The organism is [Borrelia] turdi, from assembly GCF_030439285.2.
Taxonomy (GTDB): Bacteria; Spirochaetota; Spirochaetia; order Borreliales; family Borreliaceae; genus Borreliella; species Borreliella turdi.
Genome location: NZ_CP124017.1, coordinates 1 through 55,759 on the forward strand (window position 1 = coordinate 1; position 55,759 = coordinate 55,759).

Consider the following 55,759-nt stretch of genomic DNA (forward strand, 5'->3'; position numbering starts at 1 on the left):
AATTTATATTGTTTTAGTATAACAGGTATAATCTAAGGGATTTAACAATACACCTAACTCAAAATTAGATTCATTTCTTAATAATCCCATCTATTAGATCTATAATATCTGTATGGCACTGGGCTTCATCTTTTTTTTTTATTTTACAAACTACTTGCCCCAATTATCTATTATGTTATATCTACCTGCACTATTACTATGAGTAACCACATAATTTTTATTATTATCATACACACTATTAAAATATGTATTTATATTTTAATAGTGGATTTTATATATCTTTCAACTTTAATATTACTTACTAATGCTTAAGTTTCCTAATAATACTTTTATTAGTGGGTTTTCACTATTAAATTTGTCATCTGGCTAATTTAAGATTATTATAATTAGCCAGGTTATTATCAGGCCATCGGCAGTTGGCGACATTTCCAACAACTCATACAATAATTTTATTATTTTTAGAATTTACTTTTTAGATTAATTTTAGCCACATACTAAATATCACAACCTATATTAATCAATAGCTTTTAAACTGGATTAATCTCTTGATTCATTTTGAATTAATTTTACTAACTTAGGAATATCTTTTTTTCTATATTATTACCTTTATTATCCTTATTATGAAAATTAATGTCTTGACTAGATTTTTAGATTTAGTCTTGACTTCATCTGCCAATTTTAAAAGCTATTCTAAGCTCAATGTATTATTTTTGATAAGCTGCTTAATCCTTTAATTTCATTCATATTGTTTGATTAATTATTTTAAAAACTGCTAATTAGCTATTATCTACTATTAATAGACACGCATATTCCTTCCATTAAAACAATAAAAATTTGAAAACATTTTCTTTTGCATCATCGTTAAAATACCCCCACTAGCTAAAGTTTTCACATATACTCCTCCTTTCACATTACTGCTGAAATAATCTATTCATCTATAAATATTAAAGTTTATCTAAATACTATTTTTACCAACCTTAAAAGCTCTACTAGAATAGATTTCTCTAAAACTAATAAACATAATGTGTAAATTTATGCCCATTTTATGTTTTCTAAATAATTGTTAAATACCAAATCGTCATATTGATTTATGGAAATTTAATATTTAAATAATATCCTTATAAAATAAATATATAAATACATACATAAACATTGGATAATAATAACGATTTTAAAAAAAATATTATAAAATATCTGACAAAATTATTATTATTTCAATATTAATAATAATTTTGAATTTAATATTGTATTATATTAATATTGAAATATAATTAATATTGAATTATATTTATTATTATTATTATAAATAAGGAGAGTATTTATTTATGAAATATAAAATAATTGTAAGCATGTTTGTTTTTCTATTTTTAACTGCTTGCAATCCAGATTTTAACACCAATCAAAAAGATGAAAAGTATTACTCTAATAAAAAGAGTCCAAAATCTAATAAAAACAGATTAACCCCCAAAACAAAAGTAAATCAAGAAGTAAATCAAAATCAAGAAGTAAATCAAAATCAAGAAGCAGATCAAAATCAAGAAGCAGACGACCCAAAAAACATGCTGCTTAATGATTTAAGAAGATTCATAGAAGAAGCTAACACATACAGAGAAAAATATGTAAAAAAATTTGAAGAAGAATCTCCAGATCAATATGGAATATTAGCCTTCAAAGAATTAGGCTGGGCAAACAAACCAGGTGAAAGGGTATCCGACAATACCGAGAGATCTATAAGATATAGAAAACAAACTTATGCGACGCTAAATGATATAGATACTGATAAATTAAAGGAATTTACAGAAATTGTAATGTTGTCAAAAGAAACAGAAGGCCTATTTAACACATTTAACTTATTTGGGAGTAATATCGACGCAATAATTGTTTACTTATATCCTAAAAAAGACAATCTAGACAAATTAGAGATTTCGGATTTAGAAAAGCTTAAAGATTTGTTTGAAAAATTCTTATCTACAAAAGAAATCGTCTCAAAAATATTAAAACAACTTTTATTAGATTATCAAAATGATACGAATTCCATAAAAACAAATACCACTAAACTTGAACTTTATGGGAAACAAATTGTAGAACAACTTGTAAAACAACAACAACAAGTAGAAAAGCTAAAAAGTGACATACTTTCAATAAATAACTTTTAAGCCATATTAAAATTGTAATAATATAAAAGCCTTGTCTTTCTTAAAGACAAGGCTTAATGTTTTAACTAAAGATTGCAAAGAGCTTTTAACCCTAGATTTAACTTTAACTTGGAACAAGTAAACTATTTTTTCTATAATCTTTAATTTAATAAAAGTAATTTAGAAATAGATTAATATTATTAATGGTATATAATTAAAAGGTTATGTTTGAGTGTAATTAATTTACATTAATTACACTTTGCCAATTTTATCTTTAATAACTGGCGGTTACAAATAAAAATTATGCAACAAATTAAAGGTTTAGTTATAAAGAAACAAAAATAGATAGCACCTGCTTTTAAACATACGAATTAATTTGATTCTCAATTAATTGAAAATGCTTTAAGTAATAAAGTTGTTTAAAATATTGTCTCTTGTATAACCACTTATTAATGACTTATTATATCCAAAAATAAGCTTTGGGGCTTCATTAATTAACTTGGGGGATTTACTTTTTTGTATTGACTTCTTAGTGTCAAAAAATCTTAAAAAGCATGTATAACTGGTAGATAGTATATTGTCATAAAAGATTTTAAATACCCACCATTTGTACAACTCGTTAAAGAATATTCTTTATCCTTTTTTTACTTACAATAATACGATATTAATTTGTTGTTAATTGCGCTAATATTTTACTTATCAAAACCCATTGTTAGGAGATAATAATCAATATGAAAAAAATTTTCACATTAATATTAATTTTTGGCTTGACAATTCAAAGCTTTGCTACAAAAGACAAACAAGATAAAATTGAAAAAGGTATTGAAATTTTCAATAAATATGATAAAAATAAAAAAAATCCAATAGGTCCATTTCTTTTGAATTTATTTTTACCTTTTGGAATAGGCTCCTTTGTCCAAGAAGATTATATTGGTGGTGGTTCGGTGCTTGGATTTAATTTATTAGGAATAATCCTTTTGGGGACTGGAATGATTGTTAACGCTCATGAAACAAAATTAACCGGATCCCTGCTAATAGGAATAGGAACAAGTATGGCTGTAGCATCATACATAACCTCATTTATTATTCCATTTACATTTGCAAATTGGTACAATGAAAATCTTAAAAAAAGGCTAGGCGCTGAACTTGTGGGGTTTGAACCTAATTTTGATATTGGAATAAGCGGATTCCAGCTGTTGTTTAAAAAAAGTTATTAAATAAACGTAAGAAAATAATTTTTAAGATCTAATATGAAAATTAATAATCTTTAACCTCTTTTGAAAAAAGCAAAAAATATTAAAACATTTATAATATTTAACCTAATTAAGAAATTGTTGTAAACATTAAATTAATAAAGGATTTTCAATTAATTAAAATATTCTAAACATTATATTAAAATGATATAATTAATAATTATTATTAATAATTAAAACTACTTTTAAGGAGACTATTTTGAAAAAAACGATTATTATATTTATCATATTAGCATTTATGTTTAATTGCAAAAACAAAACTAATGATGACAAGCCCAATAATGATCGGGATGAAGAATCTCAAAAATTACAATCTAAATCAAATCTAGTTAATGATGATAGAATTGAATTTAGCAAAACAACACCTTTAGAAAAATTAATAGCCGGATTAAATTTAAACTATTCTGAAAAAGAAACGCTAACATTTTTAATAAGCGCATTAAAAGAAAAACTAACAGACCCAAATATTGGTTCAAATTTTAAAAATGCCGATGGAAATGAGAGCAAAATAGAGGAGACTATACATAAATTCCTATTAGATCTAAAAGAAACCGAAATAAAAGAAATGCTTTTAAAAATTAAAGAAAATAAAGACAAAAAAGAAAAAAATCTTGAAGAGTTAAATACTTATAAAACCACACTTGCTGCTGGATTTGATACAATCTTTAATCAAGCAGATTCCAAAACTACATTTAATAACCTTAAAGACGCAATATAGCACAAACTAAATCTGAAGTTTACATACAATTAATTTAAAAAAGCTAGTGGCTAACCTACTAGCTTTTAAACAATTTTTTAGTTAATCAACGAATTAAATGCAATACTTTCACTTTTTATTTTCGGATATTTTTCAATTATTTTTTTCATAGTAACATTAAAAAGCTTAGAATCAAGTGCAATTCTATAAACTTTTTCATTTTTTGGATTTTGTTTAGACTTAATGGTAATCTCGGCAATCATATCGCTCCAAACTCCATTACTATAAAGAGCAGTAAAAGCCTCAACCACTCTTTTAGAATCTCTAGAACCAAAAGGATACGCAGTTACAAGCCCAGGTTCAACTGATTTTTCAGACATTGGAAGTATTCCTAAAAATCCTCCCCTATTGTCATTAAAATTTATATCGCTTCCCTTGTTTATTAATTTAAATTGAGAAACAGAATAAAAAGGATCACTTTCAAAAGTAGTCTCAAAAATTACTATAGGCATAGCATAAGAAATGTAGGTCCCATCAATAGGAGAAACAAGATAAGAATACTTAATCCCCTTAAGCTCTTTAATACAATTTCCATGCTCATCGCACAAATTTCTGGCTTTAATTTTAATCCAACGAGCATGAATCGACCAAAACCCCCAAGGGATTGTTTTTACTCCTTCTAAAAACTCTATTTGGTTGTAATCAATGAATTTATTTTTATTCTCAATCGCTTTAAAAGTATCATAATTTTGAAAATCCGGCACCAAACTAGAATAATCTAAGAATGACCTAACATTCATTGAACCTAAACCATTTTTTCCTTGACTTAGTCTATCTGATCCATTTTTTCCAACAGGCCCACTGCTTTCTTTCTCCATTTCTGAATTATTATCTAAATAACAGCTAAAAATTAAAACTACAACGGATATAATGCTTCTTTTCAAACACTCCCCCTTAAAACTTTTATTTAATTTTTATTTAATATTTAAAATTTTTAAATTATATTATTAGAAGCAAGTGTAGATCAATTAATAAAAAAAGCAAAATAAAAAAATTAACGTCTACTAATGTCTTTTATTAAGCTATTTAAAACACGATTTATATAATCATAAAGTTTTTTATTCTTGCCAATATTGTTGTAATAAAGTTTAAAAATTTCTAAAAGAGTATTTCTAACTTTAAGAATCAATACTCTTTTATTTTTATTCCTAATAGCGCTTGATGCTTGTTTGAAAGATTGTCGTGACTTCTCCATTTCTTTTAAAAATCCATTAACATCATAATTTAATGTTATTTCTTCTAGCTTTCTCAATATCAACCTAGAATATTCCTTTCCAAGTCTTTTAAATAAATCGTCAAGATTCTCAAAATCTAATTCTCCGTCTAGCAAAACCCTGCAGAATTGCAATGTCTCGTCTTCTTCGTCTGTTAAATTACGCTTCCAATTTAAATGCCAATCAAGCTCTGCCTTTGTAGTAAGAGAAAAATTTTTTAATTCAAGAAGCTCCTTGCTAACACTATTAATTTGTTGATCAACTGTTTTTTCAAGAGCAACAAGAATGTCTGCATTTGAACCACCAGCATTAATCTTGGTTAGATAAAATTGCTGGCATAAATTCATATCTAAAAGAGAAATTTCATCTTCTCTGTCACTTTTATCAGAATAATTTTCAATCAATCTTACTAGAATACTTATTTTAGAAGACAAATCTCCCCACCTCTTTTTTCCTATGTCAATTAAAAATTGATTAACATCTTTTTCGCTGTACTTATACTTTACTAACACTTCATCATTGTTTAAAAGCCACCCACCAAGAGCATGTCTATTCTCATCGTTTTGCAAAGATTTCTTGAAAAACTCAAAATTTTTATCTTCTTCCAAGTTTAAATTGGGAATCCAAATCTCATCCCGATCATTTTTCAGCAAAGCTTTACTGTACCTTGATTTACCAATACTGCGCTTTGAAGAGGGGCTTTGCAAAGGTTTAGAATTATCTAAATTGGCCAAATTATTGTTAGCCTGATCTAAGTCTACAGGCATTAAATTTTCAGAATTTTCCAAAGTTTGTAAATCCTTTTTAAGGTATTTAAATTTTTTTGAGCTTGCTTGGCTATTCTTTTTACTTTCAAAATTACTTAAATTAAAATCTTTAAGATTATTGTTTTTAAACTCTAAAGATTTTTTTTTATTTCCGATTAAATTTTGTTTATTATTAGAAGTGGTGGTTTTTAAATCTTCTTCTAAAGATTTTCTATTACAATTAACAAAAAATAGAAAGCTAATACCAAATGCAATTCCTATTTTATTCATAAATTAAATTACCTCTATTTAATTATAGATTTAAATAAAAATATAGCTCACTTTGCATACACTAAATGTATGCACCATTTTAATTCTTACCATAAAAGGAATTAAGCTTTTTTTTATTTTAAAAATATTTTTTTTAAAATAAAAAAACGAATTAAAATAATGTTAACACAGCATTAAGCTTAAATTATTACAATAATACCTTTTAAAATAAATTGGTATTAATAATCTATATTATTTTAATATCTTATAAAATTTCACAAGCAAATCACAATCATTAATATATTTGAATTTTTAAATCCAAATATATTAAAAACATAACAGGAAAAAATAAACACAAACAAAAAGATTAACCCTCTTTTGGGGGTTAATCGAGCAATTAATTAAAATAAAAAAGTTAAAACGAAACAGATGCATCATAGTTTTTCACAAGATTACAAGCCTGTTCAATGGTTTTAGTAGTTATAAAAGATTGTCGCAAATTCTCTATGTAGGCTCTTTCAACCTGCAGCAACTGATGCTTGGCATTGCCAGCATCTACATCATTTGAACGCTCAAGGATTATTTTGGCCTTTCTTTTAGATTGCAAACACTTAGCAACAGTAGCAAGCATTTCTTTTACTTTGTCTTCATTTAAACTTAAAATTTGATTAAACTTATCGGGATTGCTATCAAGAACCACTTGTTTAATAAAAAACAAAGCTTCTTTTTGATCATCATTTAAAGAGTCTACAAAAGACGTTTTAAGTTCTCCATTTAATTCGCCTCCATTTAATTCACCTCCATTTAATTCACTATTAGAAGAGTTTAAAGACTTTGAAGTTCTTCTCTTAAGATCAGAATAATTAAATTCTTTACAAGCAAAGAATAATAAAATAATAAAAAATAAAAAATTTTTCATACAGTCTCCCACACCGTGATTATATAAATATTTAAAGTAAAAAATTAAATTAAACTTTTTTAAAAAAAATATAAATTATAATATATCTCAACATTTAAAATAATAAACATTTTATAAAACTTTATAGTAATATCGAATAAAATATGCTAAAATAACTTTGGTAGTTAAAAATGGAAATTAAAATTGACGAAAAATTTAATATAGTATTTGATAATGATCTTAAATTAATAGAAAACGTTGAAGAGCAAAAGCAGCGTTTATTTGTTTATCTTAAAACACCAAAAGGCAGCTTAAAAGGAAATCCAAATTATGGATTTGACTACAACTTTTACTTTAAGCTTTGCAAAGCTAATAAAATAGAATCTATTAAAAATTTTTTTTTAAACCTTTCAAAAGAACTTAAAATAGATCTTATTAATGTAAAGCCAAGTATTAAAAACAATACAATAACAATAAAATTTTTCTTTTTAGGAAAAGACACTTTAAAAATGGATTTTAAAATATGAGTATAATTTTTGATAAAAAATTGGGAATATTAGAAAAAACAATAGAAGAAATTCAAAATGAAAAAAAACATATTTTGAGAACAAAATACGGCATAAATATTAATGACAATTCAGTTTATGACATAATAAACTTTCCAAGCTCAAGCATTGACAAACAAATATCAGAAATCTTAAAAGAGCTTTTTTCTAAAATAAAAGAAAATGGAAGCTATTTTAATGCACTCAAAGAAGATTTAAGCACCCCTAAAAGCTCAACCTACGAAGCAATAAGAAAGGCATTGTTAAATGTTGACGGGGTCAAGCACATAAATATTTTAAGTGGGCCTGGAACAATTAACCTTTACTTAATACTAAAAGACGATTGTTTTAAAGACAAAGAAAAAAATCAGATTAAAATTGAAACTAAACAAAATATTTGGAAAGCAATATACTACACAGCACCAAGCGGAACTGTTTTCAAAGGCAATATTGAGATTGAGTTTTTGAACAAACACAATCAAAAAAAAACATACAAATTCAGCTTAGGCAAGAAAAAATATGCATATCTTAAGGCAATCTATAAAACAGAAGCAAAAGACGCAATTTACAAAGAAATAGATGCTCAAATCAGAGACATTTACAATAAAATATTAACCGAAAAATACCTTGAAATGGGAACATCTCTTAGATATCAAGACTTTCTTGCGCCAGTTAGCATTATCAGCGGAATAAAAGAGCTGAGAATTGGAACTTGCATTAAAAATGATAACACAAAAAAAATCACAGAACTTAGTGGGAGTGATTTTACATTCAATAAAGACGAAAATACTAAAGAGAATGAAATTATTATTTTTGATACAAACAAAAGACTGCTTATTAACAGGGAATAAAGATGAACAAAGAGATACCAAAATTTTTAGAAAATACCCAAATTGAAAAGTTTATTTACAGTGAGCTTGATTACAAAAAAGAAATCTTAAGAGAACTAAAAGAACTGCTTGAAAACTTCAAAACAATCAATGTTAAAGACAGCATTAACTCTAAATACGTTGCATTGCTAATGCTTTCAATATTTAACGCATTTCACTTTAAAAAAGAGCTAGATAAAAATCTTGTCAACTCTTTAGACGCCATTATTTTTGCAATCAAATCTATTGGCACTGACGAGAGCTTTATTGTGCTTTTTAGGGCCTTTTTACACGCAAATGTAGAAGTCAGCTCAAACGAAGATGCTCCAGGCGAGATAATAATAAAATTGCTTGAGAACATTAAATCTCCGATTGAATTTAATATTGCAGCAAAAAATCAAAATAAGCTAAAAAAAATAACTGCAAAACACACTGGATTTAAAAAATCTCTAGTTTCCAACTATATGCCCAAAGATTACAAAAATTCAGTATATGAGTTTATTAAAATATTAATTCCTATAGGAAGAATAGTAAAAATTATAGACAAAGAACAAATAGAAATAAAAAGTACAAGAATAAAAAAATTTTAGACAGTAGATCATTTTTTAAAATCTACTATCTACTAAAGTTAAAAATATTAATTTAAAACTAAAAGAAATTTAAAAGGAGAATTTATGAATACCAACGAACCACAAGAGAGTGTCCAGATAAAAGATTTAAACAGAAAAACAAAAGTTAATCAAAGCGATCTTATTCCTATTGATGACATAGTAGAAGATACTTGTGCAATCACATATAAACATCTCCTAGAACAAATACAAAACGATACATTTTACAGTAGTGAATTTTCCTGCTTTAAAAAAGTAATAAAAGACGTAATTAGCCGGGAACTCTTAGAAAACAAAGAATATATAAAAAACATTTACATTAAGGTAATCTCAGAACTTTTAAAACTAAGCACGCCGCTTGAGAACATAGATTTTGATATTGTTTTTAGAAAAGTAAAATCTACTTTTATTTCAAGCTTAAAACATACAAACACGAAATTACCTTCAAATAAAATCTCAATTTACAACTCAGCAACAAAAGATCTTGAACTTATTCAATTTGAAATCTTTGTTGAAAGTTTAAAAGAAATTCTTGCAGAAAAATCTGAAATAAATCAACTCAAAAGTGACTTAATAAATTATTTACAAATAAGCAATTTTAAAGATCAATTCAAAAACTCTTTTAAATTAATACCTAAACACACCTTTGATGTAAAAAGTGAACAAATTGTAAGTTGTTATAAAGACGGAATCCCACAAATTGTAGATATTCCTATTTGGTGGCAAGGAAAACCACATGGTTTTGGAGGAATGCACACAATAATTGATGACGATGCAATATTAGAATTCCAATATAAAACTAAAGCTACAACTATTGTACTTAAAAATAAAAGCAGCACATCAATTGTAATAAACGAATCACACAAAGATAAATACATTTATTTACAAATTGACGCAGAAATTAGGTATTCAAGCTCAACAGAAGATCACAATAAAAAATTTTACCTTAAATTTGAAAAAAGCTCTGCCAAAATACTAATAGCATCATTTTCTTCACAAAACATGCCTACACTTAGAACACCAATTTACAATGGTTGGTACTACGTTGGGGCAGGCAAACTAATCGAAGGTGAATTAATGCCAATACTAAACAAAGTATAAAAATAAATTAAAAGGAGATATTTATGGATACAATACTTATTTTTTTGTCAACAATTGACAATACAAAACTCATTATATTAGGAGGATTTATTGTACTGGCAATAATGCCAATGATTTTAGTAATAAACCCCCAGTTTAGAAAAAATTTAAACTCTATTATAAAGAGCCTCTTAAAAAATACAAATAAAAAGGAAATAGAATGAAAAGTAAAATAAATATCAACTCTGGCGTTGAAGCTTTAAATAATTTATATGACTTTCTAAAAAGTGGCGATTCCCCAACAGAAGTCAAGGTAGAAAAGGGAATATACTTAGGACTTAATCTTTACAATCTAATAATGAGCATCTACAAGGACACAATAAGCACTCTTGAGAAGGAAGAATCAATAAAAATATTAAATGACATTGAAAATGTTAATAATAAAATTACTCAACTTATATCAAGCATTAATGACGAGAGAGATACAGGTATTATTGAGCATTTGCGAGAAGAAAGAAACGAACTAATGGCAATTAAAACCAAAACTCTCCAAGAGCAAATAACAAAGTTCTCAAAAGATTTGCCAAACAGCACTACTAAAAAAGTCCAAGTTTTAAAAGGAGATAAAATTGAAAATTAAAAATTTTGCTTTTTTGTTTTTATTAAACGCGCTTATAATCTTTTCATGCTCTACAATAGCAAGCCTCCCAGAAGAGCCAGCATATCCAAAAGAACCAACATTAAAGGCCTTAAGCTTATATGAAGCGCATCTTTCAAGCTATATTATGTACTTACAAGCGTTTCTTGTAAAAACTCAACAAAAAGTAAATAATAAAAATTATCCTGAGTTTAAACTTTTTGACACCAGTAAATTAGAAAAAGATCAAACTTTAAAATCAATCAAAACAAACATTACTAATTTAAAAAATCACATCGACAAAATAAAACCAATTGCGCTTCAGATTTACAAAAAATACTCAAAAAATATACCTTAGGGTCATTTAATTTTTCTTTTTCCCTAAAGTCCCAATTATGGGACTTTTTTTTTAAAAAAATAAAAAGTCTATGGTTATTCTTTATATAATTTAAAATTTATTATCATTTCATTTTTTTTTAATTTTCTATTTGCTATTTATTGATCTTATACTATAATTATATTTGTATTAAGTTATATTAATATAATATAAAAAGGAGAATATATTATGAAAAAATATTTATTGGGAATAGGTCTAATATTAGCATTAATAGCATGTAAGCAAAATGTTAGCAGCCTTGATGAGAAAAACAGCGTTTCAGTAGATTTGCCTGGTGAAATGAAAGTTCTTGTAAGCAAAGAAAAAGACAAAGACGGTAAATACAGTCTAATGGCAACAATAGGCAAGCTTGAGCTAAAAGGAACTTCTGATAAAAGCAATGGTTCTGGGGTGCTTGAAGGTGTAAAAGCTGACAAAAGTAAAGCAAAATTAACAATTGCTGATGACCTAAGTCAAACTAAATTTGAAATTTTCAAAGAAGATGGCACAACATTAGTGTCAAGAAAAGTAACCCTTAAAGACAAGTCATCAACAGAAGAAAAATTTGATGCAAAAGGTGCTGCCGTAACTGAAAAAGTAATAATAAGAAAAGACGGAACCAGACTTGAATACACAGAAATGCAAAATGATGGAAGCGGAAAAGCTAAAGAAGTTTTAAAAACCCTTACTCTTGAAGGAACTTTAGATGCTAGTGGCAAAACAACATTGACAGTTAAAGAGGGAACTGTTACTTTAAACAAGCACATTTCAAAATCTGGAGAAATAACAGCTGATCTTAATGACACTGAAACTACCCCTGCTGACAAAAAAACTGGTGCATGGGATTCAGGGACTTCCACTTTAAAAATTAGTAAAAACAGCAAAAAAACTAAACAACTTGTATTCACAAAAGAAAACACAATAACAGTACAAAACTACGACTCAGCGGGCACTAATTTAGAAGGCAAAGCAGTCGAAATTACAACACTTGAAAACCTTAAAGATGCTTTAAAATAAGGAGAATTTATGAAACAATATTTACTAGGATTTACTTTAGTATTCGCTTTAATAGCCTGTGCACAAAAAGGTGCTAATCTAGAACAAGGGGGGGAGGATGCAACCGTTTCCGACGCTAGCAACGCAGAAGAAAATTCTAACAAAGATCTTTCTTTAAAAGCAGAAAACTTAGTAACTTTATTTAATGGTAGTCAAATTTTTGTAAGCAAAGAAAAAAATAAAGATGGTAAATATGAGTTAAGGGCAATAGTCGATACAGTTGAGATTAAAGGAGTTGCTGATAAAAATAATGGATCTGGAAAGCTTGAAGGGGTAAAACCTGACAATAGCAAAGTGAAAATGTCAATTACTGACGATCTAAATACAATAACTGTAGAAACACGTGATTCAAGCGATACAAAAGTTTCAAGCAAAGTTCTTAAAAAGCATGGGTCACTAACAGAAGAGTCCTACAAAGCTAATAAATTAGACTCCAAAAAATTAACAAGATCAAATGATACTACACTTGAATATTCAGAGATGACAAATGAAGAAAATGCTACAAAAGCAGTAGAAACTCTAAAAAATGGTATTAAGTTTGAAGGCAGTCTAGTTGGTGGAAAAACAACATTAAAAATAACAGAAGGTACTGTCACATTAACAAGAGAAATTGATAAGGATGGGAAATTAAAAATCTACTTAAATGATACTGCATCTAGTTCTAAAAAAACAGGCTCATGGAATGACATTACCAATACATTAACAATTTCTGCTAACAGCAAAAAAACTAAAGATCTTGTGTTCCTAACAGATGGTACAATTACAGTACAAAGCTACGACTCAGGAGGCACTGCGCTTGAAGGCTCAGCAACTGAAATTAAAAATCTTACTGAACTTACAAACGAATTAAAATAATAGATAAATAAACATCCTGCAAAGCATTCGCCAATGTGGGGTGTTTTATTACACCTTAAAAATTGAATTTATATTTTTCAATTTGTTACTTCTAGAAAAAGTCTCTTAGGGGGCTTTTTCTCTTTTAAAAAAAAGAAAATAAACATACTATACAAATCAGACCATTAAGCCTTTAAAATCAAAATAAAAAGCTCTAATAAAACTAAATGCATGGCCAAAAATTAAGAAAACTAATGGGGCTAATTCCTTCACTCAAGCTTAACTCTTGAATGAAGGATAAATAAAAAATAATCTAAATTCTTGATAAAATTAAACCCATCGCTAATAAGCTCACTATTTTAAATAAAAATTAACACGTAAAAATAATTTACTCTTAATATAAGTTAAATACCTATATTATTTTATTACAAAAACTTACTTTTGTAAAGTATCTTTAACAAATATAAATTAAATATACTTTTTTTATCTTTTTTATATAAAAATACTTTACTTTTTTAAGAAACTGTACTATTAATTAATTTAGAATTAAAGAAATTACTTATATTAGGAGTATAAAATTGAAAAAATCAAAACAAAAATCACTAAACACTACAAAAAGGGTAAAAAAAACTACAAGAAACTTTCAACATAATTTAATTGTATTAATCTCCACTCTTAATTTTATAAACTTAAACTTTAAAAAATACACACAAAAAAACATACTTTATTTTCTAAATAAAAACCTTGAAAGAAATAAACAAAACCCAATAAAACTCAAAACACTACAAAACTATTTATACAAACTAGAAAAAAAATTTAAAGTCACACTAAACTACTGCAAACATTTAGGAAAAAATTCTGGAAGTGAAACTTACTATAAACTTAAATATAAAAAAGAAAAATGTTATTCAATAATTAATACATACTTCAAGGAAAAAACAAATAATAAAATTAATGAATTTATGCAAAGAATAAAAACTTTTAATCAAATAAATGGGAGTGTTAAATGGGAGTGTATTAGTAATATTAATAATAAATATAAAGAATATAGAAATATACACAAAAATCCTAAAAAAACAACAAATAATGAAATATTAAAAAAATATTTAAGTAAATGCAATTTCAAAACCCAAATTCCGGCTCTAATAATGAATTTAGAAACCACAAATAAGATCAAAATATACCACTTAAGAAACCTAAAGCATATTGAAAATGAACTCAAAGAAATAGATCCTCAAAAAATAGAAAAACACTTGTCAAACAAAATAAAAGAAAATAAAAATAATCCAGGATACTTATGTAAATTTTTCAAAAACAATGGATACAAAAAGCTAATAAATAAGATAAAAGAAACGAATAACAAAAATAAAAAAGAAATTTTAAAAAAAATACTTAAAGAAAAAATCAAAGAATTAGAAACTGAAAAATATAAAAAAGAAGATCTTGAAAAATTTTTTAGCAAAACATACGAAATTTATAAAATAAAGCCACATTTCATAATAGAACAAAAAAAATACCCAGATTTAGAAAAATTGGTTAAAAGGGCAAAAAAAGAAATTCCTAAAATACAAGACAGAATGATAAAACTAAAAAGTATAAAAAACAACATTTTTAGTATATTATTAGAACAGTTAAGGCATAAAGTAGACAATGATAAACTAATTCCTACTTTAAAAAAATTCATTGAGAATGAGCCTGATCTTAAATATAGCAAGGTATTTGATAATTCCTACTATAATAATTTAATTAAAATAGTGAGCTTAAAAGAAAATGTATAGTTTAGCTCTACTATTAAGGAAAAAGGAAAAAAATGACGGCTTTACTTGAACGATTAAAGCAAAAACAAAAAGAATTAAAATTAAACACAGAAAATAAACAAAAAATAAAAAAAGGGAAAAAGATTAATGTCTTTTCTAAGATTGAGGAGGTTAAAGGAAGAAGAATATATCACACTAAAATATTCAATGACTTTTATACATTTGGAATAAGCAAAAATGAACCTACAAAATTTTTCATTTCTTTGAGAGGAATTTTTAATATAGAAGAAATAAGCATGTTTCATTTATTCTCTTTAAGAGAAGATGATAAATTTATAGGAATTTCTTATGGAATAAGAAAGCTTGATAAAGCTTTTATTGTAAAGAATTTTAATAAAAAAGAAACCTATACTCTTAGAAAATGTGAATATATCGAATTTAAGTTTAAAAAAGGATCTGTTTTTTGTTATTTAAATGGCCTTCATATTTTACTTAAAAAAGACAGGACCAATAGCCCTTATTATAATACGCTTTTAAATATTATTTTAGAATTAGAAACCGAACTCTACACTTTTTATAATAAAGAATTGTCGAAAGGGGGAATTATTCCTGAATGGATAAAAAAAAGACAAAAGTAATAACAATAGCAAGCATAAAAGGAGGTGTTGGCAAAAGTACAACAAGTTTAATTTTTGCCACATTGCTTTCAGTCAAATATAAGGTTCTTTTAATAGATATTGACACGCAAGCTTCAACAACAAGCTATTTTTTTAATAAAATCAAAGATAACAATGTAAATTTAATAAATAAAAATATATACGAGGTATTAATATCAAATTTACACATAGATAATGCGATAATAAAGATTAATAAAAATTTAGATTTAATTCCAAGCTATTTGACATTGCATAAATTTAATTCAGAATCTATTCCTTATAAAGAATTTAAATTAAAAGAACAATTAAAGTTACTAAGCAAGCATTACGATTATATAATACTTGACACCAATCCCAGTTTAGATTTTACCTTAACAAATGCTCTTGTATGTAGTAATTATATAATAATACCAATAACAGCAGAGAAATGGGCTGTTGAAAGTTTAGATTTGTTTTCTTTTTTTATGAATAAGCTATTATTAACATTGCCAATGTATTTAATTAATACTAAATTTAAAAAGAATAATACACATAAAGAACTTTTAAAGGTTTTAAAGAAAAATAGTAATTTTTTAGGGACAATCTCTGAAAGAGAAGATTTAAATAAAAGGATAGCAAAAAACGATATATTTGATTTGACGAAGGACTACATAATAGAGTACCAAAACACGCTTAATGTATTTTTAAGTAAATCCGGTTACGTACACTAAGTGTACTCGATTGTAAAGGAGGAGCACAAGTGGATATAAAGATAAATAAAAGAAATTTATCTGAGAGTGTTAGAGAAGAAGAACAAGCGCTTATTTATTATAACAAGCTTAAAGAAAAGCTAAACATCAATTTTCAAAAAGAAATTTATTGTAAACTAGAGGCAATGAAGGTTTTAAAAGAAATTAAAGATAAAGAATACTATAAGCTTGATAACTATTCTAGTTTTGATGATTTTGCAAAAGACTATAGACTTGCTAGAACTCAAACATATAAGTATCTTAAAATTGCAACAGCAATAGAAAAGGGTTTGATTGAAGAAAAGTATGTAGTTAAAAACGGGATCAACGAGACAATTTGTTTGATTAAAACAAAAGAAAATTCTAGTTTAAAAAAATCTAACCAAAACCCAATAAAACCACTAAGATTTCAGCTTAAAAAGGAAGAATCTTATTCTTTTTATAAAAAAAATGCTAAGCTTACGAGCTTTCTTTTAGAAAAAATTTTTTTTGAGGAAAAAGATTTTTTATTAAAAATAATTGAAGAATTTAAAGCTTCAAGAAACAAACAAAAATGAAATATTTATTTGCAAAACTTAAAAAGTTAGTGTATACTGTATAGGTACAGACTGACACGCAATGTGTCGCTCTTAATATAAGGACCTGTTACCTTAAAGGGTTTATTGGAAATTCTTCGGAAAGAAATTCCAATAAACCCTTTAATTTTTGATTTAAATTATTTTTTTTGTAATAGGAATTTTAGAAAAATTTAGAAAAGTATTTACAAAACATATTTTTTTTTATACTATAATATTAGAAAAAACTTATATTAGGGGTTAAGATGAAAGGGCTTAATAAGATTAAAAGGAAAGAATGCTACAAGTTTTTAATTAAAGCTTTTGCCATTAAAAGCAATTTTTTGATTGACTTGGTTTTAGCAATATTAAAGATTGTTCTTAAACCCAATATTTTCTTATTGGGCTTTTAGATTCTAAATTGGGATTTATTATTATTACCTAGATCCTTAAAATGTACAAAAAAATATTAGATTTTAATGTTTGAGAGATTTTAAGGGCATGTCTTAATAAAAAGATCCCAAATGTGTGTTCCTTATAAGCAAAAATGGAGCAGGCATGTTTACTTATTTAAAAATTATATTTAAAAATTGTTTATTTTAAAATATATGAAAAACAAATTGCAATTGTAATTGCAATTTGTTTTAAGTCTTTTGTTCGAATATGATCAAATGAAAAGTATTAAAATCAATATTTTTAGTGACTTGATTAATGGAGTTTGAGAAATTTTATTTTAAATAATAAACATTTTTGCAATTTAAAGTTTTAGGAGAATTAAAAAATGTTTATTGAGAAAATATTACAAAGCAATGAAGAGCTGTTTAAAGACATTCAAAAGTCTGGATGTTATTTTTTATCTTTGCATTATTGGATATTTATCTTGACGGGTTTTGATTTTAAAGCAAAAGATATTAATTTAAATTATCAGCGGTTTTTAAAATTGGGCTACATTAGAAATAATTGTTATATTTTAAATCCATGCAAAATTCTTAGTTGTTATAAAATCTTTTCTAAGGTTAGATATGAAAGTTCTCTTTATTTACCTGTGGCTGGCAAAGAATTTGAAATAACAGCTATTAAGTTGAAAGGCCAAGATTTTGTTCATTTTGTTGCAATGGATAACAATAAGATGCTTTACGACAGTCTTGATTTAAAGTCTAAAGGAAAAAAATTTGAAATAATATCAAAAAGAGTATTTAATTTTTTTGTTTTAAAAGTGTAATGTTTGCCGAATTACATTAGCCTAATAAGGCCAAGCAACCCAAAACTGGTTTTAAGTTGCTTGGTACATTGTTTTAATTAGGTATAAAAATGTTTATGTAGATTTAGTAGCAGCAGCAGCGGTATTATTCTCCTTTTTTTTCTTAAGAGCCTCTTTATTTTTCTTATTAACATTTTGTAATTTTTTGCTCATTTCTTCTGCAATTGCAATCACCCCGTCAGCTGTGGTTGCAGGAGTTTTTTCAGCTGCCTTTGAGACTGTTGCCGTCATGGCCTGTATTCCAATTTCTTCTAGCGTCTTTGAGACATCAACCATTAAATCATACATTGCTGAGAATGTACCGCTACCGCTTCCTTTAAGCTTTAAAGCCTCTTCTTTTATTGCTGTTACGAATCCTTCTGCCACCTCAGTAGCTTTTATTTTTGCTTCAAGTATGAATTCAGGGCTTCCTGAGACCTTACTACCTGTTTGTTTATTTGTAAAAGCATCAAAATTCACACCTTTGCCTTTAGCAGTAGCTTTAAGTTTATCTATTTCATCTTTAATTTTTTTAACCGATGATTCTAATCTAATTTTAGTTTCTCCTGTTAAACCACATGCTGTAAACAGGCTAGCAAATAAAGTTAGTTTAAGTAAAATTTTATTATATTTATTCATATGATATCCTCTTTTTTTGATTTTAAGTTTAAATAAAAGCAGTAAATAAATATTAAATTGTAAATATTAGGACTAGCTAAAATTTTATTTTTAGTTAATTCTTTAGCTAATTCTAATTACAATATTAGATTTATTTTTTATTCTTACTTTTATTTATTTTTTTATCCCCATCGTCAAGTTTTTGTCTTTTCTTGACGCCTTCTAGTTTATTTTCTATTTTAGCTTTAACCTCAACCAATCTGTCAGCTGTGTTTACAGGGCTACATTCAGCTTCCTCCAAAATATAGGGCTTTACACCTTTTATTCCAATTGCATCTAATGACGCGGTAACTTCAAGCATTAAGTTAAACATAGCCAAGAATTGACTGCTATTCCCATGTCCTTTAAGCTTTAAAGCTTCTTCTTCTATTATCTTGAGGAACTTTTTTACTTCGCCAATGGCTTGTATTTTTGCTTCTCTTAAAGCCAATCCCCCAGATGTCACTTTAGAGCCGGTTGCAGTATCTGTAAAAGCTACAAAATTTACACCTTTTTTGGCAGCTTCTTCTTTTATTTGTGAAATTTTGCTTTTTACATCTGCAGAAGACGATTCAAGCACTGCCTTTACTTTTCCTGTTAATCCAAAATTACAGGCTGTAAACAGCACAATAAACAAAGATACAATTATTAAATTAAATTTTTTCATTTTGTTACCTCCATACTAAAAGAGTAATTAATTTTAAATCTAAATTTTAGTCCATTTTATTGGAAATAAAATAAAATAAATTAGTCAATAAAGCTAGCATAATTTTTGAATTTTAACCGAATTTTAAAATTTTTATTTTTAATACCTTATTATTTTGAGTTTTATTGGGGCACATAAACTTGTTTTATGTAAATATAGCAATAATATTATTTGGAAGCTATAAGCTAACTTTTGATCTTAAGATTCAATACCAGTTTGTCAAAGTTTTGTAAATTGGTTATTTTATAAATTAAATTAAAGATCTAAAAGAATTTAGATCTTTAAAGCAAAAGAGAAGCCATGCTCCCGCAATTTATTGGCTTCTCTTTTGACTATTTTGACTACTTACTCTTAAGGAGAAGAAGTAGCAGGTTTGGAAGGCATAACAGCATCTTTTAAGCCTTTAAAAAATGCTTCTGTTTTGTGTGCTCCAGAAACTATTTTATTTTTTCCTTTAATTATTATGTCTAGTAAGCTTTCATTAGATGTATTGTTGCCGGCAGCTTCTATTAATTTTTTTAATGCTTCATTTTGTTCGGTAACAACTATTTCTCTGATTTTTGTTTCCTGATCTTTGGTAAATCCCTTGCTGTCCATATTACAGGATAAAATTAGCGCTGGTAGCAAAACATATTTTACTTTAAACATTTCTTTCTCCTTTACCATTTATTAATTTTGTTCTATTTAAAAATATATCTCTTTAAATTAATTATTCACAATAAAAAACATTTAATTTTTCTTGAGTTTTTAAAAAAACTTAATTAAAATAAAATAATGATATTTAAAAATAGAAAAGAAGAATATATTTTTTTATTTAAAAAAGGCTTAAAAGATTTAGATATTGCTCAAATTTTAGGTGTTGGTGAATCTTTTGTAGCAAAAGCGAGAAACAAATATTTTAAATCTAATAATTCTGGTTGTAAAAAGACCCCTTTTCCTGTGGACTTAGCAGTAGAAAATATTTCTAGAACATCTTTTAATGAGGACAATTTAAATCAATTAGTACTAATTGCCACAAAAAAGGCTTTTGATTTAGAAAATGCCAAAAACGAGGCTGAAAGATTATTTTACGAGATAGCTTGTTCTTTTATTGATTCTCATTGTAGATATAAAAATCTCAGTTTAAAATCAATAAAAAAAGATATATTAATCTTGGATTTAAAAATTAGCAAGCTTCAACTCGAGATTGACAGCAACAAAAAAAGAGGCTACAAGGGAAATGAAAGCCTTGAAATAGAGCTTGCTGCTAAAATTAAAGAAAGAGAAGATCTTGAAAAAAAGCTTATTAATATTTGTATGAGAGAAGATTATGATGTTCTTGTTAAGCTTAAATCGGTTTTAAGTAGTAAGAATTTAAAATTGGAGTAAAATTTGAAATTCTTAAGATCTTTAATGTTTCTTAATCTTCAAAAAAAGTTTAAAAATAGGTTTAATATCAACATTTTAGATTATATTAAGCCAAAGTCAACTAATATTTGTTTTGAAGATTTTGAAAACAAATATTTAACCGCTAAGCAAAAGGAAGTGCTTTTTGACATAGAAAGTCATGATTATTCAAAAGTAATACTTAGTGGTGGGATTGCAAGTGGTAAGACGTTTTTAGCCTCATATTTGCTTGTTAAAAAACTTATTGAAAACAAATCTTTTTATGATCGAGATACTAATAATTTTATTATAGGCAATTCTATTGGTTTGTTAATGACAAATACCATGAGGCAAATAGAAAAGATTTGTGGGTTTTTAGGGATTGATTATCAGAAAAAGAAAAGTGGACAATCTTTTTGTAAAATAGCAGGGCTTGAGCTTAATATTTATGGTGGTAAAAACAGAGATGCTTTTTCTAAGATTCGAGGAGGCAATAGTGCTATAATTTATGTAAATGAAGCAACTGTAATACATAAAGAAACTTTGCTTGAGGTAATAAAAAGACTTAGAAAAGGCAAAGCAATCATTATTTTTGATACAAACCCCGAAAGTCCAGCCCATTTTTTTAAAACAGATTATATTGAGAATAAAGACGTTTTTAAAACATATAATTTTACAACCTATGACAACCCTTTAAATTCAGCAGATTTTATTTCAACTCAAGAAAAGCTTTACAAACATTTTCCTGCCTATAAGGCTCGTGTGCTTTATGGAGAGTGGATTTTAAATGAATCTTCATTGTTTAATGAGATAATCTTCAATCAAGATTATGAATTTAAAAGTCCAATAATGTACATTGATCCTGCATTCTCAGTAGGTGGAGACAATACAGCCATTTGTGTTTTAGAGCGCGCTTTTGAGAAATTTTATGTATATATTTATCAGGACCAAAAACCAGTAAGTGACAGCTTAATGCTTGGTTCTATTCAAGTTTTAATAGAGAATTTTAATGTAAATACTGTTTATATTGAGGAAAGAGATAGTACTAAAGGAGATGGAATTTTAACCAAAACAATTCTTTTTCTAAGAAATAAGAGTATTAATTATTTTAAAGTTGCGCCAATAAAACCCTTGAGCAATAAATTCAAAAGAATATGTGCTTTAATTCCTTTGTTTGAAAGCCGAAAAATAGAGTTTTTAAAAATAATAAGTAAAAATGTAGTAGCTGATATTTACAACTACAAAGGAGACGGAAAAACAAAAGATGATGCACTTGATTCTCTTGCAAATGCTTATCTTCTTTTAACATTAAATTATAAGGAAAAATTATTTCATTTTGGCAAGTTTAAATATTTATAATTTAATCTAAGTTTTTAGTTATTAATTTAATTTTTTGATCAAACTCCATTTTAAAATTTTTTATTTCTTGTGTTAATCTTGATTAAGATTTGCCTTGCTTTAAGCTAAGTTGAGATTTAATAAATTTAAAGCAATTGAGATGTTTTTAATAAATTCAATTTTTTATAAATAATAAAAAGGCCAAGATTCAATCTCTTAAAAGTTTTGAAAAATTATTTTTTTAATTTAATTTTTTGTGAAATTTTATGGATATGGTTTATAATTGAATTTTTATAAATTTTTATTTTAAAGGAATTGCCATGATAAACAGATTTTTTATGTATTTCTTTTCATCTTTAATTTTTCTGTTTAGCTTTAATGCCTTTTAGGAGATGAAGAGAGAAAAAATTAGAGGGTAACAATGGAATAAAATTAGATTTTACAGACCAATAAAGGTTAAAAGCCTTAAATACTACTAAAGGCCAGCTTGGTGGTGATGCTGAAAAAATAATAGCTAGAGTTGATAAATATTTTAAGCAGTTTGGCGATTATAAAAGAGATGCTATTTTGTAGTTATTTTCGTCTGGATTCGAATATATAAAATCTAAAGAAGCAGAACTTTAAGAATCAGAAAATAAAAGTGCTAATTTAATAGATGCTTAAAAAGTGATTTTGAATCTAGGATTAAATAGTTTAATTACACAAAAAATGATTTTGGAAAATTAGTATACGAATTGAATGCGCTTATTGACTCTAAATTCCCACTTAATGGAATTTATTTAATTTTAAGAAATTTTTAACAAGTTTATTGTAAAAATGTATTATTTAAGAATTTTTAAATAATAAAAGACCATTCAGGGTTTTATCTATTCAAATGTATTTCAAGGAGAGAGAAATATGAGAATAGCCTTTTTTCTTTTTTTTTTAATATTGCTTTTGGGTTGTAGTTCTGTTAATAAACAGAGCAATAAAGATTTATTGTCCTACAATAAGAAGAAGACCTCTAATTATAACAGAGAGTATTATCAGAAGAACAGGGAAAAACTTAAATTAAGAGCTAGAGAGCGATATCGTAGAAACAGAAGGACTTAAATTAAATAGATAGGTAAATATAAAAAATTAATCTTTTTAAAAATTTAAAGTAATTTTAATATTAAGTAATATATTTAAGTTGATTGGTGGATTTATGTAAAAGGTGTATGTTTATCAGCTATTTAAAATATTTTGTAGTTTTTGAAATAAATTAAATTTTAATTAGGAGAATATACATGAAGAGATATATTTATGTGTATATATTAGGAATATTTGTAAGTTCTTGTTATTTAAATGATTTTTCTAGTAGTATGAATAAAGGTAACCTTAATAAATACGATTTAAATTTTACTAAACTTTCTTTAGCCGAAAGGGAAAGCGCTATTTTAAAAATTCAAAGAAAATTTAAAAGTCTTACTGATAAAATAAGTTCTAGAATCTCTAATTATAATGAGATTAAAGTTAGCAATTTCTTTAGCGAATCTAGTGAACAAAAAATTAATCTTTTAAACAAAATATTGGAGATTTTAAAAATACAGTATGGCTTAATGGAAAAAAGTAGTAATAGCTTAAGCAGGCTTAGTGTGTTAAGTGGCGGCAATTATGCTGTTCTTGATCCACAGCCAGAATTACGGCTTTTAAATCAAAAATATTCAGATATAGATGAAAAATTAAGAGAAATATGTAATTACATTCTTAGCAACAGTATTGACTTTGACAAGGTTTTAAAGGATTTAGCTCTTTTAAAAGAAAGTTCTTTATCACTAATGAAAAAATAATCTTTATTTAATATTATTATGTCTTTAAAGGATTTTTTTTTTAAAAAAAAGAGAAGCTTTATAAAAATAAACTTTATTAATTTTTTTTTTGAAAAAGTTTTTAAAAAATAGAGTCATTTTCCGACTCTATTTTTTAAAAAAATCATTTATTCTTCTAAAGGTTTTATATCTGATAGGGCAAATCTTTCTGAGCTGTTTGTGCTCCACCCCGTCCATTTATCATTTCTGAAAAGATAGTTTCCCGCAACGCTGTATAATGGGATTATTGGATAATCAATTTCAATGATTATTTCTTCAGCCTTTTTAAATAGTTCTAATCTTATTTTTTCATTCGGTTCAATCTCAGATTTAAATATCAGTTCGTCAAAGTCGGGATTTGAATATCCATAAGATGAAAGATGTGCGGTTTTAGTTTCAAATATATTAAAGAATGCCATGGGATCTAAATAATCTCCTTGCCAGGACCTTACTGAGATCTCATACTGTCCTTTTAGAATGTTTGATATGTGATTATTCCATGTGTCAGGCTCAATTTCTACATCAATATTTAAGACTTTTTTCCATTGGCTTTGAATAAAACTGGCAACTTCTTTTTCAAGGTCGTTTTTATTGTATTTTATTGTAAGAATTGGAAATCCTTTCCCATCCGGATATCCAGCTTCGGTTAAAAGTTTTTCTGCTTTTCGAGGGTTGTATAGTTTTAATTTTTTCCCATAATTATAATTGTTAATATTAGGACTTACTTTTCTTGTTGCTTTAAAGTTATTATCAAGCACTCTGTAGGCCAATGTTTCTCTGTCAACTGCAAGAGTCAATGCTTCTCTTACTTTTTTGTTGTTAAGAGGTTTAATGTTTGTGTTTAATGATAAAAGTCCAATTTGATTAATGTCAGTTGAATAAAAGTCTTCTCTTAAGATAAGCTCATTAATAAGGTTTAAGGGGATGCTGTTAAAAATAGCGTCTATTTCGTCATGCTCATACATGCTGTAAATTCTGCGAGCGTCGTTTACAGTAACAAATGTAAGCTCGTTAATAGCAACGTTTTTAGCATCATAAAAATATTTATTCTTCTCAAGGGATATTTCTTCGTTTAAAGTTCTTCTTTTTAGTTTGAAAGGCCCGCTTGTAACCATATTTTCTGGGCTTGTCCATTTATTTCCAAACTTTTTAACAACGTGTGTAGGAATAGGTATAAATATCGGGTTTGTAAGCATATCAAGAAAATATATTGTTGGTTGAGAAAGAGTTATTTCTAAAGTTTTTTCATTAATTACCCTTATTCCAACTTCATCTGCATTTAATTTTGTTGTGTGAAATTCTTTTGCATTTTTTATTTTTGATGTTAATAAGTTAATGCCTGGTATATTCGCTTCAGTTTCTAAGGCTAGTATGTATGAGTTTTTAATGGTGTCTGCCGTTATTTTAACACCATCGCTCCAATAAATGTCATCTCTTAAATGGAATATATAGCAAGTGTTGTCCTGGGAAATTTCCCAATTTTTAGCAAGTCCGGGTCTGTATCCGCCAGTTTTAGGGTCACCTCTTAAAAGCCCAATAAATAGCTCATTTATAATTAAATTGCTCAATTTGTCACTGCAGAACTGTGGATCAAGCGATGTTGGTTCGTTTCCAATTCCAATTCCAAAGACAAGATCGTCTTTTGCTTTAGAAATTGTGCAAGAGATTATAACTATAATGAGCATCATTAAAAGTAATAATTTTTTTGTTTTCATATCATTTTTCCTTTTTTTATTTTCAATAAATAATTTAATTTATAGCAAAAAATATTGCAATATATTATTTAAAACAAATCGTATGCTTTTATTAAATACCTTAAAAGGTGTATTGCTGTTTGTTTGTTTAAGTTTATAGTTTAATTAAAATGAAATTGAAGATTTATTGAAGCTTTAAATAAAAAGCAAGAAGTATTCTTTATTCAAAAAAATATGAAAAACATACGGTTTAAAGATGTGATTTAGAGTATGAAAAGTTTTAATAAGAAAATAGTCGAAAAAATAATTAAAACAGGCTACTTAGTAAAACTAGAAAGTTTTAAATGTATTAATTTTATTATTGGGTTTAAAACTACAAATAGGGCCCTAAAGCCCTATTTGTAGTTTTAAAGAAGTTTTCAATGAATTGTTGATTTATAACAATAAACAAGTATATATCTCTCTTTTATTTTTTCAAATAAAATCCCAACCTTTATTTGGGGTTTTAAGGCCTTTTTGAGAAACAAAACTTATATTTTTTATTTTTAAAAAGTAAAGTTTTTTTTATTTTTAAAAAGTAAAGAAAAAAAATAAAATTGATTTTTTATGTTCCTTGAGAATGATAGAAAATGAACTATAATGGCGACTTATTTTATGGGAGGTTTTAATGGGAAGGATAAGTATTTTATTGATGCTATTGTTAGTATTTTCTTGTAAACAGTATGGCGATGTTAAGGCACTAAAAGAAATTGCTTTTGAGAATGACAATTTTTCTGTTGGTAGCGATAATGTAGCGGGTAAAGATCTAATTATTGAGAAAGAGCCCGCTTTAACATCAGAAGAGTCTAAAAGATTACAGTCTTTAAAAGACTTTTTAAAAACCGCAATAGAGGCTAATGGTAGAGAGGAAGAAAATGTAAAAGTTGAGTATGACAAATCTTATAAAGAATTTTTTGATTGGCTTTCTAAGGATATTAACAAGCAGAAAGAGTTTATAGATTCTTTTAACAAAATTTTTGGCATTGTGGCTAAAGCAGTGGACGCAAGTAGACAAAGATCTCGCGATAATCAACAATCTTTAGGCCTTGAAGAATATGTTTGTTATAAAATTAAAATAAGCAAAGGCGAGGCTTTAAGTTTATTTTTCCAAAAAGTAGCTGATGCATTTGGTCCTGATGGATATAAAAAGAAAGATGATAATAATAATAGCCAAAAACCTGAGAAATGCAATGAAGAAATTTTTAAAGCAATTAAGAGAGTCTTTACTGAAGGCAATAATAATAATGAATTGGAAGATCTAAAAAGTTATGGAAAAGTTTAACATTTGGGTTATTATTCCTTATAAGGCAAGTTCTAGTGAGAACTTGCCTTATTGTTTTTTCAACGGCTTTTAAATGGCCATTAAATAGTATATCTTTTTGTTGGGTTATGGGTGATAATAGTAACGAGAAGATCAATTTTCAGAATTTTAAATGCAATAATATTGAATTTGCCCAAGAATTGTCAACCCAAGTTATTGAGTCTTCCTTAGTAATAGAGGCTAATTTAAATAAAATTTTAAATACAAAAAATTTACAAGATGCTTATTTAAAGGCCCAAAAGTCAAAATCAAAACTTGTTTCTACTATTAATCTGGCTAAAAAACTAAACAACCATTTACTCTTAGAGTGCGATAAAATTCCTTTTGATTTTGATATTCCCGTAACATTTAGCATTGTTGATAAAATTTTAAAATTATTTTATTGGACAATAGTTAATTTTGATTCTCATACAGTAAATGAAATTGAATCAATAGGGCTTAAAGAGATTAATTTTTTATATAAAGGAGAAGAAGGAATAAGATCAGCAGAAGAAGAGATTAGTAGCATTAAAAATTTCAAGGAAAAAGAATTTCTTTGCCAGCTACTTTTAGTTATTAAGTTTACATTTCAAGCAGACAAGGCCTTAATGAAAGCAATCAGAGCATCTCTTTTAGCGACATCTTTTATTGCCCAACGGGGAATAGAAGGCAAACAGATTTTATTTTTTTATATTTAGATTTAATTCTAGTATTAATTTGATTTTTAAGTGTTGAATATTAAAAAGGCAGAGAAATGAATCTCTACCTTTTTTAATATTTATTGGGATTGGATAAAGTATTAATTTAATATTCTTTTTAATGTTATTTTATAATGTTTATTTTAAACAATGTGTGTAACAGTAATTATGAATAATTTTGTAAATTTTACTTATATTCTTAAGTTAATATTAGCATAAATATTTTAAAACGTATTAATTTTTTATAAAATTTTAAATGAATTCTAGTATTTAAATTTTATAAATCATTATTATTTAATATTTGTTATTAAATAATAATGATTTGCATAAAAAAATGTTTTTGATATAATAATGTATAATGATATTTAAAAAAATGATTAATGAATTTAAAATGGAAATAAAAAACAATAAATCCCAAATCAATCCTATTGATATTTACCGGTATTCAATTTTTTTTAGAAATTACATAGAAAGTACAGCAGAAGACGCACTTAAAAATGGAATTAATTTAAACTTACTTGAAACTTCTTGTTTAACAAAAGGTAGAGAGTTTCTTTTAAGTTTAAAGGTAGAATTAAAAGAGGCTCTTCTTGAAGCAATGATAAGCTATAGATTTAATGGAGCAGGGTATATTTTAATAAAACCCAAAGGCGAGAATGAAGATTTAAGCAAAAAGGTTAACAGCGAATTGCCCACAGGCTTTAAATATTTAGATTTTCAAAAAATTATTAACAAAAGAGAATCTGATTACATAGAGTATCTCTCAAGCTCAAAAGACTTAAATGGTGTTAACCAGAAAGCAAGGGTTTTAAAAATAGATAAAAGCAGAGTAATAGTTTATGAAAATTATGATTATGTTTTAGGCTCACACGAGCCCGCTTATACGCAAAGTTTACTTCTTAATATTTGTCTTTTAGAACAAATTTATTTAGAGATAGAAAAAAGAATAAGAAATTATAATTTTTTGTTTTACAAAGATGAACATTTAGTAGGACTTGTTGAATCTTTAGAGCTTGCAAAAGAAGAAATTAGCGTTTTAACAAACAATAAGGGCAAAATATTTTCTACCTTTTTTAAAGGTCAAGAGCCAAACAAAAGTTTCTCAGCATTAAGTAGTGTTTCTAGTAAGCTTAGCAGAGAGCTTAGCAAAATTAAAAGCACTCTAAACAATGATGGAATTTTTTATACTGCATCGGAGAATGCACGCCTTGAGGTAATAAAATATGACTTAGGGTTTTTAAAGGATGCATTTGAACTTGTTAAGGCTAAAATTGGTGCTGATACTAAAGAACCTCTTACTAGAAGTTTTAATGAACAAGTTAAAGGACTTGGTAGCAGTGGCAAGGGAGACAAAAGTAATTATTATGACTATTTAAAAGGCGTACAAGAATCTGTTGCTAATGCTTGTAATCTTAAGCTTAACAAATATTACAGATTAAATTTAAAGTTTAATGAGCTTGAAGTTTTAAGCTATGAGCAAAGACTTGAGAGAGATAATTTGCTTCTTAATGTTTATTCTAAGTATTTAGAGTTAATTAAAAATGAAAATCTAAGTCACAAGGCAAGAGAAAATTTAAAAGAACAATTAAGTTTGGTTATTTAAAAGGAGTAATTATGGAAAAAATGGATTTGAGTGTAGATTACAAGACTAAAAACTGCCAAGAAGATTTAAAAAAGCCAAGTACAAACAGTGAAGCTTTGAGCAATGATTTTATTCAGGAGTTTTTAGAATATAAAAATCTTAAAAGTGCTAATAATAATTCAATCAATTTTTCTCACAATGATCTAAGAGAATCTGTTGAGATAAATAAACTTGCAAATGATAATTTAAGTTCTGAGTATAATACAGAGAATCTTTTAGCAAAAGGATTTTCTTTTAAAGAGGTTGTAAAAGGCCAAGCCGAAGAGCTTATTAGAAAATATGTAAAAGCAACTCAAATCTTGGCAATAGCTGGAACTAACAATCTTGATGAGATTGATTCATCTTCTCGTGCAATACTAATAAGAGTCGCAAAGACCAATATTGATCAGAATAAAAATGAAGAAAATTCATACAAAATAATAAATTTTGAAAAAATAAAATCAAATCAAGAAAATAATTTAAGAAACAAAAACGCTTTCTTTGGTACATATAGTGATTTAAGAAAAGCAATGCTTAGTGAATGGGAAGAGATTAAGCAAGAATTTTATTGTAATAAAAAAGTATTAGCTTAAAAATTTGTAATTTAAGCTAATAATAAAAAATTAATTTAAAAAAAGGAGATATTTATTAATGAGCGATTCAATTGATTTTCAAAAAGAGATAGAAAAACTAAAAGCATCAAAAGCAGAACTTGAGAGCCAGCTTGAAGGTCTAAAAAAAAATCAAACTCAAAAAAATGTTTTAGACAAATTACAAAGTATTAATACCACCAGTTATCCTGTGTTTGAGAGCAATTGTAAATTTCAAGATGAGGAATTTTATTTTGCTCAAAAAGGCGGACTTAAAAGCTCCACTGTTGATAAGTTTGAAAATTATCAAGCTCAAGATTTTTGCTACAAATGTGGAGTTAAGCTTATTGTCAATGGCTCACATTTACAAATAGCAAGAGGAGGCGGCAGCGATCTTTATGGGATTTGTGTTGACTTTGATGATTTTTCAAGAACTGGTACGGTTGTTCCAATGACTTGTAGTTTTGAATGTGTTTTGATTGCTAAAGACAAAACGATTAAAGCAGAAGATAAATTAATAATAAACAGCGAAGGGTTTTTAGAAAAAGCTGGTAAGAGTACATCAGTTATTCATGCTTTAGCATTAGGATCTGCTAAGGAATTTAAAGACAGAAGAGATATTTATGGGGTTAGAGTTCTTTTTTTGGTCAAGCAAATAAAAGATGCAATTTAAAATAGGAGTATTTAAAATGGATGAGAATATATTAAATAACGATGAATATTTAAACACGGTAAGGGATGTTTTACTAAGGGAGTGCCCAATTCCTGAATATTATCATTTTTTAGATTCACAGCAAATACAAAGTAGTAATATTTCTCTTGGAAGCGACAGGATTATAAAATGGTATTCTAATTTAACAGACGTTCCTACGCTAAAGGTTAATGATTTTAACACAGTCTCAACAATAAAGTTTCAAAGACAAATAGTAAAAATTAATTATTTGTCTTTTCAGTATGCATTTAAGTACTATGCGCCAGATGGAAAAGTTAGTGTAGAGGCAAACACAAATATTACAATGAAAGAAGGACTCTTAGGATCAATAATTGAGATACAAAAGTTAATGAGTGCTCATTATTTAAAGGGCGGACTTGCGCTCTCAAAAGGGGATAAAAGAACTCTTCTTGTTGATGAGTTTAATAATGAAACTATGTATGGACTTTTGAATCTTCCAAACCAAATAGACAAAACAGTTAAACAGCCAAACATATTAGATCAAATAAGATCAATAAATGATGATCTTGTAAAGATTAATTTAGAAGATGAGAGAAGAGTGCCTTTTAAAATACTTACAACTAGTAAAATCAAAGGTCGTTTACTTGAGAGGCTTCCAAACAACAATTATTCATACAAAGACATGCTTTTTGATTTTATAAGCGCAATCAATAATGATGCAAATATTGAGCTTGAGACTACAAATTTATTAGACAATGAAATTTTAATATATCCAAGAAGCAGTAAACTGTTGCTTTTAAAAGATGGCCATCAGCCGATATTGAATTCATACACAGAAGTTTCAAGTAGTAATTTTAGAACAAGTTTTCTTGATTTTTCTATTGGAACAATTTTGGCAACAAAAAATTCAATCCTTAGAATAAAATTGAGCTAAAAAATGAATGACAGCAAAATAAATGCTAATAAGAGCACGAGCTTAATAAAAGACAGTGAGAATCTAGAACCGTCTTTAAAAACAGTATATGAGCAAATACTTGAACTTTTAATGCTTGATTTTAAAGATCTCAGCATTAAAGAATTTTGTTTATATTTAAATTTACTTGAAAACATTTTAATTTTTAAAAGAATAAGAATTAAAAGCTTAAATGATTCTACAATGTTTGTTCTAATTTATTATTTTGTTGGTTGCGAGTTAAAAAAACGAAACAGATTGAAAGGCTTTAATTTAAATTGTATTAAGTCTGAAAAATTCAAAGAGATATCATTAGAATATTTCCCCACAGCTCTTGGTAGTAGCAGTTGTGGGGGTGATTTTTGTAAATATTTAGATAGCTTAATAGAAGAGTTAAGAGTAAAAGGCTCTTTAATAGGGGTGGCTAAATGAATTCTTTGGAAATGATTAATACAAGTTTAAGTGATATTATAAGTACATATTCGCAAGATCTTTTTTTCTGTAAATTAAGAACAATCAAAGACCCAATTAATGCATCTTATGAAACTAAATTTAAAAGTTCTGATTCTGTTGCTTTTAAAGGAATATTTTTATTAATAAGTCCAGAAGAAGTAGTTGAGGTTGAAGGTGTAAATATTTTTGATAAAAACAGTTATGCCAAGGTATATACTCTTTGTAATTTGGAATTTGAATGTGGAGATTTGGTTAAGGTCTTTGATGATTTTTATTTAATCTTAGGAATTAAAAAGAGCTACAAAGAAGGTCTAAATTACATCACGTTAGTTTTAAGGAGTTATTGTTGAGTTTAAAAATTGGATTTAAAGATATTTATTTTTTGAATAAAAAAAATAGCATTAATATAAAATCAGAAGAGTTTGATAAAGAAATCTCTTTAAGACTAATAAAGGCTGCCTACAAAGAGTTTTATTCTAATATTTTTTCAAACAAAGGAATAAAAATGGCTTTTAGGGAATCTATTAAAAAAGGGCTTGTTGAAATAAAAGAGCAGTTTAGAGTATTTTCTAAAAATTATTTACTTAGCAGGCAAGCAGACCTTAATCCAAAAAGAGCTTTCAAGGCTAAAGAATTTAAGGCTAAAGAATTTAAAAGCTTAAGTAACAATATTGAAAAGCTCGATCTTTTAAAAGCAAAAGCAAAATTAAAAGCAAAATTAAAAGCAAAATTAAAAGGACAATTAAAAGGACAATTAAAAGGACAATTAAAAGGACAATTAAAAGGACAATTAAAAGGACAATTAAAAGGACAATTATGATTGTAGGGCTAAACGAATCTGTACAGTTTTTAATAAAAATACTTACAAAATTTAAACATGATTTAAGGTTTAAAGAAATAGAATTAGAAATTTTAAATACCTACAATCACCCTTATTTGGAAAAGTTTGCCACAAATACTAGTAATTTAATTGTATTAAAAAGCGAATCTTTTGAAGGGCTTACTCCTAGAAATCTAAGGGGTAGAAATTTTTGTAAAACATCTAATGAGTTTAGATTAAGGTTTTCGCTTTACTTTTTAAGTTTTACTTTATTAAATGCCCACAGGGATTCTTATGAGAACATTTGTAAAGTGTATGAGCATTTTTTGGAATTTTTACATGAGAATAGATTTAGGTTTAAGTTTACAAAAAAGCTTGATGATGGTTCTTATTTGCTTTTAACTTATTATCTTTGCTCTATTAGTAATTTAAATAATGATGGGCTACTTGGTGTTTCTAATATGAGAAGCAATATGTGTTTTAGTTTTAATCAGATTTTTGTTGCAAATATACAAGCTTTAAAACAAGAAGGGTAAATATTTAAAAAAAGAAATTAAAAAAGGAGGATAAATGCCAAAAGATACAATAAGTGTTAGTTTGGTACAAAACAGATTAGTTGCCAATAACATTAATTATTACAATCCGCTTTTAATCTACAAAAGCAGTGTTTTAGCAAGTAAATACTTAGCATTAAGTGTTACAAATTTTGAAGAGCTTTTAAAAAAACTTGGGATACAAAAGGGTAAGGAGTCTGATTTTTCTAATAAGAAAATAGCAGAAGACCAGTTAAGCGCTTTACAAAAATCAATGGGCGATTTTTTTGGCCAAGACGGACTTAAGTCTGTTGATTTTTATGTTTACAATCAGATTAAAGAGATTAAAGACTTTTTAAAATCTAATTTACATCCGTTTATAGTTTTTGTAAATGAAGCGGGAGAAAATATTAGTAGTGATTTTGAAGCTATTAAAAAAACTTGCAATTTCATTGTAATTTCTACTAAAGAGAATAACTTGCCAAATTTTTTAAAAGGTAAAGACAAAAGTGAGTTTAAAAGCATTATTGCTTTCTACAGCGGCAATGAAAATTTGCATCTTAAGTTTGCAGCAATGTATTTACATCAAGCAAGCATTTTTCATGCTGTTAATCCTTATGGGATGATTTTAAATTGTACTCCTATTTATGATGATTCTCTAATTGATTCTCTTAGAAAATCCAATATTAATTTTTATTCTCTTTTAAATGAAACTGGTAATGATGGCATTTTAGCTTTAAAAGAAGGTGTTAGTCTCTCAGGCGATCCTATTGATGAGGCTTTTACACTTTATTATATTAAAAATGAAGCAATAAAAGAGCTTATTAGGATTTGGAATAAAAATAGTAGAGCCAATAGTAAACTTAGTGCTTTAAATTTGGAGGGTAATTTGCCAAACGAATATACAGCAGGGCTTGAATGTTTTTTCCACGAACTTAAAGAAAGAGGTCTTATTGTCTTTTACAAAGAGATTAGACTTAAAATTAACTCTTCTCAAGGTTTAAGCTTAAGCTTGGAAGTTGCGCTTAAGTATAATGACAGCTTTAATAGTGTTAATTTAATAATCACTGCACAAGAGATAAATGAATATTTAAGGAGAGCATCATAATGAGAGAATATTATTCATTAGATTTAATATTTTTTAGTTTTAATGACAATTTAATAGAAAGAGGTACTGTTGAGTACAGCACAGAGCCCAATGTAATGGCTAAGGCAAGCACAGAAGACAGAAATTTTCCAATTCCAAGCTTTAGAGATCCAAGAACCGTTGTTCATATTTTTGATTTAGAAGTAAGCAAAGGGTCTTTTGATTACAAGCTCTTAACAAAGCTAAGCAATGAGCAATTTTACGAGAATGTCCCAAAAACTAAAAAGTTGAAAAGATTAGTGTTTAACGATCAAATGGGTTTGAAAATTATTTCAAATAGTGCATTTTTTGCAGAAATTCCAACTAGAAAGTATTCATCTGATAATGATACGGTTAAGTTCACAATTCATGCAATAAATTGTGATGTTGAAAAGGCAAGTTGATTTAACAGTAAAAACGTTTTATTAAAGGATAAGAATTTAAAATGAGATATAAGTTAAAAATATTAACTAAAGTTAAAACACATACATACATTTTAAAAGATATTCCCATGTACGAGTGGGACAATGTTTTAGGGTTTGATGTTGAGCGAGATGAACTTATTAGCAAACTTAACAATCTGCAAATATTAAAAGAGATAACCAAATTAATGATCTCAAGAGGGTTTTTAGATGAATTTTATGAAATCCTAAACAAAGAGAGAAGATATTCTGAGCTTTATAAGTATGCTCTTCCCACAATTCTTTTTTCAGTTCAGTATTCACTTTTTCAGACAATAGAAGGGTTTAAACAGCCCAGTTTGGTTTACATTGAGAGTTTTCAAGATAGAAACGGCGATTATATTAAGTACGACTACATTGATCAAAGGTGGAGTTATGATTTTATTATTACAAGTAACAAGCCTTTAGGCTTAGATCAAGAAGATTCTTTAGAAAATAATCTTGAGTCTTTCTTAAAAGAAGGTTTTAATGAATAATTCAGAGATTGCAACAAATTATTTTAAATACATAGACTATTTGACAAGAGAAGTTAATAAATATTATTTTCCTATTGTAATGGGCATATGCACATACAAAGATGTTAAAAAAATGAGATACAAAGAGCTTTTAGAAGTTAACCGAGCAGCTAACTTAAAGCTTAACAAGGAAATGTACGAACGGGCTTTGTCTTTTAGTGGTATGCGTTAAAGGTTTTTATGTACGAAGAAAACAATAATGATGATAAATTTACAATTACATTAGAAGGCGTGCTTGACAGAAATGCCACTAAGAGTAATTTAAAAAAAGAGCTTTTAAGTTTAAAAAAAGAAGATTTTTTTAAACAGACTGGCTTGAGTTTAAAAAGCAGTAAGGATTTTTTATCCTTAAGCGTTGAAAGACTAAAAAGTCTTGAAAGGCTTAAAAACGATAATCTTCAAAAATCAGGAAGTTTTAAATCGAATGTTTTTAAAAGTAATCCTTTTAAGGATTGCTTTAATCTAGATTTTAAGAAAAATAGTCTTGAAGGTGTTTTAAAAGATTTAGATTCTTTTAAAGACAAAAACAGTTTAGCATTCAAGCATTTGCCTTATTTGAAGAACAATATTGGCTCTTATTTTAATCTAAAAACAGATAGTCCAGAAATAGATAATCTAAAAACAGATAAATTAGATTTAAACCCTAAAAGGCAATATTCATATTTTAAAACTGAAAATATTAAAAATACTTTTAAACAAAATTTTATTTGCAATTCTAGTAAAGATCAGACTAATAAAGCATTTAAAGATTTTAAATTAAATTCCAATTTTGACAAGATTGAGCGCAATTTTGCCAAGGATAATTTTCAAGAACTATTAGGTTTTAAAAAAGAAAATAATCAGTTTATTTTGGAAAATTTAGTGTCTTTTAGAAATCTTTTTAAAGATGCAAGTTTGTTTGATTTTTTAAATAATGGTTTTGATGATTCTAAATTATTTTTAAAGGAATTTCAAAATTTAAAAGACAAAAAGATTCCCCAGCTAAGTCTTGAAAATTTTATTTTAAAAGATAATCAAATAGAAAGTGTAAATAAAATGCTCAAAAGGCAGAGATCTTTTGAAACAGAGTTTGAAAGAAATGATTTTTTAAAAAAACTTTATGTTCTTAAAAGTTCGCAAAATTCAAATTTAAATGATTTTCCTTTTATGGTTGAGCTTGCTCAGAAATTGAAAAATGAAGGTTACGCAAAAAATGATTCAAAAGTTGTTAGTCTGATAAGCGATTTTTTAAGCAGTGAGAATAATTTAGAAAAATTTTTAAGTTTTAAAAGACCAACAACAAGTTCTTTAAATGATCAGTTAAAAGCTGAGCCTGAGTTTTTAAATAGCAACAAAATAATAAATAGTGTTTTTGAGCCCAAATTAGATCCACTCTTAGAAAAAACTTTAGAACTTTTGCAATGGGCTAAAGGTTATGATTTTACTAACAGTGTATTGGAGCCTTTAAAAAATACTTTTTCAAATTTTGGTAATCTTTTAGTACAGGCATTTGAAAGTTTGCCTTTGGTTGAGTACATGACAAATGTAATTAGAGATGGCGGAGCATTTAATTCAAGAAGAATTGATGATGATTCTAGAATGCCTTAGCAAATTTAAAGAGGTTTTAAGTGATTAAAGAGCAAACTACTAAGTTAATAGAAGATGTTGTAAATCAAATTTCAAGCTTAGCAAGCAGTTCAAATTTTGTTTTACTTTTTCCAAGGCTTGATTTTAAAGGACTCGGATACATTCCTCAACTATTTTTTATTTTTGTAAAGCATGATCTAATAGAAGAAAATCTCTCAAGCATAAGCTCAGATCGTGCAGTAATTGATTTTACAAATACAAAAAGTGAATATGTTAACTTTAACATTACAACAAGGCCTGAAATTGTAACAATTAATAAAGGAATTTTGTCATCTATTTATGACAAAACTTTATTAAGAGCGCTAAAAGAAACCCCTTTTATGAATAGTGCTTTAGAATTTAATAGCAACTTTATAAAAATGCAATTTAGACAGAGGTTTAACTTAGGGGTTTATTACAGTATGTATAGCCCTTCAGTAGGATTTCACGAGGTGGTAAGCATTAATTCATTGAAACTTAAAGACACAGTTTATTTAGAAGAGGTGGAAGTTAGTTTGCAAGTAAAAATTTGCAAAACATTTAATATTTTAACTTATAAAGGTTAAAATATTAAATAAACACAACTTAGTATCGGGAGAATATTAATGAGACAATTTAAGCTTATTTTGATATTTTTTTTATTTATTGTTTCAACAGTATATGCAGGTGTTGTAAGGCCATTTGATTTTAAAAAATGGAATTTTAAAAAAGACATAGATTTAGCTTATGTATTAATGCATGATATTGATAATGGAGTTTTAACCAAATCTCAAGATAAAGCTGGTAGCATTAAAAGTCAAGAAATACTTTCTAAGTTTAACAAGTTAAATGTTTATTCTGACAGTTTGCAAAAAATAATAAAAAAAAGACTTACTAGGAGTAAATTCCAAAACGAGGTGGAATTGCCGTTACTTAAGATCTTTAAAAAGTATAAATCTTTAACAAGAAATTATAAAAATAAAAGGTTTATTGAAAATCCAGAATATACAAAACTTATTGTAGAGAGAAATATTAAAAAAATTCTTTTTCTAGAAAACTATTTTCAGTCTAGACTTAGGGATTTAAAATCCCGTGAGGATGTTGAAAAAAGAATAGATGCTAATCGAAGCAGTTTAAAGCCTTCAAAGGGTAGAACTAACAGTAATCTTAGATCAAAGTTTTCAAACTCCAAAGCTTCAAAAAGATCAAATGGGTTAAAAGATGGTGTAAAAGAATGCAGTAAGAAACGAGCCTTAAATAGCTATAATTTTAACCGGGCAGATAGTGAGTCTTTAGATGAGCTAGATCAAGATCTAAATAATAAAGACAATTACTCAGATGATTATGAGAGTGAGTATGCAGATGATTATGAGAGTGAGTATGCAGACGATTATGAGAGTGAGTATGATGGGTATTCTGAGGTGGTTCAAGGCGAAGATGAGCTTTTTGATTTATAAGAAGATACTTTTAGCTAATTTTTAATTAGAATATTTTTATTTGATTTATAAAGCTTTTAAAGATAAAATAATTTTTATTTGGAGAATATTTATGAGACAATTAATTTTAATTTCTTTTTTTGTTTTAAGTTTTAATTTATATTCTTACAATCTCCAAGATGATGAAGAGATTGCAGTCAAGTTTTTATACGAAGAAGTAAAGTTTGTTGGGGATTTAACCAAAGATCATTCTGTTTCGTCTGTTGAGAGTTTAATACAAAATGCAATTAATAAAATAGGGTCTGAGAATATTTTAGGCATTGAGCATAATATAACTTTTAATGGTATTTCTGTAATGGTAATTTATAAAGCTAAAAAGCTTAAAGTTAGTAAGGTTTTTAGTTTAAGTTAATTTGGTAGTACTTGTGAGAAAAGTTTTTTTAATTTTTATTTTATTTTATTATTTAGCTTTTAATTTACATTCCTATACTGTTGGGAATGATGAAATTGTTAAGATTAAAATTTTTAATCTTAATCTTAATCAGCAGAGATCTTTTGAAGAATTAGAAAAAGATGTAAGGCTTTTTATTCAAAAAATAGGCTCAGAAAATGTTTTAGGCATTAATCATAAAATCTTATTCACAGGGGTAGAAGTTGTAGTAATGGTGATTTATAAATCAAATCAAGATTAAAAGATTAAATTTTACTGATAATGTTGATTTTTAATTAGTTTGTTAATTTAAAAAGGAGTTTTATTTAAAAAGGATGTTAATATTTCAATACGATTTTAAGATTGAATTTTACAATGCAGTCGATTCTAAGAACAGCATTGGCGGGAGACTTGGGGGCTTGAAGCCTAGAGTTGTTATTGTAACTCAAAATGGTGCTCCTGATTTAAATATTTTTATTCAAAATACATATTCTGAGAATGATTTAATAATTGGGAAAAAAACTAAACTTCAAATTTTCAATGTGCCTTTAAATTTTTCTTATTTTAAGACTTCAGATATTGTAAAAATTTATTATAAGAAGTTTACAAATCAACAAGATTATCAATTTATTATGGCTGGATATTTGGGAGCGCCTGTTGAAAAAATTGGTAGTTTTGAGAATTTTAGTTTTGAGTGTGAACTTTATCTTTTGTCTAAGGCTACCTTTTTACATAGAAAGTTTGAGTATAAAAATTTCAAAGGAAGCACTGTTGCTGATGCAATAAATTATGTGTTTAAGGACAAAGCAATCTTTTGTATGAATGAACTTGAAAAAACAAGAGTTATTAGCAAGAGCTTTGCTTGCAACTCACCAAAAGGATTAATAGAATACTTAAGGCGACAAGGATACGTTGATTTTGTTGTTGTTGATATTGGAAATCTTGGGCAAGATGTTGATTCTAAATTTATTTTTACTAATTTTGGACAATTTATTTCTGGTGAGTGTAAAAGACTTGAAGATTATGGACTTTTGTTTGTACCTCAAAAAGATGCCTTGGGTGCTGAAAATGCTGGTTTAAGCTTGTATCAAGCTCAGGTGATGTTTACTCACAATATTAAGATTGGAGATAATCTGAGTTTTAAAGACAGGCATGGGAATAATATTTATTGTAAGGTTAAAAATACTAGTGCTAGACTAAGTAGTACTAGAGAGTGTGTTTTGAACCTTGAGCTTTACTCTGAGGATAAAAAAGGAATGTATTATGAATCATAATGATTTTTGTGGATCAGGCAGTTTAAAGAGTTCTTCTGCTAGTGCTTTTAAGCAGTATTTTTTTGAGAATATTTTTATTTGCAGAATAGGTGTTATTGAAAGTTTTGATTATGAAACTCAAACGGGGGTTGTTACTATTAAAGAGTACAAAGGATTAAAGATTAGTACCAGGAATATATCTAACTTTAATCTTGATTTAGAAGAAGAAGATGAAGTAGTTTTACTTCAAAGTAATTTTAATATTTTTCAAGAAAGTGATAATAATCATTTTGACAAAAATTATTATTACATTTTAAGTGTTCTTAATCCTAAAAAAATTGGTATTAAGTTTAATGAGTTTAAAATGAGTTTACAAGAGCTTAACACACAAAGTGAAAATATAAACTTAAAAGGGAAAAAATTGATTATTAATGTAGATAATATTGAAATTAAAGGTAATTTAAAAATTAATGGAACTAAATTCGAAAATCATATGCACAGTTCCGGCACTATAATGTATGTTAATAGTAGCGGTGTTCCAACAACTACAACTGGGAAAACGGGTCCTCTTGCTTGAGGAGATGCAAAATTACCAATTCACAACTTTTTAGTAGCTTAGCATAAGCTTGTTAACAGGTCTAATGATTATTTTCTACCAATAAGATTAAATTTCTTACTTGATTTGTAAACTCTATTGTTGCGTCAATTATTTTACTGATATTGTTAGTTGTTAATTGGGATTGAATTTTTAGTTGTTCTAGTTGTTCTTTTGTGTTTTTGTATTCATTTTTTACTTTGGTAAATTTTTCAGCTAAAACTTTATATTCCCAAGCCACTGATTCGTTGTAAAGCTTTAGATTTGGATGAAACCTTGATCCTAAGTCCCAGTTTATTTGACTTAAGTTTTCTTTTTCTTGCCATTTATTAGCGGTATCTATTATTTGCTTTATGGAACTTGTTCCTAAGGGGTCTTTAGTGTCTTCAAAAATAAGCTCACTTTTTTCCAGCTCTTTAAGTAGTCTGTTTTTTATTTTTTCCATGTTCTCAGTATTAATGATATTAGCAATTGAGCTGTTTGCTGTTGCTAAATTCTCAATCTCAATTTCAAAATCCAAAAGATCTTGAGATTTTTCTAAACTTTTTATTGCATTTAGTGCTTCATCTAGAGATTTTCTAACTTTTTCTGCGTATTCTTTTGTTATAAAGTTTTCATCTTTACCTAAATGTGTGTTTTGATTTTGAAATTGATTTTGAGGGGTGTTTTTTTCAGTTGCTTTTAAAGTGTTGTTTTCTTCTTTTTGATCAAAAATTTCTTCTTTGTAATTAGCATTAATCTCTTTTTCAATCGGATTGAGCGTTGCTTTTTCATCGGAGGTGCTTGAAATTTTGAATTCTATTGTAGCTGGATTTAAAAATTTTTGCATATTTGAGTCCAATTCTCCTTCTGCAGGTTCATCTAAAGAAGCGCCAATTAATAATAATTTTTCTTGTATTTTTGCAATTTCTTCTTCTGATTTGGTTATATTTTCTTCCTTTAGTAATTCTGATGGTATTAAGCTTTCAGATTCAGATTTTAAAGAAGATTCTTGTTTCTCAGGCTCAATTTTTTCAATTTCTAAAATAGGAGGTGTATTTTGATTTGTGTTTGAATCTAATTCTTTTTGAAAATCCGATTCAATTTGTAAGCTATTTTTAATAACTTCTGAAATATTTTGTAATTTCTGTTCGTTTAAGGATTTGTTTTTCTCATTAGTATTCATATTAGCATTACAGCTAATAATCAGTAACAATGCAGGTATTGAAAATTTGTTTAAAACTTCTTTAAGCTTGTCTTTCAAAGCTTTAAGCTCCTTTTAAAACAAGAATATCCCAACATTATACTACATTTTACTCAATTTTGATTTAAATTTTAATTTTAAAATTTAAAAAATCCCCTTAATAGGGGATTTAAGGGGGTATCATAAATTTTGCATTAATTGTTTTTAAATTTCTTATTTTTACTATCTTGCAGAAATAGCAATTTAATACTTTTAGTGTTTTGCCTTTGGTTTATTTATAATATGGTATCGAAGTAGAGGGCTGTTTTAAGTAACTTTTATAAAAGTTCCAGTACCATTCTTCTTTTTTTATATTGATGCAAAATATTTGCTTTGTACTAAGTGTATAGCATCCTTTAAAATTTTCAGATTTAGCAATAAAGGAGAACATCGGGTGATATTCGATGTTCCTTTGAATATATTAATATATTTAAATGTAAGTTTAATATTTTAAATATCAATATAGTAAAATCTTTTCAAGACAAGATATTAAAAAGATTTTACTGCCCCTAATCAAACTCTTCTTCATCTTCATCATCATCATCATCATCTTCTTCGTTTTCTTCATGATCGTTATTAACTTTTTCTTTGACTTTGGAGTTTGGGTGTGAATTTTTATTTTTTTCTTCTTTTTCTTCTTTTTGCAAGTTTTTTGCTGCATTCTTAAGAAGATAATCTATTAAAACCCCGCGACCAATTGCGCTACAAGATATTATAAATACTAAAAACGAAATAAGTATTAATTTTTTAACCATTTAATCATTCCTTTAACCTGGGCAATTTAGTTGTAATTATACATCATTTAATTTAATTAATCAATTAAATGATGTATAATTACAAGCTTAATATATCTCAGATATATTCTTTTTGAATTATTGATTTTAGACTGTTTATGTTTGTTATTATTTCTAAGAGTTTAATAAAATTTTTATTCATTTTAAAGATTTGATTGTGAGGCAACAGTTCTAATTCTATGCTTTTTTCGTTAATGGACACTTTGTTGTAATCTATTGAATGGTAATCTTTTTTATTTTTTATTTAAAATCTATAAATAGGATTTAAGTACCCCCGACTTATACCTTTTTTAATTATATCTTTAATGTCTAGTAAAACATAATCTTTAGGTTTAAAGATGTCGTTTGGAGGATTGAGCATGATGTTAATAACATTGTTATTATTTTTGTTTTTAAGGTTCAAAACAAAAAATAGTTCTTGATTTTGGAAAAGATTTTCAATATTTTTTATCTCTTTAAGTTTTTTAAAAGTTGGCTTTACCAAGTTTTTTGAGTCTAACAATTTTTTATTTATTAAGATGCTCAAAGACGCTACTTGTCCTTTTGTAGATAAGATTTTATCTTCTTCTTGTTGGAATTCATTTTCTCTGTTGATGCTAAAATTAATAGTGAATGTTTGAATTGGATAATTTTGTTTGTAGTAATTTTCGATGCTTGTTGGGTTTTGATTTGATTGTCTTATTTCTACTTTTTTAATTGATACTTTAGAGATTGGGTTTTTTAGGCTATGTCTTCTACGGTTTGTTGTTTTGTAGTTTTTTCTTTTTTATGTGTAAACAGACTGCAGAATAAGATTAAAATTCCTAGTGATATTAAAATAACCTTTTTCCCCAGTTATTGCTCATTATCCTTTACATACTCATTATATAATTATTAACAAATTATTAATAATCAATTTTTAAGTTTTATTAGATTAATTTTTAAAAAAAAGATTAGGTATTGATCTTTATAAAAAGAAGTTCTCTAATAAAATAAAAGAACTTCTTTGGAGGTAGTTAAAAAGTAGTATATTTCTATTTCTTAATACGCTACTGTTTTGATAATAGAATTATAAATATTTTTAAAGTATAGTTCATATTTTAGAAGATGAATTTTTATGTTTATTTAAATTTATACAAAGAGGACTCGCAGTAGAGAGCCTCTTTGAAACGTGTGTGGGAAGTGTTTGATAAATTTAGTTTTTTAAAACTATTTTATGAATTCTTTTAATTTTAAAGCATTGGTTAGTATTTTTAGCGTATTGTAAATGTTTTGACTGATTTTAATGTAATATTTTTTATTAGAATAAGGAGAGTAAATAAGTTTAACTTTGTTTAAGCTTTTTTGAAATTTGCTAAAGCTTAGATACTTCCAACTGTAGTTGGTTGATACGTAAAATGAGCTTCCAAATTGCAAATCACCGGATTTATCTTTGTTTAGGATTGCTTTGTTTATGCTTAATAGACTGTGGTAATGAAACAAAGGCATTAAATTGATTTCCCTTTTATATTTATCTTCAAAATTTAAACAACATCTTATGTAATTATTTTCATAAAGATAAATAAAATCTTTATGGTTTTTTAATTTAAGCAGGTTTTTTAAACCCCTTTTATCCATACTATTTTTGTGAGCCAGTATGCTTATTGATTTTAGCTTACCTTTTGTTAGTGTAATTTTGTCGTATTGGTCTAAATATTGTGCTTCTGATTTTATTTCAATTGTTGCATTTGAATCTATGTTATAAGTTCTAATGTAAAATTGTGTACAAAAAATAGGGTTTAAAGGCTTTGTATATTCACTTTTGTAAATTAGATTTTTAATAGCATTCATATTTATCTCTTGTAATATTTAAATAGCTTAGATTCTTTTTTAAGATACTCAAAGTTGTTTGCATATAAGTAATTTAATTATTCCCCAGTCCAAATTTATTTACATAGAATATCATTTTATACAGATTTTATCAATAGTTTCTAAATCGTTTTATAATATTTTTTATTTAAAATAAAAAACTAATTAATATTGATTATTTTAAAATTATATTTTAATATAATATAAATTTTAAATAAGGAGAATTAAATAATGACAAAATTAATGTATGCTATGTTTTTGAGTGCAATATTATTTATTGCTTGCGAAACTACAACAATCTCAGATGAGATGGAAAATGTTATTGACGAGGATTCAAAAGTTACAGCTCCAATGCCAGACAAGTCTATGAAATCAACTAAACAACCTATGAAATCAACTAAACAACCTATGAAGTCAATTAAAAAGTAATAAGCTTTACCTTTAATTAATCAAGAATTCAATTCTAGCAATTTATTTAAAAAAAAAAAGAAAAAGACCAGTAGGGCCTTTTTCTTTGTGGATATCAATATCAAACCAATATTACTGAATTGGGGCAAGAATATTGGTGATTTTATTTTTTAAATTTAAAATTACATTATGTATGTTTATTAATAGGGCTTTTGGATTTTTTGAATTTAAGTAGTCATTTAATCTTGCAATGTTAGTTTTTAGTTCAGGATTATTATTGTATTCAGTAATCATGTCATCTACATCTTTTATCCAATTTTCTTTAAATTGTATAAGTTTGTTAAAATCATAGTAGAGTGCTTTTAAGTTAGATTTGTTTAGTTGTTGTATCTTGTCTTTTACATTCCATATTTTAAAGTTGGTTTTTTCTATTGTTAATTGGATGCTAAAGCCTCTGTTTATAAGTATTGCTTTAGCTAAGTCTAGGTAGTTTGAATCTTGGCTGAGTTTTGATAAAATTTTTCCAATACCCGAAATTGCGGCTTTTTGAAACTTTAAAGATGTGTAAATCATTCTTCTTTCAGCTAGATATTCGTTTTTGTCAAGAGTTACTGTTGCATTTGAACTGAAAAATATTTTACTAAATACGTCTTTTTTCATTCCAAATTGGTCATCAGGTTCGTTCCTGTTAGAATCAAAGTCGATTATTTGATTAATATTCGCAGCTCTTTCTAATATTTTCCTTATTAACTCTTGAGCCTCAGGATCTATTATTTGCTTTGAATTATTAGCATTATGTTGATTTTTTAACTTACTAACAGCAGCAGGAACCCCAGCAGGCAGATTGTTCGCTTTTGAGTTTTTATGCTTACTGCTTTTAGACATTTTTTTAATCTTTGATGATTTATTTTCTTTTTTAGTTATTTTTATATTTGCCTTTTCATTTTTTTCCTTTTCATCATCGTCATTGGTAACTTCTAGCGAGCAAGAAAGCAAAATTAGCGCACTTAATATATGCAATAAAAATATTGCAAATAATTTATTATTTTTCAAAATAGTATCCTTCAATAAAAATTTTAAGTAATTAATTTTTAATTAAAAATTTTAATTACCTAATTAATAACTTTAATTCAAAATTGTTATTGTACAAAATAAAATTCAAAAAAAAAGAGAGCAAAAGCTCCCCTTTAGGTTTAAGGTTTTATTTTTAGATAAATTTTTTAATTATTATTAAGTTTAAATAATGTGTCTAAGTAAGTTAATGCTTGTTCAGATTTAAAGCAAAGAGAAGCAATCTTGTCTTTGTATGTCTTTTGAATATGGTCATTAAGCTTTTCTATATTGTTTTGCAGCTCTAAAGTAGCGTTTGAACTTACAATTAATCTTTCTATTGTATTTAGCCATTCTTTTTTTATTTTAAGTAAATCAACAATTGTTGTGTAAATTTCTTCTAAAGTTTTTTTATTAAAAGTATTTTCTTTTAATCTCTTCATATTAATTGCTAAATTTTCAAGCGCAACTTCAAATCTTTGTTGAATTTGCATACCCCCGCCCCCCAACATTTTTTTTATTGTTTCGTGAGTTTTTGGGTTCTTGTAAAGCTTGTTTACAATCTCTGATAAATTAAAAATGTCAGTAGTGTTGTAGCTTAATGATGAATAAAATTGCCTTCTCATTCTTTGAGCGTCTATTAAGTTTGAGTTCATTTTTTCTCTGAGTTTTGCTCCAGTTTGAAAGTTTGTTTTGTAAACATTGATTATTTCAAACATGCTATTTTTTAGTCCAAATTGACTAGGTATTTCTTTTTGAAGTTTGTCTTTTTTTATTATTGCCATTTCTCTTTTTAGGATTTCAAAAAGCTTGCAAACTATGTCTTTTTGCTCTTTTGGGCTTTTTAAGTCTTTTGTTGATCTTTGATGTTCTTGTTTTTTTGTAGTTTGCTGAGAATTTAATTCATCGTATGTTGTTTCTGTAAAACTTGCTAATTTGCTCTGATTATCTTCATAGTGTAGCTTACAAGAGAAAAATGTTATTATTGCCAATGTTATAAATATTGATAATTTTTCCGCATTCAAAATTTAATCCTTTAATAAAAATTTTAAGTAATTTTAATTATTTAAAAATAATACTTAATTATTTAAATTTAGTTCAAATTTTAAATTGAACAATAAAAAAAAGAAAAGGTCTGACCTTTTCTTTTTTTAAAATTTTTGTAAAATAGTTTGTTTTCTTATTTTAAATAAACTATTTGAAATTTGTTATGTCAATGTATGTGTTAAGAACAAACTGACGAATATCTTTCATTTTATCTAAATATTTAGCCTCAATATATTGCGCTAAAGATTGGGGATCTTTTAGATTTGAATTATGTTGCACATTGCTAATAAGGGCGTCAACTTGTTTAAACCATTCGTTTTTTTTATTTAGTATCGAATTTAGTTTTGATTCAAGATCTTGGATCTTATTGCTAAAATCAAGGCCATTAGTTCCACTTCTTAAGTATTCTTGGAAAAAGGTTTCAGTTTTTTTCTCTATTTCTTCTATTGCAAAGTCTAAAGGTATTTGTATTCCAAGTCCTGATCTTATTAATGATCTGATTAGGTTGTGATTTTTATCCTCCTGAAAAAGGATTTCCATCATTGATCCAAATTGTGTGATTTTAGATTGATCAAAATTCATCATCGCATAGAATTTATGTCTATTGCTTTCTGCTTCTGGTGCGTAAGAGCTAAGTTTTGGTGCGTAACTTCGATCAAAAACTTGAGCATTTGAAATAACATCTAATAGAGTAAATGCAGAATCTTTCATTTTAAACTGATCGTAAGTTTCTCTAAATCCGTTGTTGTGTGTTTTGTTTTTTTCCTCAGAAATTCTTACAAGAAAGTCATTTTTTATCGTTTGAAATCTAATATCACCGGAAAATGTTTGGACAGCGCTTGGTTGAGCTTGTCTGTAATTTGCAGAAAAATTGTTGCTTTGTAAGTCGCTAAAGCTTGTCTGGCTTATTGGTTGACTATTCCCAGAATAAAGGGCATGTTTTCGGGGAATATTAATTCTTTTGCTATGAGTTTTTGTTGTCTTCCTAGACACAGGTTTAACCGTTCGTGTAGATGCTATTTGTTTTGGCGGCATTACTACTTTTATTTGTGTGTTTTTACTTGATGTAGCCGTATTAACCGGAGCAATCGGAGTAACCGGATTTTTTGATTTAGGCAGATTGGCTAGATTAGCCAGATCAACTTTTTGTTGCGGGAGGTTTTGCAATCCTTTATTTTTTATTGATTGTGCTTGTTTTTGCACGCCCGCTGAATTTGCCACTTTATTGGTGTTTGTTTGATTTTTAGCAGCATTTGAATTTGTGTTAATACTTAGTTCTGCTTGATCATTTGTTGTGCTATTTAGAAGTTCTGCCACTTTATTTTTATAATCTTCGTCTAGGTTGGCCTCAACCGTGCAAGAGAATAAAAACAAGGCTATGCATTTTAAATTTATTAATGGTTTAATTTTCAAGATATTATTCCTTTATTTCTTTTTAATAAATTTTAATAATTAAAATTAATTACTAATTAATAAAAAGATAGTTCAAATTGAGAAATAATTAATACATATAAATAAAAAAAGAGCAAAAGATTTTTGCTCTTTTTTTGCAGCCTGCTCATAAGTCTTCTTGCAAATCCCTTCCAATTTCTATCATTAAATCGTAAATTTCATTTGAGTCCGGCTTTAATGTATTTTCATAGGTTTTTTTCAGATAAGCTTCTAATTCTTGAATATTGTTTTGAAGATTTTCATCATCATTGTAAGTAATAATAATTTTGTCTATATTTTTAATCCATTGTTGCTTCATGCTCAGAATTTTGTTTATTTTATCTTTAATCTCTTTTAATTTTTTTTTGTTATGAAAATCAATAAGATCGTCTTTTCTTTTATATATGTCAAGAATAGCAATTTCTAGTGGATTTTGAATAAAAATTGACCCCCTGTCGATTATTGACCCAATTAACTTTAAAAGTTCAAACCATCGTGTTGAATTCTTTTCCATTTCTAAAGCTTTATTTAAAATTTCTAATATGTTTTTAATTCTTATTTTATTGTACTCAAGAGATGAATAAAATTGTCTTTTGTACTCTTTGGAGAGTTCATCTTTTTTTCTAACAAAAACAAAAATATTTTCTATCTTACCAAGGCCTAATTCATTTTCTTTTTTGTCGCTTTCTATTTTTTCTACTATAGGTTTTATTATTTTTTCTATTTTATGGGTAATTTTTTGATTTGAGTCAAGTAAATTACATGAACACAAAAGTAATGTTATTGCCAGTTTAATAAACTTTATTTTGTATTTTTTCAAAGTATTCTCCTTTTAAAAAAAAGTATTATATTGTTTGATTTTAAATGTATATAAAATCAAAATGCTTAAGTCTTAGCATATTTAATTTTGACTCCCAGGTATTGTTAAGTTTGGTAAATTATAATTAGGATTTAATATTTCTTTTATTTTTGCAATTGCATCTGTTGTGTCATATTTTTCCGGTTTAATTTTATATCTAATGTGTTCTGCTAGACTTTCAACATCTTCTTTAATTTTTTTTAAATTTTCGTTGTATTCGAGAATAATCTCATCTATCTTTTCGATCCAATTTTGTTTTATTTCAAAAAGTTCTTTTATTGCAGTCTCAAGAGTTTTTAGGTTTTCTTTGCCTAGTCTTTTTAATTCATCTTTATCATCAGATATTTTTAAAATTATCTCTTCAAGGCTTTTTTGAATGTTGAAATATCCTACCTTTACAACTTCTTCAATTAGCTTATGGTGTTCTTTTTGTTTGTAAAGTTGTGTGAGTATTTTCCCGAAGCTTACAATTCTTTCTTTATTGTAATCCAAGGAAGAGTAAAATAGTAACCTTTCCTCTTTTTTTGAGTCTGAGCTGAGCTTTGAAAGCTTAAGGACAGTCGTATCTGTATTAAAAACCGAATATTTCATTCCAAACTGATCAGAGTCTTCAGCTTGGTCTTTGTATTCTTCTACTTCTTCTTTAAATCTTTTTATTTTTGTTGATATTCTTTGTGTTATTGGTCCTTGAAACAAACTACAAGAACACAAAAGAAGTGTTGCAATGACAATATTAGTTAATATTAAATCATTTTTTTTCAAAATATTCTCCTTTTATAAAAATGTAATAATGCAATACAAAATAATTCTTAGTACATATTACAAATGTATATCAAATTATTTAAAGTTTAAATTTAAACTTTAATAAAAATAAAAAGACATTATTGTTTTTGGCTTGAATTTAAATTAAGTGCATAAAAAAAAAAGAGAAGTTAATTCTTCTCTTTTGAAAAACATTAAGTGCAACGTATTAAATTTTTTTTGTTTTATTAATAGGTAATCTACATATAATCAAATTCTTTATAATTTTCATTTATGTGTTTTAATAGTTTTTCCTTATTGGTTTTAATGCCGCCTAAGTCTTGATTGTAAGCCCTAATAGTGTTATTTAAAATTTTCTTATATTTTTGTTTTACCTTTAATCTACTTTCTAATTGTATTAGTAGCCTTGCGGCTAGCTCTTTGTTTGGAGTGCGTAATTCATCTTTTTTTGCTTTAGCTTGTAATGATTTTATATCTTCTATAAGCCATTGAATCCTCCGTGCTGTCAGAAAGAAAAATTTTATAACTGTCTTCCTGGTTTTAAGATTTTTTGTAATTTTTCCAGTAATTTCTTTTAATGTATTTATTTTGTCTGTTTCGTAATTTAAAGATGAGTAAAATATTCTTTTCAATTTCATTTGATCCTCTTCTGTAAGAGTATCAAAAGGCTTAACCGTAGAAGAATTTATAAAATCAAATCCCGCATCAGCAATTTTAGCTATTTCTATATCTTCTTTTTCTTTTTCTTCTTCTATTTTCTTAGGGATTGTTTCTAATTTTAAGTTTATATCTTCTATATTATCTGTTTCTAAATATCCAAGATATAGACCATCTTTTGTAAGATATTCGATATTCTGATCATCTTCTGCTGAATATTCGATATCTTGATCATCATTTGTTGAATGTCTGAGGTCTTGATATTTTTTTTCAATATTTTGTTTTTTTACTTTTTGCTTGGTGTTGTTTTTGCGTCTTGGATCGATATTGTTAACAGCGCATGAGATGCAGATTAAAGTTAATATCATTTTAATAATATTTGTTTTAATCGGTTTTAGTTTAGTTTTTATCAAAATAATATCCTTATTATATTAATTTTAATATCTATTAATATTAATTATAAATTAATAATACAACGATATTATTTTATTTGTCAAATAATATTAGTATCATTTTGTATTATTTGACAAAATTTCTGTTTTGTTTTGTTTTGTTTTGTAATATTTAAAATTAAAACTTTAATAAAAATAAAGAGATTGTTGTTTTTATTGCGGACTTTGATTTAAGTAAGGCAAAAAAAAAGAGAAGATAACTCTTCTCTTTAAAAAAATATCAAGTGCTATGTATTTTTTTTGTTAAGTTATGTTAGATGTTCTAGATAGTTTTTAACAATAGTAAAGTCTATGTAATTTCTATATAAGCGTTTTGCTAGTTGGCAATTATTGTTTTGAATGTTTTGATTACAAGATTCAATAGCTTTGTTTAATTTTTTTGCAAATTCTTTTTTTAAGATTAAGTAAGTTTTTAAAACTCCATATAGCAATTCAAACTTATTTTGTTTTAGAGTGTGTAATCCATTTTGTATTAATTTTAAATAATTTTCTATTTCTTTTTGAGCAAAAAATGCTGTGTTATGAAGAAAATATATAAGTAAGGGTTTTCTTTTATGGTCAACATATTGGCAAAATTTTTTAAGAATTTCTTTTAATGTATTTATTTTATCTGTTTCGTAATTTAAAGATGAGTAAATTATTCTTTTTATTATGCTTATTTGATCTTCTTTTAAATAAAGAAGATAAGGGTTTGCTTTAAAAGTGTCTAGAAAATCAAGTTTTGCAGCAGCAATTTTGGCTATTTCTATATTTTTTTGCTCTTTTTGAGCTTCTTTCTTTGAAGTGTTTAGATCTTGAGATTCATTTAAAAAATTTTGGTTGTTTCCTTTTGGATTAGTTTTATTGTTTAGGTAAGGATAGATTTTATCAGCAAGTTCGCATAAGAGGTAAATTAAGCTTGTTTTTACAGCAAGAATTGCATTTAATTTAGTTTTTGCCAAAATATTCTCCTTAAGTTAAATTTTATTTAGTTTGTATTAAAAGATTAAATTTTATTGTTTATTTTTAGGTTTTTAGTTTTGTAATATTTACTCCTTTTAATACACACATACACTATTAATTAGTAGTGTATGTGGTCACAACAGTCTTGTAGTAGCCTTTCAATCTTATGTGCAATTTGCATACTTTCATCTGCGTTTAATTTATGTTCGTATCCAAGCCTTATTTTTTCTCCTAAAATTATTCGGTATATTTTATCATGTTTGTTTTTTAAACTATTGTTATATTCATTAATAATGTCATCGACAATTTTTATCCACCCATTTCTATGTTGAAGTAGTTTTTCAAATTTTTCTTGGATATCTTTTACTTTTTTTGTTTCAAAGTTTAGCATTAAGCGCTTTTGATTATTTTTATTTAAATGATTGACAGCTTTTTCAAATGATTCTTGAGTTTTGAATCCTTTCCAAAAAACTAAGCCAATAACAGTATAATGGTAGCCATTTGAGCTTGATGTTTCTGCTAGTATTGAGATTAATTTTTTGATTTTATTCTCATCATAATCCAGAGATGAAAAAAATAATCTTCTAATTTGGCTATCTTTTAAGTCTAGGTTAAGAAAATTTTCTTTAGTGTTTTCTGGGAATAAGTTTTTATTTATTCCAAAGCAATCAATAGGTTCAATTTTTTGAATGTCTTTATTTATTTTTGGAGCATATATTGTTATATATGGTTCTATTTTATTAATTAATTTTTCATTTTCATTTAATCTTTGTGTAAAGTTTTTAATTGCCGCTTCCTTTTCAATGCTGAGGAGCTGGTTTTTCTGTAAGATTTGAATATTTTTAGCATTTTCTTTCTCAATTACGGGAATGGGATTTGATTGTAATTCATTTGCGATTTCTTCTGGGTTGTTTGATTTAGAATAAAAAGAACAAGAGGCTAGTAAAATTATTTTATATAATGTTAATATTTTATAAATTGTGGGTTTTCTCAAAACTTAATCCTTTAAAAATACTTTAAAAAAGTTAATTAATCTCATTTAATAAGCTTGCCATTACTATTGTAAGTATATTTCAGTTTGTTTCATTTTCAATGATTGTTTTATCCATTTAAAATAAAAGATAATAAATTAACTATTTAAAATATTTTTTTAAAAAAAGCTACTTAAAACGTTTCGCTTGGTTTTTAAATTTGTTAGCATATTGATATTGTACTTTCTAAGTTGTATTAATTTAATAATTTTTATTATTAGCTTTGTTTTTGCTTATGATATGCATTATACTTTTCATGTGTTATTTTGTAATAATAAATCTAACTATTATAAAATAACACCGTTCTCCCCATTTTAATGTAAAATTTAATCGGTATAAGTCTTGTTTAACCTCTTGTTTTTGTAGGATGTTTTAATTAAAAAAGTTAATTAAATGCATTAATACAAATATATATATTGATTCTAATTTAGTTATGTTTTAAAATATTAAGAATAAAATAGTTTAAATAAGGAGAATTAACAATGATTAAAATATTTAGTAATTTAATAATTAATGGATTATTGTTTGGATTTTTAAATTTAAATGTTTTTGCAGATTCTAATAATGTAAAAGTTATTCAATCTCAATCCGATGTTTTAGAACACTCAGATCAAAATGATAACAAAAAATTAGATCAAAAAGATCAGGTTAATAAAGCTTTAGATACTATTAACAAGGTTACAGAAGATGTTTCTAATAAATTAGAAGAGGTTAGAGAATCATCTCTTGAGTTGGTAGAATCAAATGATGTTAGTACGGTTAAAAAGTTTATAGGTTCAATGTCTTTAATCTCAGATGTTGCCAAAGGCGCTGTCGTTGTATCACAAGAAGCAACTATTATAGCAAAGTTTTCAGGAATGGTTGCTGAGGATTCAAATAAGGTTGTCGAAATGTCTAAGAAGGCTGCTCAAGAAACCCAAAAAGCTGTTTCTATTGCAGGTGAAGCAATGGTTTTAATAGAGAAGCAAATAATGTCAAATAAATCTCCAAATAATAAGGAATTGGAATTGACAAAAGAAGAATTTGCTAAAGTAGAACAAGTTAAAGAAACCCTAATGGCTTCTGAAAGGGCTTTAGATGAAACAGCTCAAGAGGCTCAAAAAGTTCTCAACATCGTTAATGGTTTAAATCCATCAAATAAGGATCAAGTAGTAGCAAAAAAAGATGTTGCAAAGGCTATTTCCAATGTTGTTAAAGTAGCTCAAGGCGCAAGAGATCTTGCAAGGGTAATGTCTATTTCTTTATATATGAGATAGTTTATTATATAGATTTATAAATGATTAAAGGATAAAACAAAAAGGTTTGAGACCGTATATAGCCTCAAACCTTTTTTGTATTTTCTATTTTGGTAAGCTTAACACTAAAAACTCCCCATTAAGGCTTATTTTATGATATAGTATTTGTATTCCAAATATTATCATTTCCAATATTTGTGTTTTTAAAAATTAATAACTATACTTTTAAGTAGGAGTATCAATTTTTAAATAAAGAATATAAAATTTTGAATAATGGTTTTTAAAGTTTATTGATTTTATGGAGATGATAAAAGAATAGTCGAAGCCGTACGGATTTCTTATCGAGGAGATGGCGTTAAAAGGAAAAAAGATGCGTAGTTCTATTGACTATTTAATAAGAAATGGATATACAAGCCCATTAGAGCGGGTTTTTACATTTAATGTTAAAGCCCCCCCAATAGGTTATTGCAAGGCAATAGATGAGAGACATAGAGCTGCGGCAAGGAATTAATAAAGTTTCTGGATAGATGCTACAGCCTGGCAAGAGAAGAATTTTATGTTCCTTTTAAGGGATGATTAAAGGTGTCATTATAGTAATAGCCAACTTAATAAAAGAGAATTAAGGTCTTATAAAAAGACTTGTTAGATAAAATAAAGCGGCATTAAAAATATTCTTATTAGCTTTGTCAAGATATGGTTAATTCTAATATTCCAAAAGAACTTTCAAGGATAGTTTTATCTTTAAGTTTATATACTGAATGGTATTAGCAAATTGATTTAAATAATCTTTTCTATTTTATTAAATTACGATTAGCTTTAGATAGTCCAAAAAAATTAAAGAGAATTTGCCAAAAGAAATGCGAGAATATGCTCAGGATATTGACAAGTATAGTAAAGAGAAATTTTCCCCACCTCTTTTAACAGTTTTGAAAATCATTTTTTAAGAAGAAAGATATTTTCTCACAAATAAAGAGATAATAGTAATTATTAATGCCTTGTATTTAGGCAAGCTTAGTATGGATGCTGAAAAATTAGACTTATTGAAAGATAAGCTGGGGATTGATTGATTTTTTATTATAAAGTGTAATTTCAAAAAAGACAATGTGAATTTAATAAGAGGATATTAAAATAAGTAATTAATATACTAATAAATACTTATTA

Annotated in this window: 64 protein-coding genes; 45 read left to right on the plus strand and 19 right to left on the minus strand. The window is 26.5% G+C overall.

The window, feature by feature from the left end:
• Window positions 1-1,325: 1,325 nt before the first annotated feature.
• The 3 genes from QIA31_RS00215 (at window position 1,326) to QIA31_RS00225 (ending at window position 4,106) form a co-directional block, all read left to right on the plus strand.
• Window positions 1,326-2,156 carry a virulence associated lipoprotein gene (locus QIA31_RS00215; protein ID WP_301393577.1) on the plus strand — a complete coding sequence of 277 codons (831 nt, stop codon included), beginning with the start codon at window positions 1,326-1,328 and terminating at the stop codon, window positions 2,154-2,156.
• A gap of 710 nt (window positions 2,157-2,866) precedes the next feature.
• A complete protein-coding gene (locus QIA31_RS00220; protein WP_301393579.1) occupies window positions 2,867-3,352 on the plus strand; it encodes a P13 family porin in 486 nt (161 codons plus the stop codon).
• A 235-nt stretch (window positions 3,353-3,587) separates the two neighbouring features.
• A complete protein-coding gene (locus tag QIA31_RS00225; RefSeq protein ID WP_301393582.1) occupies window positions 3,588-4,106 on the plus strand; it encodes a BBA03 family outer surface lipoprotein in 519 nt (172 codons plus the stop codon).
• A gap of 77 nt (window positions 4,107-4,183) precedes the next feature.
• Here the strand turns inward: QIA31_RS00225 and QIA31_RS00230 are convergent, their stop codons facing one another.
• From QIA31_RS00230 to QIA31_RS00240, 3 genes are all read right to left on the minus strand, one after another.
• Window positions 4,184-5,029, minus strand: coding sequence for a S2/P23 family protein (locus tag QIA31_RS00230; protein WP_301393585.1), 846 nt, complete (start codon window positions 5,027-5,029; stop codon window positions 4,184-4,186).
• A gap of 110 nt (window positions 5,030-5,139) precedes the next feature.
• A complete protein-coding gene (locus QIA31_RS00235) occupies window positions 5,140-6,396 on the minus strand; it encodes a hypothetical protein (RefSeq protein WP_301393588.1) in 1,257 nt (418 codons plus the stop codon).
• A gap of 394 nt (window positions 6,397-6,790) precedes the next feature.
• Window positions 6,791-7,294 (minus strand): chpAI protein, encoded by a 504-nt coding sequence (locus QIA31_RS00240; protein WP_301385230.1) that lies wholly within the window; start codon window positions 7,292-7,294, stop codon window positions 6,791-6,793.
• 170 nt (window positions 7,295-7,464) lie between these two features.
• On the opposite strand from QIA31_RS00240, the gene QIA31_RS00245 reads away from it, so the two are divergent.
• The 14 genes from QIA31_RS00245 to QIA31_RS00310 all read left to right on the plus strand — a co-directional run bounded on the left by QIA31_RS00245 (window position 7,465) and on the right by QIA31_RS00310 (window position 18,195).
• Window positions 7,465-7,800, plus strand: a complete 336-nt coding sequence (locus QIA31_RS00245) for a contractile injection system sheath initiator (RefSeq protein WP_301385231.1) — start codon at window positions 7,465-7,467, stop codon at window positions 7,798-7,800.
• Window positions 7,797-8,669, plus strand: a complete 873-nt coding sequence (locus QIA31_RS00250) for a DUF276 domain-containing protein (RefSeq protein ID WP_301385232.1) — start codon at window positions 7,797-7,799, stop codon at window positions 8,667-8,669. Before QIA31_RS00245 ends, QIA31_RS00250 begins: the two co-directional genes overlap by 4 nt.
• 2 nt (window positions 8,670-8,671) lie before the next feature.
• On the plus strand, window positions 8,672-9,277 hold the full coding sequence (locus QIA31_RS00255) for a DUF735 family protein (RefSeq protein WP_301393590.1): 606 nt from the start codon (window positions 8,672-8,674) through the stop codon (window positions 9,275-9,277).
• A gap of 84 nt (window positions 9,278-9,361) precedes the next feature.
• Complete coding sequence (locus QIA31_RS00260; protein WP_301393593.1) at window positions 9,362-10,396, plus strand: DUF685 domain-containing protein; 1,035 nt, start codon at window positions 9,362-9,364, stop codon at window positions 10,394-10,396.
• Between the two features lie 23 nt (window positions 10,397-10,419).
• Window positions 10,420-10,599 (plus strand): BlyA family holin, encoded by a 180-nt coding sequence (locus QIA31_RS00265; RefSeq protein WP_301385235.1) that lies wholly within the window; start codon window positions 10,420-10,422, stop codon window positions 10,597-10,599.
• Window positions 10,596-11,015 (plus strand): BlyB family putative holin accessory protein, encoded by a 420-nt coding sequence (locus tag QIA31_RS00270; protein WP_301385236.1) that lies wholly within the window; start codon window positions 10,596-10,598, stop codon window positions 11,013-11,015. Before QIA31_RS00265 ends, QIA31_RS00270 begins: the two co-directional genes overlap by 4 nt.
• A complete protein-coding gene (locus QIA31_RS00275; RefSeq protein ID WP_301385237.1) occupies window positions 11,005-11,370 on the plus strand; it encodes a BBA14 family lipoprotein in 366 nt (121 codons plus the stop codon). Before QIA31_RS00270 ends, QIA31_RS00275 begins: the two co-directional genes overlap by 11 nt.
• Window positions 11,371-11,577: 207 nt before the next feature.
• Window positions 11,578-12,405, plus strand: coding sequence for an outer surface lipoprotein OspA (ospA, locus tag QIA31_RS00280; RefSeq protein WP_301393596.1), 828 nt, complete (start codon window positions 11,578-11,580; stop codon window positions 12,403-12,405).
• A gap of 9 nt (window positions 12,406-12,414) precedes the next feature.
• On the plus strand, window positions 12,415-13,299 hold the full coding sequence (locus QIA31_RS00285; RefSeq protein WP_301393599.1) for a cell surface protein: 885 nt from the start codon (window positions 12,415-12,417) through the stop codon (window positions 13,297-13,299).
• A gap of 557 nt (window positions 13,300-13,856) precedes the next feature.
• Complete coding sequence (locus QIA31_RS00290; RefSeq protein WP_301393602.1) at window positions 13,857-15,056, plus strand: plasmid maintenance protein; 1,200 nt, start codon at window positions 13,857-13,859, stop codon at window positions 15,054-15,056.
• 32 nt (window positions 15,057-15,088) lie between these two features.
• Entirely contained in the window at window positions 15,089-15,673 is a 585-nt protein-coding gene (locus QIA31_RS00295) for a DUF226 domain-containing protein (RefSeq protein WP_301385241.1), read from the plus strand.
• Window positions 15,649-16,401 carry a ParA family protein gene (locus QIA31_RS00300; protein WP_301393604.1) on the plus strand — a complete coding sequence of 251 codons (753 nt, stop codon included), beginning with the start codon at window positions 15,649-15,651 and terminating at the stop codon, window positions 16,399-16,401. The genes QIA31_RS00295 and QIA31_RS00300 overlap by 25 nt, the downstream gene beginning before the upstream one ends.
• A 29-nt stretch (window positions 16,402-16,430) precedes the next feature.
• The gene (locus tag QIA31_RS00305; protein WP_301385243.1) at window positions 16,431-16,976 is read left to right on the plus strand and encodes a chromosome replication/partitioning protein; all 546 of its coding nucleotides are present in this window, start codon (window positions 16,431-16,433) and stop codon (window positions 16,974-16,976) included.
• A gap of 778 nt (window positions 16,977-17,754) precedes the next feature.
• The gene (locus QIA31_RS00310; protein WP_301393606.1) at window positions 17,755-18,195 is read left to right on the plus strand and encodes a DUF261 domain-containing protein; all 441 of its coding nucleotides are present in this window, start codon (window positions 17,755-17,757) and stop codon (window positions 18,193-18,195) included.
• 93 nt (window positions 18,196-18,288) lie between these two features.
• Here QIA31_RS00310 and dbpA read toward each other — a convergent pair whose 3' ends face one another.
• The 3 genes from dbpA to QIA31_RS00325 all read right to left on the minus strand — a co-directional run bounded on the left by dbpA (window position 18,289) and on the right by QIA31_RS00325 (window position 20,224).
• Window positions 18,289-18,852: a decorin-binding protein DbpA gene (gene dbpA / locus QIA31_RS00315; RefSeq protein ID WP_301385246.1), complete on the minus strand. Its 564-nt coding sequence runs from the start codon at window positions 18,850-18,852 to the stop codon at window positions 18,289-18,291.
• 130 nt (window positions 18,853-18,982) lie between these two features.
• Complete coding sequence (gene dbpB, locus QIA31_RS00320) at window positions 18,983-19,537, minus strand: decorin-binding protein DbpB (RefSeq protein ID WP_301393608.1); 555 nt, start codon at window positions 19,535-19,537, stop codon at window positions 18,983-18,985.
• Window positions 19,538-19,927: 390 nt separating this feature from the next.
• A complete protein-coding gene (locus tag QIA31_RS00325; RefSeq protein ID WP_151060739.1) occupies window positions 19,928-20,224 on the minus strand; it encodes a hypothetical protein in 297 nt (98 codons plus the stop codon).
• A 126-nt stretch (window positions 20,225-20,350) separates the two neighbouring features.
• Here QIA31_RS00325 and QIA31_RS00330 point away from each other — a divergent pair, with 126 nt between their 5' ends.
• The 4 genes from QIA31_RS00330 (at window position 20,351) to QIA31_RS00345 (ending at window position 24,090) form a co-directional block, all read left to right on the plus strand.
• On the plus strand, window positions 20,351-20,944 hold the full coding sequence (locus QIA31_RS00330; protein WP_301385248.1) for a hypothetical protein: 594 nt from the start codon (window positions 20,351-20,353) through the stop codon (window positions 20,942-20,944).
• A 3-nt stretch (window positions 20,945-20,947) separates the two neighbouring features.
• On the plus strand, window positions 20,948-22,300 hold the full coding sequence (locus QIA31_RS00335) for a PBSX family phage terminase large subunit (RefSeq protein WP_301385249.1): 1,353 nt from the start codon (window positions 20,948-20,950) through the stop codon (window positions 22,298-22,300).
• 876 nt (window positions 22,301-23,176) lie between these two features.
• Window positions 23,177-23,371 (plus strand): hypothetical protein, encoded by a 195-nt coding sequence (locus QIA31_RS00340; RefSeq protein WP_301393611.1) that lies wholly within the window; start codon window positions 23,177-23,179, stop codon window positions 23,369-23,371.
• Window positions 23,372-23,547: 176 nt separating this feature from the next.
• Window positions 23,548-24,090, plus strand: a complete 543-nt coding sequence (locus QIA31_RS00345; RefSeq protein WP_301385250.1) for a hypothetical protein — start codon at window positions 23,548-23,550, stop codon at window positions 24,088-24,090.
• Between the two features lie 146 nt (window positions 24,091-24,236).
• On the opposite strand, the gene QIA31_RS00350 is transcribed toward QIA31_RS00345, so the two are convergent.
• Entirely contained in the window at window positions 24,237-25,823 is a 1,587-nt protein-coding gene (locus QIA31_RS00350) for a peptide ABC transporter substrate-binding protein (protein WP_301393614.1), read from the minus strand.
• 646 nt (window positions 25,824-26,469) lie between these two features.
• On the opposite strand from QIA31_RS00350, the gene QIA31_RS00355 reads away from it, so the two are divergent.
• The 21 genes from QIA31_RS00355 to QIA31_RS00455 all read left to right on the plus strand — a co-directional run bounded on the left by QIA31_RS00355 (window position 26,470) and on the right by QIA31_RS00455 (window position 40,863).
• Complete coding sequence (locus tag QIA31_RS00355) at window positions 26,470-27,123, plus strand: Mlp family lipoprotein (protein ID WP_301393617.1); 654 nt, start codon at window positions 26,470-26,472, stop codon at window positions 27,121-27,123.
• Window positions 27,124-27,230: 107 nt separating this feature from the next.
• The gene (locus QIA31_RS00360; protein ID WP_301385253.1) at window positions 27,231-27,839 is read left to right on the plus strand and encodes a hypothetical protein; all 609 of its coding nucleotides are present in this window, start codon (window positions 27,231-27,233) and stop codon (window positions 27,837-27,839) included.
• A 358-nt stretch (window positions 27,840-28,197) separates the two neighbouring features.
• Window positions 28,198-29,442 carry an anti-CBASS protein Acb1 family protein gene (locus QIA31_RS00365; RefSeq protein WP_301385254.1) on the plus strand — a complete coding sequence of 415 codons (1,245 nt, stop codon included), beginning with the start codon at window positions 28,198-28,200 and terminating at the stop codon, window positions 29,440-29,442.
• A gap of 11 nt (window positions 29,443-29,453) precedes the next feature.
• On the plus strand, window positions 29,454-30,053 hold the full coding sequence (locus QIA31_RS00370) for a DUF1357 family protein (protein WP_301385255.1): 600 nt from the start codon (window positions 29,454-29,456) through the stop codon (window positions 30,051-30,053).
• Between the two features lie 58 nt (window positions 30,054-30,111).
• A complete protein-coding gene (locus QIA31_RS00375) occupies window positions 30,112-30,723 on the plus strand; it encodes a DUF228 domain-containing protein (RefSeq protein ID WP_301385256.1) in 612 nt (203 codons plus the stop codon).
• Window positions 30,724-30,739: 16 nt separating this feature from the next.
• On the plus strand, window positions 30,740-31,657 hold the full coding sequence (locus QIA31_RS00380) for a hypothetical protein (protein WP_301385257.1): 918 nt from the start codon (window positions 30,740-30,742) through the stop codon (window positions 31,655-31,657).
• A 3-nt stretch (window positions 31,658-31,660) separates the two neighbouring features.
• On the plus strand, window positions 31,661-32,107 hold the full coding sequence (locus QIA31_RS00385) for a DUF3890 domain-containing protein (protein WP_301385258.1): 447 nt from the start codon (window positions 31,661-31,663) through the stop codon (window positions 32,105-32,107).
• Complete coding sequence (locus QIA31_RS00390; protein ID WP_301385259.1) at window positions 32,104-32,478, plus strand: DUF1506 family protein; 375 nt, start codon at window positions 32,104-32,106, stop codon at window positions 32,476-32,478. The genes QIA31_RS00385 and QIA31_RS00390 overlap by 4 nt, the downstream gene beginning before the upstream one ends.
• A complete protein-coding gene (locus QIA31_RS00395) occupies window positions 32,475-32,948 on the plus strand; it encodes a hypothetical protein (RefSeq protein WP_301393619.1) in 474 nt (157 codons plus the stop codon). The genes QIA31_RS00390 and QIA31_RS00395 overlap by 4 nt, the downstream gene beginning before the upstream one ends.
• Window positions 32,945-33,484 (plus strand): DUF764 family protein, encoded by a 540-nt coding sequence (locus tag QIA31_RS00400; protein ID WP_151060725.1) that lies wholly within the window; start codon window positions 32,945-32,947, stop codon window positions 33,482-33,484. Before QIA31_RS00395 ends, QIA31_RS00400 begins: the two co-directional genes overlap by 4 nt.
• A gap of 34 nt (window positions 33,485-33,518) precedes the next feature.
• Window positions 33,519-34,589 carry a DUF787 family protein gene (locus QIA31_RS00405; protein ID WP_301385261.1) on the plus strand — a complete coding sequence of 357 codons (1,071 nt, stop codon included), beginning with the start codon at window positions 33,519-33,521 and terminating at the stop codon, window positions 34,587-34,589.
• Window positions 34,589-35,011, plus strand: coding sequence for a DUF1463 family protein (locus tag QIA31_RS00410; RefSeq protein WP_151060723.1), 423 nt, complete (start codon window positions 34,589-34,591; stop codon window positions 35,009-35,011). Before QIA31_RS00405 ends, QIA31_RS00410 begins: the two co-directional genes overlap by 1 nt.
• A 41-nt stretch (window positions 35,012-35,052) precedes the next feature.
• Window positions 35,053-35,544: a DUF1473 family protein gene (locus tag QIA31_RS00415; protein ID WP_301385262.1), complete on the plus strand. Its 492-nt coding sequence runs from the start codon at window positions 35,053-35,055 to the stop codon at window positions 35,542-35,544.
• Entirely contained in the window at window positions 35,537-35,755 is a 219-nt protein-coding gene (locus QIA31_RS00420; RefSeq protein ID WP_301385263.1) for a DUF1322 family protein, read from the plus strand. Before QIA31_RS00415 ends, QIA31_RS00420 begins: the two co-directional genes overlap by 8 nt.
• Before the next feature lie 8 nt (window positions 35,756-35,763).
• Window positions 35,764-37,170 carry a hypothetical protein gene (locus QIA31_RS00425; RefSeq protein WP_301385264.1) on the plus strand — a complete coding sequence of 469 codons (1,407 nt, stop codon included), beginning with the start codon at window positions 35,764-35,766 and terminating at the stop codon, window positions 37,168-37,170.
• 20 nt (window positions 37,171-37,190) lie between these two features.
• Window positions 37,191-37,754 (plus strand): DUF792 family protein, encoded by a 564-nt coding sequence (locus tag QIA31_RS00430; protein ID WP_301385265.1) that lies wholly within the window; start codon window positions 37,191-37,193, stop codon window positions 37,752-37,754.
• A gap of 39 nt (window positions 37,755-37,793) precedes the next feature.
• Entirely contained in the window at window positions 37,794-38,624 is an 831-nt protein-coding gene (locus QIA31_RS00435) for a hypothetical protein (protein ID WP_301393621.1), read from the plus strand.
• A gap of 91 nt (window positions 38,625-38,715) precedes the next feature.
• A complete protein-coding gene (locus QIA31_RS00440) occupies window positions 38,716-39,015 on the plus strand; it encodes a hypothetical protein (protein WP_301385267.1) in 300 nt (99 codons plus the stop codon).
• Between the two features lie 13 nt (window positions 39,016-39,028).
• Window positions 39,029-39,295, plus strand: coding sequence for a hypothetical protein (locus tag QIA31_RS00445; RefSeq protein ID WP_301385268.1), 267 nt, complete (start codon window positions 39,029-39,031; stop codon window positions 39,293-39,295).
• A 73-nt stretch (window positions 39,296-39,368) separates the two neighbouring features.
• On the plus strand, window positions 39,369-40,307 hold the full coding sequence (locus QIA31_RS00450; protein WP_301393623.1) for a DUF693 family protein: 939 nt from the start codon (window positions 39,369-39,371) through the stop codon (window positions 40,305-40,307).
• Window positions 40,297-40,863, plus strand: coding sequence for a DUF777 family protein (locus tag QIA31_RS00455; protein WP_301385270.1), 567 nt, complete (start codon window positions 40,297-40,299; stop codon window positions 40,861-40,863). Before QIA31_RS00450 ends, QIA31_RS00455 begins: the two co-directional genes overlap by 11 nt.
• A 61-nt stretch (window positions 40,864-40,924) precedes the next feature.
• On the opposite strand, the gene QIA31_RS00460 is transcribed toward QIA31_RS00455, so the two are convergent.
• The 4 genes from QIA31_RS00460 to QIA31_RS00475 form a co-directional block, all read right to left on the minus strand.
• Window positions 40,925-42,124 (minus strand): hypothetical protein, encoded by a 1,200-nt coding sequence (locus QIA31_RS00460; protein ID WP_301393626.1) that lies wholly within the window; start codon window positions 42,122-42,124, stop codon window positions 40,925-40,927.
• A gap of 488 nt (window positions 42,125-42,612) precedes the next feature.
• Window positions 42,613-42,858, minus strand: a complete 246-nt coding sequence (locus QIA31_RS00465) for a hypothetical protein (protein WP_301393627.1) — start codon at window positions 42,856-42,858, stop codon at window positions 42,613-42,615.
• Window positions 42,859-43,141: 283 nt separating this feature from the next.
• A complete protein-coding gene (locus QIA31_RS00470) occupies window positions 43,142-43,423 on the minus strand; it encodes a hypothetical protein (RefSeq protein WP_301393631.1) in 282 nt (93 codons plus the stop codon).
• A gap of 662 nt (window positions 43,424-44,085) precedes the next feature.
• Entirely contained in the window at window positions 44,086-44,706 is a 621-nt protein-coding gene (locus tag QIA31_RS00475; protein WP_301385274.1) for a hypothetical protein, read from the minus strand.
• Between the two features lie 249 nt (window positions 44,707-44,955).
• Here QIA31_RS00475 and QIA31_RS00480 point away from each other — a divergent pair, with 249 nt between their 5' ends.
• Entirely contained in the window at window positions 44,956-45,153 is a 198-nt protein-coding gene (locus tag QIA31_RS00480; RefSeq protein ID WP_301393634.1) for an Lp6.6 family lipoprotein, read from the plus strand.
• A 111-nt stretch (window positions 45,154-45,264) separates the two neighbouring features.
• Here QIA31_RS00480 and QIA31_RS00485 read toward each other — a convergent pair whose 3' ends face one another.
• The 8 genes from QIA31_RS00485 to QIA31_RS00520 form a co-directional block, all read right to left on the minus strand.
• A complete protein-coding gene (locus tag QIA31_RS00485) occupies window positions 45,265-46,185 on the minus strand; it encodes a complement regulator-acquiring protein (protein ID WP_301393636.1) in 921 nt (306 codons plus the stop codon).
• A gap of 167 nt (window positions 46,186-46,352) precedes the next feature.
• Window positions 46,353-47,207, minus strand: coding sequence for a complement regulator-acquiring protein (locus tag QIA31_RS00490; RefSeq protein WP_301393639.1), 855 nt, complete (start codon window positions 47,205-47,207; stop codon window positions 46,353-46,355).
• A gap of 169 nt (window positions 47,208-47,376) precedes the next feature.
• Window positions 47,377-48,642: a complement regulator-acquiring protein gene (locus tag QIA31_RS00495; RefSeq protein ID WP_301393642.1), complete on the minus strand. Its 1,266-nt coding sequence runs from the start codon at window positions 48,640-48,642 to the stop codon at window positions 47,377-47,379.
• 145 nt (window positions 48,643-48,787) lie between these two features.
• Complete coding sequence (locus QIA31_RS00500) at window positions 48,788-49,480, minus strand: complement regulator-acquiring protein (RefSeq protein WP_301393644.1); 693 nt, start codon at window positions 49,478-49,480, stop codon at window positions 48,788-48,790.
• A gap of 81 nt (window positions 49,481-49,561) precedes the next feature.
• Complete coding sequence (locus tag QIA31_RS00505; RefSeq protein ID WP_301393646.1) at window positions 49,562-50,281, minus strand: complement regulator-acquiring protein; 720 nt, start codon at window positions 50,279-50,281, stop codon at window positions 49,562-49,564.
• A 239-nt stretch (window positions 50,282-50,520) separates the two neighbouring features.
• Window positions 50,521-51,351, minus strand: a complete 831-nt coding sequence (locus QIA31_RS00510; RefSeq protein ID WP_301393648.1) for a complement regulator-acquiring protein — start codon at window positions 51,349-51,351, stop codon at window positions 50,521-50,523.
• Window positions 51,352-51,638: 287 nt separating this feature from the next.
• Complete coding sequence (locus QIA31_RS00515) at window positions 51,639-52,331, minus strand: complement regulator-acquiring protein (RefSeq protein ID WP_301393650.1); 693 nt, start codon at window positions 52,329-52,331, stop codon at window positions 51,639-51,641.
• A gap of 119 nt (window positions 52,332-52,450) precedes the next feature.
• Window positions 52,451-53,326: a complement regulator-acquiring protein gene (locus tag QIA31_RS00520; RefSeq protein ID WP_301393652.1), complete on the minus strand. Its 876-nt coding sequence runs from the start codon at window positions 53,324-53,326 to the stop codon at window positions 52,451-52,453.
• A gap of 519 nt (window positions 53,327-53,845) precedes the next feature.
• On the opposite strand from QIA31_RS00520, the gene QIA31_RS00525 reads away from it, so the two are divergent.
• Both QIA31_RS00525 and QIA31_RS00530 read left to right on the plus strand, forming a co-directional pair.
• Window positions 53,846-54,619 carry an OMS28 family porin gene (locus QIA31_RS00525; RefSeq protein ID WP_301385287.1) on the plus strand — a complete coding sequence of 258 codons (774 nt, stop codon included), beginning with the start codon at window positions 53,846-53,848 and terminating at the stop codon, window positions 54,617-54,619.
• Between the two features lie 349 nt (window positions 54,620-54,968).
• Complete coding sequence (locus tag QIA31_RS00530) at window positions 54,969-55,109, plus strand: hypothetical protein (protein WP_301385289.1); 141 nt, start codon at window positions 54,969-54,971, stop codon at window positions 55,107-55,109.
• Window positions 55,110-55,759 lie beyond the last annotated feature (650 nt).

Excerpts from the sequence above, each read along its gene's own strand:
- QIA31_RS00405 (WP_301385261.1), top strand. The coding sequence starts at position 33,519 with ATGCCAAAAGATACAATAAGTGTTAGTTTGGTACAAAACAGATTAGTT.
- QIA31_RS00465 (WP_301393627.1), bottom strand. The coding sequence starts at position 42,858 with ATGGTTAAAAAATTAATACTTATTTCGTTTTTAGTATTTATAATATCT.
- QIA31_RS00400 (WP_151060725.1), top strand. The coding sequence starts at position 32,945 with ATGATTGTAGGGCTAAACGAATCTGTACAGTTTTTAATAAAAATACTT.
- QIA31_RS00300 (WP_301393604.1), top strand. The coding sequence starts at position 15,649 with ATGGATAAAAAAAAGACAAAAGTAATAACAATAGCAAGCATAAAAGGA.
- QIA31_RS00240 (WP_301385230.1), bottom strand. The coding sequence starts at position 7,294 with ATGAAAAATTTTTTATTTTTTATTATTTTATTATTCTTTGCTTGTAAA.
- QIA31_RS00415 (WP_301385262.1), top strand. The coding sequence starts at position 35,053 with ATGAGATATAAGTTAAAAATATTAACTAAAGTTAAAACACATACATAC.
- QIA31_RS00425 (WP_301385264.1), top strand. The coding sequence starts at position 35,764 with ATGTACGAAGAAAACAATAATGATGATAAATTTACAATTACATTAGAA.
- ospA (WP_301393596.1), top strand. The coding sequence starts at position 11,578 with ATGAAAAAATATTTATTGGGAATAGGTCTAATATTAGCATTAATAGCA.
- QIA31_RS00215 (WP_301393577.1), top strand. The coding sequence starts at position 1,326 with ATGAAATATAAAATAATTGTAAGCATGTTTGTTTTTCTATTTTTAACT.
- QIA31_RS00255 (WP_301393590.1), top strand. The coding sequence starts at position 8,672 with ATGAACAAAGAGATACCAAAATTTTTAGAAAATACCCAAATTGAAAAG.
- QIA31_RS00360 (WP_301385253.1), top strand. The coding sequence starts at position 27,231 with ATGGGTGATAATAGTAACGAGAAGATCAATTTTCAGAATTTTAAATGC.
- dbpA (WP_301385246.1), bottom strand. The coding sequence starts at position 18,852 with ATGAATAAATATAATAAAATTTTACTTAAACTAACTTTATTTGCTAGC.
- QIA31_RS00420 (WP_301385263.1), top strand. The coding sequence starts at position 35,537 with ATGAATAATTCAGAGATTGCAACAAATTATTTTAAATACATAGACTAT.
- QIA31_RS00435 (WP_301393621.1), top strand. The coding sequence starts at position 37,794 with ATGAGACAATTTAAGCTTATTTTGATATTTTTTTTATTTATTGTTTCA.
- QIA31_RS00325 (WP_151060739.1), bottom strand. The coding sequence starts at position 20,224 with ATGTTTAAAGTAAAATATGTTTTGCTACCAGCGCTAATTTTATCCTGT.
- QIA31_RS00345 (WP_301385250.1), top strand. The coding sequence starts at position 23,548 with ATGAAGAGATATATTTATGTGTATATATTAGGAATATTTGTAAGTTCT.
- QIA31_RS00355 (WP_301393617.1), top strand. The coding sequence starts at position 26,470 with ATGGGAAGGATAAGTATTTTATTGATGCTATTGTTAGTATTTTCTTGT.
- QIA31_RS00330 (WP_301385248.1), top strand. The coding sequence starts at position 20,351 with ATGATATTTAAAAATAGAAAAGAAGAATATATTTTTTTATTTAAAAAA.
- QIA31_RS00235 (WP_301393588.1), bottom strand. The coding sequence starts at position 6,396 with ATGAATAAAATAGGAATTGCATTTGGTATTAGCTTTCTATTTTTTGTT.
- QIA31_RS00375 (WP_301385256.1), top strand. The coding sequence starts at position 30,112 with ATGAGCGATTCAATTGATTTTCAAAAAGAGATAGAAAAACTAAAAGCA.
- QIA31_RS00530 (WP_301385289.1), top strand. The coding sequence starts at position 54,969 with ATGCGTAGTTCTATTGACTATTTAATAAGAAATGGATATACAAGCCCA.
- QIA31_RS00220 (WP_301393579.1), top strand. The coding sequence starts at position 2,867 with ATGAAAAAAATTTTCACATTAATATTAATTTTTGGCTTGACAATTCAA.
- QIA31_RS00385 (WP_301385258.1), top strand. The coding sequence starts at position 31,661 with ATGAATGACAGCAAAATAAATGCTAATAAGAGCACGAGCTTAATAAAA.
- QIA31_RS00370 (WP_301385255.1), top strand. The coding sequence starts at position 29,454 with ATGGAAAAAATGGATTTGAGTGTAGATTACAAGACTAAAAACTGCCAA.
- QIA31_RS00350 (WP_301393614.1), bottom strand. The coding sequence starts at position 25,823 with ATGAAAACAAAAAAATTATTACTTTTAATGATGCTCATTATAGTTATA.
- QIA31_RS00285 (WP_301393599.1), top strand. The coding sequence starts at position 12,415 with ATGAAACAATATTTACTAGGATTTACTTTAGTATTCGCTTTAATAGCC.
- QIA31_RS00380 (WP_301385257.1), top strand. The coding sequence starts at position 30,740 with ATGGATGAGAATATATTAAATAACGATGAATATTTAAACACGGTAAGG.
- QIA31_RS00410 (WP_151060723.1), top strand. The coding sequence starts at position 34,589 with ATGAGAGAATATTATTCATTAGATTTAATATTTTTTAGTTTTAATGAC.
- QIA31_RS00475 (WP_301385274.1), bottom strand. The coding sequence starts at position 44,706 with ATGAATGCTATTAAAAATCTAATTTACAAAAGTGAATATACAAAGCCT.
- QIA31_RS00310 (WP_301393606.1), top strand. The coding sequence starts at position 17,755 with ATGTTTATTGAGAAAATATTACAAAGCAATGAAGAGCTGTTTAAAGAC.
- QIA31_RS00455 (WP_301385270.1), top strand. The coding sequence starts at position 40,297 with ATGAATCATAATGATTTTTGTGGATCAGGCAGTTTAAAGAGTTCTTCT.
- QIA31_RS00250 (WP_301385232.1), top strand. The coding sequence starts at position 7,797 with ATGAGTATAATTTTTGATAAAAAATTGGGAATATTAGAAAAAACAATA.
- QIA31_RS00260 (WP_301393593.1), top strand. The coding sequence starts at position 9,362 with ATGAATACCAACGAACCACAAGAGAGTGTCCAGATAAAAGATTTAAAC.
- dbpB (WP_301393608.1), bottom strand. The coding sequence starts at position 19,537 with ATGAAAAAATTTAATTTAATAATTGTATCTTTGTTTATTGTGCTGTTT.
- QIA31_RS00365 (WP_301385254.1), top strand. The coding sequence starts at position 28,198 with ATGATATTTAAAAAAATGATTAATGAATTTAAAATGGAAATAAAAAAC.
- QIA31_RS00270 (WP_301385236.1), top strand. The coding sequence starts at position 10,596 with ATGAAAAGTAAAATAAATATCAACTCTGGCGTTGAAGCTTTAAATAAT.
- QIA31_RS00390 (WP_301385259.1), top strand. The coding sequence starts at position 32,104 with ATGAATTCTTTGGAAATGATTAATACAAGTTTAAGTGATATTATAAGT.
- QIA31_RS00245 (WP_301385231.1), top strand. The coding sequence starts at position 7,465 with ATGGAAATTAAAATTGACGAAAAATTTAATATAGTATTTGATAATGAT.
- QIA31_RS00295 (WP_301385241.1), top strand. The coding sequence starts at position 15,089 with ATGACGGCTTTACTTGAACGATTAAAGCAAAAACAAAAAGAATTAAAA.
- QIA31_RS00340 (WP_301393611.1), top strand. The coding sequence starts at position 23,177 with ATGAGAATAGCCTTTTTTCTTTTTTTTTTAATATTGCTTTTGGGTTGT.
- QIA31_RS00480 (WP_301393634.1), top strand. The coding sequence starts at position 44,956 with ATGACAAAATTAATGTATGCTATGTTTTTGAGTGCAATATTATTTATT.
- QIA31_RS00440 (WP_301385267.1), top strand. The coding sequence starts at position 38,716 with ATGAGACAATTAATTTTAATTTCTTTTTTTGTTTTAAGTTTTAATTTA.
- QIA31_RS00525 (WP_301385287.1), top strand. The coding sequence starts at position 53,846 with ATGATTAAAATATTTAGTAATTTAATAATTAATGGATTATTGTTTGGA.
- QIA31_RS00265 (WP_301385235.1), top strand. The coding sequence starts at position 10,420 with ATGGATACAATACTTATTTTTTTGTCAACAATTGACAATACAAAACTC.
- QIA31_RS00450 (WP_301393623.1), top strand. The coding sequence starts at position 39,369 with ATGTTAATATTTCAATACGATTTTAAGATTGAATTTTACAATGCAGTC.